A 51,651-nucleotide genomic window follows, 5' to 3' on the forward strand; every position below is an offset into this window, starting at 1 on the left:
GTGCGGCGGCGGTGGGTGGTGCGGTGGCGCCGGCGGGCGCATCGGGCGCGACGGTTGCTGCCCCGGCATCGGGCACGGCCGTTTCGCCGAACCCGGCCAGCGAAACGAACGTGCCGGCGATGCAGGTGGCGCCGCCGTCGCCGGGCGGGTTCCGCTTCCCGAGCATTCGGCTGCACTGACGGAATTACATTCGTTACAGCCGGAAACGATTCAGTCGGTAGCGCACGCGAACTTGCGCGTAAGCTACCTGCTCCAATCTTCGCATCGACTCATTCATGCAGGTCACTATGATGAAAAAACTGTTCCTGATCCCCGTTTTCGCGGCGCTGTTCTCGTTCGGCGGCGCAGCTCACGCGCAAGTCGACCAGTCGAACCCGCAGGCGCTGATCAAGACGGCGACGCAGCAGGTGCTCGACGAAGTCAAGCAGCAGACGATCAAGCAGGGCGACACCAATCGCATCATTACGATCGTCAACAAGGACATCCTGCCGTACACCGATTTCCGCCGCACCACGCAGCTCGCGATGGGCCGCAACTGGCGCACGGCGACGGCCGAGCAGCAGCAGCAGATTCAGGAGCAGTTCAAGCTGCTGCTGATCCGCACGTATTCGGGCGCGCTCGCGCAGCTGAAGCCGGACCAGCAGATCCAGTACCCGCCGTTCCGCGCGGATCCGGCCGATACCGACGTCGTGGTCAAGACGGTCGCGATGAACAACGGCCAGCCGGTCCAGATCGATTACCGCCTGTACAAGTCGGCGAGCGGCTGGAAGGTGTATGACCTGAACGTGCTCGGCGCATGGCTGATCCAGACGTACCAGCAGCAGTTCAACGAGAAGATCCAGCAAAGCGGCGTGGAAGGCCTGATCCAGTTCCTGACGCAGCGCAACCAGCAACTCGCCGCTGGCAAGCAGGCGTCGTGAGCGGCTTCGAAGCAGGCTCCTCGCTGACCGTCGCGAGCGCGAAGTCCGCGCTCGCGGACGGTCTTGCGCGCATCGGCGCGGGTGCGACCGCCGTCGATTGCGCGGCGCTGACGCAGTTCGACTCGTCCGCGCTCGCCGTGCTGCTCGCATGGCAACGTGCCGCCAAATCGCGCGGCGCGCCCCTCGACATCCTCAATCTCCCCCCGAAGCTCGCCAGCCTCGCGCGCGCCTATGGCGTCGACGCACTCGTCGAAGGCGTCGAGCGACATTGACCCTGTCCGACCGGAGCCTGCCGCGCCAGCCGGCGCGCGCAAGCTTCAGGCCGCGCGCCTTCCGCGCCGGCTCCGCCAGCCGGTTTGCCCTATAATCAAGCGTTTTGCGGGGCAGCCAATCGGCGTCCGGCCCCCATTTTCTTTCGCAGCAAGCACAGAATAGGCGTCGCGGCCGTTGCGTCGCGCACAGTCATGTCAGCCATAGAAATCCGTCACGTCAAGAAGCGCTACAAGTCGCTTCAGGCGCTCAAGGGCGTCAGCCTGTCGGTCGAGGAAGGCGAGTTTTTCGGTCTGCTCGGCCCCAACGGCGCAGGCAAGACCACGCTCATCAGCATCCTCGCCGGGCTTGCCCGGGCCGACGAAGGCAGTATCTCGGTGCGCGGCCACGACGTCGTCAAGGACTTCCGTGGTGCGCGCCGCGCACTCGGCGTCGTGCCCCAGGAACTCGTTTTCGACCCGTTCTTCACCGTCCGCGAGACGCTGCGCATCCAGTCCGGCTATTTCGGGCTGCGCCGCAACGACGACTGGATCGATGAAGTGATGGCCAATCTCGACCTCACCGAGAAGGCCGATGCGAACATGCGCGCGCTGTCGGGCGGGATGAAGCGCCGCGTGCTCGTCGCGCAGGCGCTCGTGCACCGGCCGCCCGTGATCGTGCTCGACGAGCCGACCGCCGGTGTCGACGTCGAATTGCGCCAGACGCTGTGGAAATTCATCTCGCGCCTGAACCGCGAGGGTCACACGATCGTGCTGACCACCCATTATCTCGAGGAAGCCGAGTCGCTGTGCGACCGCATCGCGATGCTGCGTCGTGGCGAAGTGGTCGCGCTCGACCGCACCGACGCGCTGCTGCGCCGCTTCGCGGGGCTGCAACTCTATCTGCGCCTGGCGACCGGCGCGCTGCCGGCCGAGCTGCGCGGGCTGGAGTCCGACCCGGCCGCACGCGCGCCGGGCGAGCACCTGCTGCGCCTCACGAGCTACGACGATGTCGAACGCATCCTCGCGCAGTGCCGCGCGGCGGGCTGCACGTTCGACGAGATCGAGGTCCGCAAGGCCGACCTCGAGGATGTGTTCGTCCAGGTGATGAACGGGGCCGAGGTGATCGAGGGTCTGGCATGAAACAAGAACCCCCACGCTCTCTGCGTTCGCTGCCCCCCGAGGGGGCGCCCGGCACTCTTGGGGCGGCCCGGCGAGTGCCGGGAAGCGGTTTTCAAACGCTGTTCTACAAGGAACTGCTGCGCTTCTGGAAGGTGTCGTTCCAGACGGTGTGCGCGCCGATCGTGACGGCGCTGCTGTATCTGACGATCTTCGGCCACGCGCTGTCGGGCCGCGTCGAGGTGTATCCGGGCGTCGAGTACGTGAGCTTTCTCGTGCCGGGCCTCGTGATGATGAGCGTGCTGCAGAACGCGTTCGCGAACAGCTCGTCGTCGCTGATCCAGTCGAAGATCACCGGCAACCTCGTGTTCATGCTGCTGCCGCCGCTGTCGTATCGCGACATCTTCGGCGCGTACGTGCTCGCGTCCGTCGTGCGCGGGCTCGCGGTCGGCGCGGGCGTGTTCGTCGTGACGATCTGGTTTATCCCGATGCATTTCGCGGCGCCGCTGTTCATCATTGCGTTCGCGCTGCTCGGTTCGGCGATCCTCGGCACGCTCGGCTTGATCGCCGGGATCTGGGCCGAGAAGTTCGACCAGCTCGCCGCGTTCCAGAACTTCCTGATCATGCCGCTGACGTTCCTGTCCGGCGTGTTCTATTCGACGCACTCGCTGCCGCCCGTGTGGCGCGAGATCTCGCGTCTCAATCCGTTTTTCTACATGATCGACGGCTTCCGCTTCGGGTTCTTCGGCGCGTCCGACATCAACCCGTTCGCGAGCCTCGCGATCGTCGCCGGTTTCTTCGTGCTGCTCGCGATGGTCGCGATGCGGCTGCTCGCGACCGGCTACAAACTGCGTCATTGATATCGACAGGCAGCAGCCGCCTCGGGCGGCGCGCGCCGACAGGAGCCTTACACCATGTTGCCGACTCCCGAACAGGTCAAGCAATACATCGCCGGCGGTCTCGCCTGCACGCATCTGGAAGTCGAAGGCGACGGCCAGCATTTCTTCGCGACGATCGTGTCGGCGGCCTTCGAAGGCAAGCGGCCGATCCAGCGGCACCAGCTCGTCTATGCGGCGCTCGGCGATCGCATGAAGCAGGAAATTCACGCGCTCAGCATGAAGACGCTGACGCCCGCCGAATGGCAGAACGCATAACCGGAATTCACTGAGTGCAAGTCACCGTCAACGAGCGCGACGCCGTCCAGAGCGTCGCCACGGCACACCCGGCCGCCAACGGGGAATCGCACGGACATGGGATGGACAAGCTCGCGATCGAGGGCGGCCGCCGCCTGTCCGGCGAGATCGTCGTGTCGGGCGCGAAGAACGCCGCGCTGCCGATCCTGTGCGCGGGGCTGCTCACCGCCGATCCGGTCGAGCTCGACAACGTGCCGAACCTCAAGGACGTGCGCACCACGCTGAAGGTGCTGAACCAGATGGGCGTGAAGAGCGAGACCGACGGCTGCCGCGTGCAGCTCGACGCGTCGCGCGTCGACAACCTCGTGGCGCCGTACGAGCTCGTGAAGACGATGCGCGCGTCGATCCTCGTGCTCGGGCCGCTGCTCGCGCGCTTCGGCGAGGCGAAGGTGTCGCTGCCGGGCGGCTGCGCGATCGGCGCGCGTCCGGTCGACCAGCACATCAAGGGCCTGCAGGCGATGGGCGCCGAGATCAGCATCGAGCACGGCTTCATCGAAGCGCGCGCGAAGCGCCTGAAGGGCGCGCGCATCGTGACCGACATGATCACGGTGACGGGGACGGAAAACCTGCTGATGGCCGCGACGCTCGCTGACGGCGAAACGGTGATCGAAAACGCGGCCCGCGAACCGGAAGTGAGCGATCTCGCACACTTGCTGGTCGAGATGGGCGCGAAAATCGACGGCATCGGCACCGATCGCCTCGTGATCCAGGGCGTCGAGCGGCTGCACGGCGCGCGCCATTCGGTGATTCCCGACCGCATCGAGGCCGGCACGTTCCTGTGCGCGGTCGCGGCGGCGGGCGGCGACGTGATGCTGACGGGCGTGCGCCCGCACATCCTCGACGCGGTGATCGACAAGCTGCGCGAAGCCGGCGTATCGATCGAGGAAGGCGACAGCTGGCTGCGCGTGAAGATGGACCGCCGGCCGTCGGCGGTGACGATCCGCACGTCGGAATACCCGGCGTTCCCGACCGACATGCAGGCGCAGTTCATGGCCCTCAATACGGTCGCGACGGGCGCCGCGCAGGTCGTCGAGACGATCTTCGAGAACCGTTTCATGCACGTGCAGGAGCTGAACCGGCTCGGCGCGAACATCACGATCGACGGCAACACGGCGCTCGTGACGGGCGTCGAGAAACTGTCGGGCGCGAACGTGATGGCGACCGACCTGCGCGCGTCGGCGAGCCTCGTGATCGCCGGGTTGCGTGCCGACGGCGAAACGATCGTCGACCGCATCTATCACCTGGACCGCGGCTACGACCGCATGGAAGCCAAACTGACCGCCGTCGGCGCGAACGTGCGCCGCCTCTCCGGGAGCCAAGCATGAGCGTGCCGCTGACCCTCGCCCTGTCGAAGGGCCGGATTTTCGAGGAAACCCTGCCGCTGCTCGCCGCAGCCGGCGTGCAGGTGGCCGAGGATCCGGAAACGTCGCGCAAGCTGATCCTGCCGACGACCGATCCGAACCTGCGCGTGATCATCGTGCGCGCGAGCGACGTGCCGACCTACGTCGAATACGGCGCGGCCGATTTCGGCGTGGCCGGCAAGGACGTGCTGGTCGAGCACGGCGGCTCGGGCCTGTACCAGCCGATCGATCTGAACATTGCGCGCTGCCGGATGTCGGTGGCCGTGCCGGCCGGCTTCGACTATGCGAACGCGGTGCGCCAGGGTGCGCGCCTGCGGGTCGCGACGAAGTACGTCGAAACGGCACGCGAGCATTTCGCGGCGAAGGGCGTGCACGTCGACCTGATCAAGCTGTACGGCTCGATGGAACTCGCGCCGCTGGTGGGCCTGGCCGACGCGATCGTCGACCTCGTCAGCTCGGGCGGCACGCTGAAGGCGAACAATCTGGTCGAGGTCGAGGAGATCATGGCGATCTCGTCGCGCCTCGTCGTGAACCAGGCTGCGCTGAAGTTGAAGCGCGCGGCGCTCAAGCCGATCCTCGACGCGTTCGAACGCGCGTCGCAGAATGGCGGTTGAGCGCATCACCGTAACGGAACTCCCATGGCCATCACCATTCGCAAACTCGATTCGACGAGCGACGGTTTCGACGCCGCGCTGCGTGCGGTGCTCGCATTCGAAGCGAGCGAAGACGAGGCGATCGAGCAATCGGTCGCGCAGATTCTCGCCGACGTTAAATCGCGCGGCGACGCCGCGGTGCTCGAGTACACGAACCGATTCGACCGGCTGAACGCGGACAGCGTCGCCGCGCTCGAACTGCCGCAGGATGAGCTGCAGACGGCGCTCGACGGCCTCGCGCCGAAGGCGCGCGCGGCGCTGGAAGCGGCCGCGGCGCGCGTGCGTGCGTACCACGAGAAGCAGAAGATCGAGTGCGGCACGCATAGCTGGCAGTACACGGAAAGCGACGGCACGGTGCTCGGCCAGAAGGTCACGCCGCTCGACCGCGTCGGCCTGTACGTGCCGGGCGGCAAGGCCGCGTATCCGTCGTCGGTGCTGATGAACGCGATTCCCGCGCGCGTCGCGGGCGTCGGCGAGATCGTGATGGTCGTGCCGACGCCGGACGGCGTGAAGAACGACCTCGTGCTCGCCGCTGCGCTGCTCGGCGGCGTCGATCGCGTGTTCACGATCGGCGGCGCGCAGGCGGTCGGCGCGCTCGCGTACGGCACGGCAACGGTGCCGCCCGTCGACAAGATCTGCGGGCCCGGCAATGCATACGTCGCGTCGGCGAAGCGCCGCGTGTTTGGCACGGTCGGCATCGACATGATCGCGGGGCCGTCGGAAATCCTCGTGCTGTGCGACGGCACGACCGATCCGAACTGGGTCGCGATGGACCTGTTTTCGCAGGCCGAGCACGACGAACTCGCGCAGTCGATCCTGCTGTGCCCGGACGGCGCGTTCCTCGAGCGCGTCGAGAAGGCGATCAACGAGCTGCTGCCGTCGATGCCGCGCCAGGACGTGATCCGCGCGTCGCTCGAAGGCCGCGGCGCGCTGATCAAGGTGCGCGACATGGCCGAGGCATGCCGGATCGCGAACGACATCGCGCCCGAGCACCTGGAAATCTCGGCACTGGAGCCGCAGCAATGGGGCCAGCAGATCCGCCACGCGGGCGCGATCTTCCTCGGCCGCTACACGAGCGAGAGCCTCGGCGACTACTGCGCGGGCCCGAACCACGTGCTGCCGACGTCGCGCACCGCGCGCTTCTCGTCGCCGCTCGGCGTGTACGACTTCATCAAGCGCTCGAGCCTGATCGAGGTCAGCGCCGAAGGCGCGCAGACGCTCGGCGAGATCGCGTCCGAACTCGCGTACGGCGAGGGGCTGCAGGCGCACGCGAAGAGCGCCGAGTTCCGGATGAAGGGGTAACCCGCGCGCTCTGCGCGGGGCCGGGGCGGGCGCTGACGCGCCGCCCCCCGGTTGAGGAGACGCAGCGCAGGGCGGCAGCCGCCGCCTTGCCGACCATTTGATGCCGGCGCGACGCACGCCGGCTTGAAACCATGACGACGCCACAAGACATCATCCGCCGCGACGTGCTCGCGATGACGAGCTACCCGGTGCCGGACGCGAGCGGATTCGTGAAGCTCGACGCGATGGAGAACCCGTATCCGCTGCCCGAACCGCTCGCCGCGGCGCTCGGCGAGCGTCTCGCGCAGGTCGCGCTGAACCGCTACCCGGCGCCGCGCCCGGCCGCGCTGCTCGACAAGCTGCGCCACGCGATGGGCGTTCCGGCCGCATGCGACGTGCTGCTCGGCAACGGGTCGGACGAAATCATCAGCATGATCTCGGTCGCGTGCGCGCAACCGGGCGCGAAGGTGCTCGCGCCGGTGCCGGGCTTCGTGATGTATGAACTGTCCGCGAAGCTCGCGCAGCTCGAATTCGTCGGCGTGCCGCTGAAGGCCGACCTGACGCTCGACGTCGACGCGATGCTCGCGGCGATCGCAGAGCACCGCCCGGCGATCGTCTATCTCGCGTACCCGAACAACCCGACCGGCACGCTGTACGACGATGCCGACGTCGAGCGGATCGTCGCGGCCGCGCGGCACAGCCTGATCGTGATCGACGAGGCGTACCAGCCGTTCGCCGAGCGCTCGTGGCTGCCGCGCGCCGCCGAGTTCGACAACGTCGTCGTGATGCGCACGGTGTCGAAGCTCGGCCTCGCGGGCATCCGCCTCGGCTATCTCGTCGGGCGGCACGCGTGGCTGACCGAATTCGACAAGGTGCGTCCGCCTTACAACATCAACGTGCTGACCCAGGCGACCGCCGATTTCCTGCTCGATCACCTCGACGTGCTCGACGCGCAGGCGGCCGAACTGCGCGCGGAGCGCGCGCGCCTCGCGCAGGCCGTGGCCGCGCTGCCGGGCGCGACGGTGTTCCCGAGCGCCGGCAATTTCCTGCTGGTGCGCGTGCCGGACGCGGCCGCCGTGTTCGACGCGCTGCTCACCGAGCGGGTGCTGGTCAAAAACGTGAGTAAAATGCATCCGTTACTGGCCGAATGCGTGCGGCTGACCGTCGGTTCTCCCGACGAAAACGCCCGCCTGCTGGCCGCTTTGAAACTCGCGCTGCCCGGTTGAGCCCAGGGCGCGGCGGCGCGCGACGATCAATCCCCATTTACATCAGACTCAATCAAGGAATTGCCATGCGTGTGGCGGAAGTCGTTCGCAATACCAGCGAAACGCAGATCCGTGTGAAGCTCGATCTCGACGGCACCGGCCGGCAGAAGCTGGCCACCGGCGTGCCGTTTCTCGACCATATGCTCGACCAGATCGCGCGACACGGTCTGGTCGATCTCGAGGTCGAAGCGCATGGCGACACGCATATCGACGACCACCACACGGTCGAGGATGTCGGCATCACGCTCGGGCAGGCCGTCGCGAAGGCGATCGGCGACCGCAAGGGCATTCGCCGCTACGGCCATTCGTACGTGCCGCTCGACGAGGCGCTGTCGCGCGTCGTGATCGACTTCTCGGGCCGGCCGGGCCTCGAATTCCACGTGCCGTTCACGCGTGCGCGGATCGGCACGTTCGATGTCGACCTGTCGATCGAATTCTTCCGCGGTTTCGTGAACCACGCGGGCGTCACGCTGCACATCGACAACCTGCGCGGGATCAACGCGCACCATCAGCTCGAGACGGTGTTCAAGGCCTTCGGCCGTGCGCTGCGCGCGGCGGTGGAGCTGGACGAGCGTGCGGCGGGGCAGATCCCGTCGACGAAAGGCAGCCTCTGAACTTCCGAACGGACGGACGCTAAGGACAACCTCACGGCTTCGGCGCGCGGCGCCGGCTTGCGATGGATCTGCTCAAATCGTTCATTTCGCTGCTTGCGCTGATCAATCCGATCGGCGCGGTGCCGTTCTTCCTGAGCCTGACGGCGCAGCAGACGGACATCGAGCGGCGCCGCACGATCCGGATCGCGTCGGTGTCGGTGTTCTGCGTGATGACGGTGACGACGCTGCTCGGGCAGCAGATCATCGACTTCTTCGGCATTTCGGTCGGTTCGCTCGAAGTGGGCGGCGGGATCATCATGCTGCTGATGGCGATCAACATGCTGAACGCGCAGATCGGCAACACGCGATCGACGCCGGAGGAGCGCCACGAGGCCGAGCTGAAGGACAACATCGCGGTCGTGCCGCTGGCGATTCCGCTGCTCACGGGCCCCGGCTCGATCAGCACGGTGATCATCTATGCGGCGAACTCGCGTCACTGGTATGAGCGGGCCGGGCTGGTCGCGATCGGCGCGGTCCTGGCTTTGCTGTGTTTCGTCGCGATGCGGCTCGCCGAGCCGATCGCGAACTGGATCGGCCGCACGGGCATCAACATCGCCACGCGGCTGATGGGTCTGATGCTGTCGGCGCTGGCGGTGGAATTCATCGTCAATGGACTGAGGGCGCTACTGCCTGCACTGAGATGAAAACTTCGATTGCGATTGTGGATTATGGGATGGGCAACCTGCGCTCGGTCGCGCAGGCGCTCAAGAAGGCCGAACCGGACGCCGACGTGGCGATCGTCGACACGCCGGCCGCGATTCGCGCGGCCGACCGCGTCGTGCTGCCCGGCCAGGGCGCGATGCCCGACTGCATGCGCTGCCTCGGCGAATCGGGCCTGCAGGAGGCCGTGATCGAGGCGTCGCGCACGAAGCCGCTGCTCGGCGTGTGCGTCGGCGAGCAGATGCTGTTCGACTGGAGCGCGGAAGGCGACACGAAGGGCCTCGGCCTGCTGCCGGGCAAGGTCGTGCGTTTCGAGCTCGACGGCCGGTTGCAGGACGACGGCTCGCGCTTCAAGGTGCCGCAGATGGGCTGGAACCGAGTGCGCCAGTCGCAGCCGCACCCGCTGTGGGACGGCGTACCCGACGAAGCGTATTTCTACTTCGTGCACAGCTATTACGTGTGCCCGGACAACCCGGCGCATACGGTCGGCGAAACGGCCTACGGCGCGCCGTTTACGTCCGCGGTCGCGCGGGATAATCTCTTCGCGACCCAATTTCACCCCGAGAAAAGCGCGGAGGTCGGGTTGCGTCTGTATCGCAACTTCGTACACTGGAAACCGTGAACGTCGCGTGCGTGCCACAGTCGACGGGCCGCAGAGGCCCGTGTTGCGGGGCTCGCACGCCAATGCGCCGAAAGAGTTGTACTAAACTAGCGAGACGGCGCGGTACCGGATTGGCCGGTACGCGCCGGATTCTTTTCTTCTTCCACGACGATACCCGATTGCTATGTTGCTGATTCCGGCCATCGATCTCAAAGACGGTCAGTGTGTGCGCCTGAAACAGGGCGATATGGACCAGGCCACGATTTTCTCCGAGGACCCGGCGGCGATGGCCCGCAAGTGGGTCGATCTCGGCGCCCGGCGGCTGCATCTGGTCGACCTGAACGGCGCGTTCGCCGGCAAGCCGAAGAATCTCGAGGCGATCGAAGCGATCCTCGACGAAGTCGGCGATGAAATCCCCGTACAGCTCGGCGGCGGCATCCGCAGCCTCGAGACGATCGAGAAGTACCTCGACGCGGGCCTGTCCTACGTGATCATCGGCACGGCGGCCGTGAAGAACCCGGGCTTCCTGCAGGACGCGTGCACCGCGTTCGCCGGCAACATCATCGTCGGGCTGGACGCGAAGGACGGCAAGGTCGCGACCGACGGCTGGAGCAAGCTGACGGGCCACGAAGTGATCGATCTCGCGCGCAAGTTCGAGGACTACGGCGTCGAATCGATCGTCTACACGGACATCGGCCGCGACGGGATGCTGCAGGGCATCAACATCGAGGCGACCGTGAAGCTCGCGCAGGCGGTCGGCATTCCGGTGATCGCGAGCGGCGGCCTGTCGAACCTCACTGACATCGAGAATCTGTGCGAAGTGGAAGAGCACGGCGTCGAAGGCGTGATCTGCGGCCGTGCGATCTATTCCGGCGATCTCGATTTCGCGGCCGCGCAAAAGCGCGCGGACGAACTGAACGGCGAGCTCGACAACGCGTAAGCGCGGTTGTCCCGTTCGCCGGGGCTGCCCGCAGGGCGGCCCCGACCGGAAGCCTCGCGCGAGGCTTCCGTAACCGGCCGTCCCATCGCGGCATTTGGCGCAACATCATGGCTTTAGCTAAACGCATCATCCCCTGCCTGGACGTGACCGCCGGGCGTGTCGTCAAGGGCGTCAATTTCGTCGAGCTGCGCGACGCGGGCGACCCCGTCGAAATCGCCCGCCGTTACGACGACCAGGGCGCCGACGAACTGACGTTCCTCGACATCACCGCGACGTCCGACCAGCGCGACCTGATCCTGCCGATCATCGAGGCGGTGGCGTCGCAGGTGTTCATTCCGCTGACCGTCGGCGGCGGCGTACGCGCCGTCGAGGACGTGCGGCGCCTGCTGAACGCGGGCGCGGACAAGGTCAGCATGAATTCGTCGGCGGTCGCGAACCCGCAGCTCGTGCGCGACGCGGCCGACAAGTACGGCTCGCAGTGCATCGTCGTCGCGATCGACGCGAAGCGTGTGTCGGCCGACGGCGAGACGCCGCGCTGGGAAGTGTTCACGCACGGCGGCCGCAAGGGCACGGGCCTCGACGCGATCGAATGGGCGCGCAAGATGGCCGAGCTCGGCGCGGGCGAGATCCTGCTCACGAGCATGGACCGCGACGGCACGAAATCGGGTTTCGACCTCGCGCTCACGCGCGGCGTGTCGGACGCGGTGCCGGTGCCGGTGATCGCATCGGGCGGCGTCGGCTCGCTGCAGGATCTCGCGGACGGCATCAAGGACGGCCGCGCCGACGCGGTGCTGGCCGCGAGCATCTTCCACTACGGCGAGCACACGGTCGGCGAGGCGAAGCGCTTCATGGCCGACCAGGGCATTCCGGTGAGGCTGTGATGAACACGGAAACGAAATCCCTGCCCGCGTGGCTCGACAAGGTCCGCTGGGACGACCACGGCCTCGTGCCGGTGATCGCGCAGGAAGCGTCGACGAACGACGTGCTGATGTTCGCGTGGATGAACCGCGAGGCGCTGGCGAAGACGATCGAGACGCAGCGCGCGGTCTACTATTCGCGCTCGCGCAAGCGCCTGTGGTTCAAGGGCGAGGAGTCGGGCCACGTGCAGCACGTGCACGAGGTGCGGCTCGACTGCGACGAGGACGTCGTGCTGCTGAAGGTCGAGCAGGTGTCGGGCATCGCGTGCCACACCGGCCGGCATTCGTGCTTCTTCCAGAAATTCGAGGGCACCGTCGACAACGGCGACTGGGTCGCGGTCGAACCGGTGCTGAAAGATCCCGAACACATCTACAAATGACGCAATCGACCGAAGACACGCTGCTGCGCCTCGCGGCGGTGATCGATAGCCGCAAGGGCGGCGATCCCGATCAATCGTACGTATCGCGCCTGTTCCACAAGGGCGACGACGCGGTGCTGAAGAAAATCGGCGAAGAGGCGACGGAAGTCGTGCTGGCCGCAAAGGACGTGCGCCAGGGCGGCGCGCCGACCGCGCTCGTCGGCGAGGTGGCCGACCTGTGGTTCCACTGCCTCGTGATGCTGTCGCACTTCGACCTGAGCCCGGCCGACGTGATCGCCGAGCTCGAGCGCCGCGAAGGGTTGTCGGGCATCGAGGAGAAGGCGCTGCGCAAGCGCCGCGAGCGCGAGGAAAACGGCGGGTGACATGCATCGGCCCGCCGCGGTGGCGACAGTGCGGTAAGCTGTAAGAATTGTCATCTAACGGGGGTAGCATCATGACCGATACGCCAAGCCAGTTTCCGCCGCCGTCGGTGCCGGGGGCCGCGGACGCCGAACGCCTGAACGGGTTGCGCACGCTGACTCACGTGCTCTATGGCCTCTATGCGTTTCATTGGCTGACGGGCGGCGTCACGGGCATCATCGCGATCATCATCAACTACGTGAAGCGCGGCGATGTGGCCGGCACGCCGTATGCCGATCACTTCGAGTGGCAGATCCGCACGTTCTGGCGCGCGCTGATCGCCTACGTGATCGGGTTCGCGCTGATGTTCGTGGTGGTCGGATTCGCAGTGATGTTTGTCACATGGATCTGGACGCTGTACCGTATCATCAAGGGTTGGCTGTACCTGAACGACAACAAGACGCTCGATCCGCAGGCGTGGTTCTGACCGGCCGCGCGCGGGTGTCTGCAGGAGCAACATGAGTCACGATCCGAATTGCCTGTTCTGCAAGATCGCCGCAGGCGAGATCCCGAGCACGAAGGTGCACGAGGATGACGAATTCGTCGCGTTCCGCGACATCCGCCCGGCGGCCGAGACGCACGTGCTCGTGATTCCGCGCCGGCACCTGCCGACGCTGTCGGCGGTGGGCGACGGCGATGCGCCGATGCTCGGGCGGCTGATGCTGCTCGTCGCGCGTCTCGCCGACCAGCTCGGCGTCGCGTATACGGGCGGTGAAAGCGGTTTTCGCACGGTGATCAACACGGGCCCCGGCGGCGGGCAGGAGGTTTACCATCTGCACGCGCATATCCTGGCCGGCCCGCGTCCCTGGCATCGGATGGGTTGACGGCGCGGGGCGTTTCCCCGCATCGATAGTCGAAGCCGGCGCGTCGCCGGCGATTTGCGCCGCGCAGCGGCGTGGTTGAGGAGAGGTTTCATCATGGGTGGATTGAGCATTTGGCACTGGCTGATCGTGCTGCTGATCGTCGCGCTGGTTTTCGGTACGAAGAAGCTGCGCAACATCGGCAACGATCTCGGCAGCGCGGTGAAGGGTTTCAAGGACGGCATGAAGGAAGGCGAAACGCCGGCCGACGCGCAGCAACTGCCGCGCTCGGGCTCGGTCGACGTCAACGCGAAGGAAACGACGCGTTCCGATTCGAACAAGGCGTAACGCCGGCACGCTGACAGGCATTCGCGATGCTGGATCTCGGTCTTTCGAAGATGGCGCTGATCGGCGTCGTCGCGCTCGTGGTGCTCGGCCCCGAGCGCCTGCCGCGCGTCGCGCGTACGGCAGGCGCATTGTTCGGCCGCGCGCAGCGGTACATCAACGACGTGAAGGCCGAGGTCTCGCGCGAAATCGAACTCGACGCGCTGCGGACGATGAAGACCGATTTCGAGTCGGCCGCGCGCAATGTCGAGACGACGATTCACGACAACCTGCGCGAGCACGAGAAGGAACTGAACGACACGTGGCATTCCGCGGTCGGGGGCTTTAACGAAGCTTCGGGCGATGCCGGGTCGTATGGTTCCGACACGCCGGCGGCGCCGTCGTGGCGCGGCAGTACGGCCGCGCTCGCGCCGAAGCGCCGCAACTGGCGTGTCAAGCAGGCGGCGACGCCTGTCTGGTACAAGCGCGCGATTACCCGCCGCACGCACGTGCAGTCGGGCGCCGCGCGTGTCGCGCGCCACCAGCCGGCCAGCCTGCGCCGGCCGACGCGCTTCTTCTGAGTCGAGCGCATGCTCGCTCGTCAATCCTACCGAGGGCCGGTGTGAGCGACCCCCAGCAGAACCCGGGCGACGCCCCGGAAGAAACCTTCATTTCCCATCTCGTCGAGCTCCGCGATCGCATCATTCGCGCGGGGCTGGCCGTGATTGTCGTGTTCCTCGGGCTCGTCTACTGGGCGCCCGACATCTTCAAGCTGCTCGCGCGGCCGTTGATGGAGAACCTGCCGAAGGACGGCAAGATGATCGTCACCGACGTCACGGGCTCGTTCTTCGTGCCGATGAAGGTCACGATGCTCGTCGCGCTCGTGATCGCGCTGCCGATCGTGCTGTACCAGATCTGGGCGTTTGTCGCGCCGGGGCTGTACCAGCACGAGAAGAAGCTCGTCGCGCCGCTCGTCGGCAGCAGCTACTTCCTGTTTCTGTGCGGGATGGCGTTCGCGTACTTCCTCGTGTTCCCGACGATCTTCCGCGTGATGGCGCACTACAACGCGCCGCTCGGCGCCGAGATGACGACCGACATCGACAACTACCTGAGCTTCGTGCTCGGGATGTTCGTCGCGTTCGGGGTCACGTTCGAGGTGCCGATCGTCGTCGTGCTGCTCGTCCGGATGGGCGTGCTGACGGTGAAGAAGCTGAAGGAGATCCGGCCGTACGTGATCGTCGGCGCGTTCGTTGTCGCCGCGGTCGTCACGCCGCCGGACGTATTCTCGCAGCTGATGCTCGCGCTGCCGCTGATCGTGCTGTACGAGGCCGGGATCCTGGCCGCGCGGTTCTTCGTACCGAAGAAGCCGGCCGAAGAGGGCGAGGCGGAGAACGGCGAAGCCGCGAGTTGACGACGGTGCGCCGGGCGGCGCGCGGTGGGTGGCCTTTTTCCGGCCATGCCTGTGCGGCCCGGCGGCGTTGGGGAGCAAAGCAAAGCGGGCGTTGAGGTCACATCCGCGGCAACAAGGTCTTCGATGCAAAGCAAAAGGGCAGCCACCGGCTGCCCTTTTGCGTTTCCGTTCACGGTCGGCGCGCCGGCCGTGAACGTCATTCGGTATCGCTGTCCTGTTCGTCGAGCGCCTGCTTCGGCGGCGGCGGGCGCTTGCCGATCACGACGTTCACGTCGAACTCCTTGCCCTTGCGCACGACGTGCACCTTGGTCGGCGTGCCCGGCTTGATCTGCGCGACGACGTTCAGCAGCTTCGTCGTATCGGTGATTTCCTCGCCGTTGACCGTGACCAGGATGTCGCCCGGCTTGATGCCTGCCTTGTCGGCCGGGCCGCCCTGCAGCACGCCCGCGACGATCGCGCCCGATTTCTGCTGGAGCCCGAACGACTCGGCGATCTCCGGCGTGACGTCCTGCGGCTCGACACCGATCCAGCCGCGCGTGACCGAACCCGTCGTGATGATGCTTTCGAGCACGGTGCGCGCGGTCGATACCGGAATCGCGAAGCCGATGCCGAGCGAGCCGCCCGAGCGCGAATAGATCGCCGTGTTGATGCCGAGCAGGTTGCCGTTCACGTCGACCAGCGCGCCGCCCGAGTTGCCGGGGTTGATCGGTGCGTCGGTCTGGATGAAGTTCTCGAACGTGTTGATGCCGAGGTGGTTGCGGCCGAGCGCGCTGATGATCCCCATCGTAACCGTCTGGCCGACCCCGAACGGGTTGCCGATCGCGAGCACGACGTCGCCGACCCGCGACTGGTCGGAGCGGCCGAGCGTGATTGTCGGCAGGTTCGTCATGTTGATCTTCAGCACGGCGAGGTCGGTCTCGGGATCGCTGCCGATCACCTTCGCGGTGGCCGTGCGCCCGTCGGCGAGCGCGACCTCGATCTGGTCCGCGCCGTCCACGACGTGCTGGTTCGTTAGAATGTAACCTTCAGGGCTCACGATAACGCCCGAGCCTAGGTTGGCTGCCGGTTCGTCCTGCTGCTTGCGGGCGTTGCGGTCGCCGAAGAAGTAGCGGAACAGCGGATCTTTCGCGCGCGGGTCGGGCGGCAGCGAGCCGTCCTTGCTGGAGAATACGTTGACGACGGCCGGCATCGCCTTCTGCGCGGCGTCGGCGTACGACGTGGTCGCCGGTGCGCCGCCGATGCCCGGCGCGACTTCCCGCAGCGCAACGATCGGCGTCGCGAGCTGCTTGCCGAGCTGTCCTTGCCGTTGCAGCCATTGCGGCTTGAGCGTCACGACGATGAACATCAGCGCGAGCAGCACGGTAACCGCCTGCGCGAAGAACAGCCAGAAGCGTCTAAGCATCTGAATGGATTAGAGGTTTATATGGATCGGATCGAACTTGAATTGTACTTGAACAATACCCTTGAAACCGCGCGCTTCAAGGACTATTGCCCGAACGGCCTCCAGGTCGAGGGGCGCCGCAAGATCGAGAAGATCGCCACCGGCGTGACGGCGTCGCTCGCGTTCCTCGAAGCCGCGCTCGAATGGGGGGCGGATGCCGTGCTTGTTCATCACGGCTATTTCTGGCGCAACGAGGCGCCGCAGATCACCGGCCGCAAGTACCAGCGCCTGAAGCTGCTGCTCGCGAACGACCTGAACCTGTTCGCGTTCCACCTGCCGCTCGACGCGCACCCCCGGTTCGGCAACAACGCGCAGCTGGGCGAGAAGCTCGGGCTGATCGGCGAGCAGCGTTTCGGCGACGGTGACCTCGGCTGGATGGCGACGCTGCCGATGCCCGTCACGCTCGAGCACTTCGTCGCGAAGGTCGAGCGCACGCTCGGCCGCACGCCGCTCGTGCTTGGCGATCCGGACCTGCAGCTGCGCCGCATCGCGTGGTGCACGGGCGCCGCACAGAGCTATTTCGACGCGGCGATCGACGCCGGCGCGGACGTATACCTGACGGGCGAGGTGTCCGAATACGTGACGCACACGGCCGCCGAAAGCGGTGTCGCGTTCGTTGCGGCAGGGCACCATGCGACCGAACGCTACGGAATCCAGGCGCTTGGCGCCCACTTGTCGGAAGAATTCGATCTCGAACACCTTTTTATCGATATTCATAATCCGGTCTGAACGCCGGATTTGCGGCAGCGCATCGAAATTCTGCAATGTAGCGGACGCTTAAAAGAGAAATGATTTAATCGCTCCGATAGTGGGGGATAACCCTTAACTATCAATCACTTCGAAGGGATTTTCATCTCCGGGCCTTGTAAATGACGACTCCATTCGAGCAAACTAGCGGCGGAATGGAAAGTCGTGACGGAAAATCCAACTCAGAAGTGGGGCGTGTGATGCGAGACAAGGAAGAGAAACGCGTCGACAGCGGCCGCCGTACCTGGCTGATTGCGACATCCGTAGCAGGTGGCGTAGGAGGCGTAGCCACCGTCATACCTTTCGCGGCGTCGCTTGCGCCGTCCGCGAAAGCGAAAGCGGCCGGTGCACCGGTCGAGGTCGACATCAGCAGCCTGAAGCCCGGCGAGATGGTCACCGTGCCGTGGCGCGGCAAGCCCGTCTGGATCCTGAATCGCACCGATTCGATGCTGGCCGACGTGGTCAAGGCCGACAAGGAAGTGGCCGATCCGACCACGAAGTCCCCGTATTCGATGCCGTTGCCCGCATATTGCGCGAACGAATATCGCGCGCGGACCGATCGCAAGAACATTCTCGTCGTGATGGCCGTATGTACGCACCTCGGCTGCACGCCTAGCCAACGCTTCACGCCGGGTCCGCAGCCGAACCTGCCGGACGACTGGCCGGGCGGTTTCCTGTGCCCGTGCCACGGTTCGACCTACGACCTCGCCGGCCGTGTGTTCAAGAACAAGCCGGCGCCTCAGAATCTCGACATCCCGCCCTACATGTTCACGTCGGCGACGACCCTCGTGATCGGCAAGGACGAGAAAGGAGAAGCGTGATGGCCGCCGACAACAAGGAAGTCTCCACGACAGGTCTCACCGGCTGGATCGACCAGCGCTTCCCGCTCACGTCCACGTGGAAGAAGCACGTTTCCGAGTACTACGCGCCGAAGAACTTCAACTTCTGGTACTTCTTCGGCTCCCTCGCGCTGCTCGTGCTCGTCAACCAGATCGTCACGGGCATCTTCCTGACGATGAACTACAAGCCCGACTCGACGCTCGCGTTCGCGTCGGTCGAGTACATCATGCGCGAGGTGCCGTGGGGCTGGCTGATCCGCTACCTGCATTCGACCGGTGCATCGATGTTCTTCGTGGTCGTCTACCTGCACATGTTCCGCGGGCTGCTGTACGGGTCGTACCGCAAGCCGCGCGAGCTCGTGTGGATCTTCGGCTGCGCGATCTTCCTGTGCCTGATGGCCGAGGCGTTCTTCGGCTACCTGCTGCCGTGGGGCCAGATGTCGTTCTGGGGCGCGCAGGTGATCGTGAACCTGTTCTCGGCGATCCCGTTCGTCGGCCCGGACCTGTCGCTGTGGATTCGCGGCGACTACGTCGTGTCCGACGTCACGCTGAACCGCTTCTTCGCGTTCCACGTGATCGCGATTCCGCTCGTGCTGATCGGCCTCGTGATCGCGCACCTCGTCGCGCTGCACGAAGTGGGGTCGAATAACCCGGACGGCATCGAGATCAAGGCGAAGAAGGACGAGAACGGCATTCCGCTCGACGGCATCCCGTTCCATCCGTACTACTCGGTGCACGATTTCCTCGGCGTGTGCGTGTTCCTGATGGTCTTCGCACTGATCGTGTTCTTCTCGCCGGAGATGGGCGGCTACTTCCTCGAGGCGAACAACTTCGTCCCGGCGAACCCGCTGCAGACGCCGCCCGAGATCGCGCCGGTCTGGTATTTCACCGCGTTCTACGCGATGCTGCGCGCGACCACCGACCCGTTCAAGATCGTGCTGATGATCGCGATCGCGGCGCTCGGCGTGCTCGCGCTGATCCGCGCACGCGGCAAGTGGAAGGTCGGGCTGCCCGTGCTGGCCGCGGCGATCGTCGTATTCATGTACCTGACGGAGTCGAAGTTCTGGGGCGTCGTCGTGATGGGCTCGGCGGTGATCACGCTGTTCTTCCTGCCGTGGCTCGACCGTAGCCCGGTGAAGTCGATCCGCTACCGGCCGTTGTTCCACAAGGTGTTCCTCGGGATCTTCGTCGCGGCGTTCCTGACCCTTGCGTTCCTCGGCACGCGGCCGCCATCGCCGGTTGCGACGCTGATCGCGCAGGCCTGCGCGTTGGTCTACTTCGCGTTCTTCCTCGGCATGCCCGTCTGGACGCAGCTTGGCACGTTCAAGCAGCCGCCGGAGCGGGTGCGCTTCAAGCCCCATTAACGTGAGCGAGGAGAGAACGACATGAAGAAACTGCTTTCGACACTCGCGCTGATCGGGGCGACCGCGTGTGCGCTGCTGGCGGCGCCGGGCGTGCGGGCGGAAGGTAATTTTCCGCTCGACCGGGCGCCCGATAACACGGAAAATCTCGTTTCGCTTCAGCACGGCGCGCAATTGTTTGTAAACTATTGCCTGAACTGCCACAGCGCGAACCTGATGCGCTACAACCGTCTGACGGATCTGGGCATATCCCAGAAGGAGATCGAAACGAATCTCCTGTTCACGACCGACAAGGTCGGAAACACGATGTCCGTCGCGATGCGGCCCGAAGACGCGAAGAATTGGCTCGGCACCTCGCCGCCCGACCTGTCGGTCGAGGAGCGCGCGCGCGGCCGCGACTGGCTGTATACGTATCTGCGGAGTTTCTACCGCGACGATACGCGGCCGTCCGGCTGGAACAACGCGGTGTTCGAGAACGTCGGCATGCCCCATGTGTTGTGGCAGCTGCAGGGGCAGCGCATCGCCAAATTCGAAGACAAGACGGACGAGGAGACGGGCGAGAAGGCCCACACGCTCGTCGGCTTCCAGCAGGTCACGCCGGGGACGTTGTCGTCACCGGACTATGATGCTGCGGTTGCCGACCTGGTGGCCTATATGACATGGATGTCCGAGCCGGCCCAGCATACCCGCAAGCGCCTCGGCGTGTGGGTGCTGGTCTTTCTCGGTGTCCTGACTTTCCTGGCCTGGCGGCTCAATGCCGCGTACTGGAAAGACATCAAGTAAACACGCCTGACCGGCGTGGGGCCGACGCAACGCGGAACCCGTGAAAGGGGTTTCGCCGCGTGCCGGCCCACGGCTTTTTTGAGGAAACGCAAATATGATGGTTCTGTATTCCGGCACAACTTGCCCGTTCTCCCAGCGTTGCCGGCTGGTGCTGTTCGAGAAGGGCATGGACTTCGAAATCCGTGACGTCGACCTGTTCAACAAGCCGGAAGACATTTCGGTGATGAACCCGTATGGTCAGGTGCCGATCCTGGTCGAGCGTGACCTGATCCTGTACGAATCGAACATCATCAACGAGTACATCGACGAGCGCTTCCCGCATCCGCAACTGATGCCGGCCGACCCCGTGCAGCGCGCACGCGCGCGCCTGTTCCTGCTCAACTTCGAGAAGGAACTGTTCGTTCACGTCAGCACGCTCGAGAACGAGAAGGGCAAGGCAGCGGAGAAGAATCACGAGAAGGCACGCCTCGCGATCCGCGATCGCCTGACGCAGCTCGCGCCGATCTTCGTGAAGAACAAGTACATGCTCGGCGAGGAGTTCTCGATGCTCGACGTCGCGATCGCGCCGCTGCTGTGGCGTCTGGATCACTACGGCATCGAGCTGTCGAAGAACGCTGCGCCGCTGATGAAGTACGCCGAACGGATCTTCAGCCGTCCGGCCTATATCGAAGCACTGACGCCGTCCGAAAAGGTCATGCGTCGTTGATGATGCAATGAAGGCAAGACGGAGCAGGCGGCGCGGCGTGCCGCGCGCCCGCTCCGGGTTCGAGGATTGTGATGCAAGAGATTTCAACGAAGCCTTATCTGCTGCGCGCGTTGTACGAGTGGTGCACCGATAACGGTTACACGCCGCATATCGCGGTGAGGGTCGACAACTCGACGCGCGTGCCGCGTCAGTTCGTGCGTGACGGCGAGATCGTGCTCAACATCAGCTTCGAGGCGACGAGCCAGTTGCAGATGGGCAACGAGTGGATCGAGTTCACTGCCCGGTTCTCCGGGAAGGCGCACAAGATCGAGATTCCGGTTGCCAACGTGCTCGCGATCTATGCGCGCGAGAACGGGCAGGGGATGGCGTTCCAGGTCGATGCGGTCGCGGGCGAAGGCGAGGATTCGGGCACGTTCGACGAAGAAACCGCGCCGGCGGATGATGTGCAGCGCGACGAGTCGCCTGCCGCACTGACGCCGGTTGCGGAGCGAGGCGCGAACGAGGAACCCTCCGAAGGTGCCGACGAACCGCCGAAAACCGACGGCGACGGCTCGAAAGGCGGCTCCAGACCTCGCCTCAAGATCGTGAAATGAGGTAGAATCTCCCGCTTACGCCGGCTTAGCTCATCTGGTAGAGCAGTTGACTTGTAATCATCAGGTGGCGGGTTCGAGTCCTGCAGCCGGCACCATATCCAGCAAGGGGTTACGCGATGTTTGCGTAGCCCCTTCGCGTTTCCAATCCGCCCCTCACGTTTCCAATCAGCGTCAGCGAGACGGTTTTACGGGCCGCGTGCCGCGCACGTAGCGCGCCGTCATGCCTGGCCCGCTGTGTCCTGCCAGGCGCTGCCCTGCCTCCAGCCCTTCGTCGATCGTCTTGTGCGTGACGCCGCGCGCGCGGAGGTCGCGGAACTGAAATTTCGCCTTCTCGATGCCGGCCAGCTCGCGCGCCTTGTCGAAGCGCGAACGCAGCTTGCCCTTCGTGAGCGGATAGCCTTGCTCGTCGCGCAGCAGGTAGGGCGAGACGTCGACCTTTGTTCCGCGCCAGGCGAGTAACCGGTCGATCAACGCAGCGAGGTCGCCCGTGATCTGGATGGTGACAAACGCCCCGGTCTTGCGGGTGCGGAAGATCAGGTTGCCTTTCACGATGTTCGACTTCAACACACCGAGGACATCAGACGGGCGCTGCGCGCAGAGGTCGGCCAGATCCATCGCGTTTCGCAGCGGCACGTCGGCGACGGCGTAAACGGATGCATACAGCTCGTCATCGATCAGGATGTCCTGGCGACCCTTCTCCTTCTTACCACGCACGCCAGCGCACGGGTTTGCGATCGTCATCATGCTCCACAGCCGCCCGCAGTTCAGGACCAGCGACAGTACGGCCTTCGTGCGGTTCGCTGTCACGACGCCGCGCTTCTCTGCCGTGGCGCGCCAGATCGTCGCGACGTCGGCCGGCGTGAGCGTGTCGAGCTCGCGATCGCCGATGACGCCCGCGAGCCGGGACAGGAACAGGTCGTACATGCGCTGCGTCGCCGGCGACTTCTGCGGCAGCTCGCGCACGCGGTAAGCCTGGTCGAGCATCGCGAACGTGTGCCGTGTCGTTTCCGACGACGGTGCACGCGTCCCTTCGAACTCGGCCCAACGTTGGAGCGCGACGACGCGATCAGTTCCGAGCGGTTCGAGAAAGCGCCGCCCGTCCACCTCGCCGTGGTCGTAGTAGTAGCGCAGGGAGCCGTCTGCGTTCTTGCGCGAACGGAAGCGCGGAATTGCACCGGGAGTTTGTGCCTTGCCTGCCATCACACTGCGCCGAGGTTCAGCGATGTGGGCGCGGCGGGCTGTGGTGCGCGCGTATGTTTCGATTCGATGATGCCCATCTGTTTGTCGTGGTAAGCGCGTGCGACCAACACGCGGCCGTGCACGTCGACGACATGCGGCCAACCCTGTCTAGCCAGCCACAGGAGTTGGCGCGCGCGTTGCGGCGTACCGGTCAATTCGCGCAGTTCTTGTCGGCCGAGGTACGGGCCGGCGCCGCGCTGCGAAATGCGGCCGGAATATTCTTGCATGGTGATTTTCACCGCGTAAAGAGGGGACACGCAGAACAACTAGTGGACTCGTGGTTTTCGCGAAAAATGCTCGTAAGTCGTTGATTTGAAATGGTTGCGTACGCCACTAGTTGCCACGAATTACACGTGGCACCCACTTCCGACTCGTGGCCTAAAAAATAGGCAGCGTCCGCGACTCGTGGCAAAACGCGCTCGACTCGTGGCACGGCTTTCCGGCGGATTTCCTGCCCTTCTCCGTATTCCTTCTTCTTCTTTTTCAATGAATTAGAGAGAAGAGAAAAAGGAGCGACGGCGGTCGGCGCGAAAATCGGACTAGTGGCAAAAACGGCTCGACTAGTGGCAATTCGAATGCGATTCATGGCGGCACTCTTCTCAACAATCAAAGACTTACGAGCGGACAGCCCCGAAAACCACGATTCGCGTGTGCTGCCTGCCCGTTCCCTGTGGAAAAACCAGCCCGCGCGCCCCCTCTCCCTCAAGGCCCGCGTAGTTGCCAGGCCGTTTCGACTTGCGGGGGGGACGGGGGGGAGCGGACCGCACGGCGGCCGCGTGACGACGTGCGCCGATTGCTGCGCGCATCGACGCACGTACCGGAAACCCGATTCCAGGGCCGCTACGCGGCCAGAAAGAATGAGGGAAGGGGGCGGCCGCACGGCGCCCGCATCGGCTGAGAGGGCGTCACGCTGCAGCCCCTTGGCGCGCATCGGTCGCCAGATCTTCGCGGATGGACACGTGCAGGCCGAAGCTGGCCAGGCGGTCCAGCGAGATCGGGGTGAGGTACGGCACGCGGCGGGTGTAGATGCGGCGCTCGACTTCCTTCTCACCGACAACGACACCGGCGTGCTTGAGCTGGGCCTTGAACACGCGGTCGGATTTCACTGGTAGGCCGTTCCATTTGTCGCGCAGCGCGCTCGTGTGGGCGATGTGGTCCATCACGTGGCCGGTGCGCAGCAGCAGGCAGAACTCGCCGTCGACGGTGTCGAACGTGAACGGGTGCTTGTAGTTGCCGCCGTCGATCTCTGACAGCACGGTTTCCATGATCCAGACCCACGGCTCGCGATCGGAGCTGGTCTCGGCGATGTGGCCGTTCATCTCAGCAAGTAGGTCGCGCGGGAAGTCGCCTTCGCTCGGGTCCATGCCGGCGAACTCGCACAGGTAGCGCCAGGCGAGCGCGACGGCCGCGTAATTGCCGGCCATGCGCTTCGCACCGTCGTCCTCGCCGCTTGCGCGGCAGTTGGCCAGTGCCTTGTCGCGCAGGGTGGTGTACTGGTCGGACACGGCGCGCTTGTCCAGGCCGGCGAGGAATTCGAGCCACTGGCGAACAGGGAAGCGCGGGAGGTCGTCCGGCATCAGCGGGCCACGCTTGCCGGTCAATGTCGTGCGTACGAGTTTGCCGAGCAGGCTGCGCACGGGCACGTCTTCGCCGGCCAGCATCACGGGCGCGCACAACAGGTATTCCGTCATGTCGGTGCCGCGACGCGTCACGGTGTACTGGTAGTTCTCCTGCAGCAGGCCGACGGCCTTGTCGATCACGTCCTGCCGGCGCGCGGACAGCTCTTCCCATCCGACCGGATGGCTCGTGTGGCTGATGCTGGTCAGCAGGCGGAACTCGGTCTGCAGCGACTGCCCGGAAAACATCGTGAACGCGAGCGAGCGCTCGAGGCGCTTGATGAGCGTCGACTTGCCGGCGCCTTTGTTCGCCTGGATCGTGATGTGCGGCCAGAAACCGAGCAATGCCTTCAGGTGGCCGCCGAGCGCCCACACGAGCGGAATCGTCGCGGCGTTCTGCTTGAACGTCGCCTGGTACGCGGTGATGACGCGGCGCGCGTCGCTGGCCGGGCCCGTCGGGAAGGTCAGGTTGTGATACGGGCACTGCTTGTCGGCTTCGGTGAAGTAGCAGTCCGGGCCTTCGTTGACGATCAGGCGGCCGTCGCGCCACGCGAGCCCGACGAAGTTTGCCGCCTGGCGCGCGCCGAGGTCGGCGCCGCGCTCGAGGATGTTGACCATGCGCTTGAACGGCGCCGGCGCCCAGATCGGGCCAAACTTCCCCCACTGGTCGACGTTGTGCAGTTGGTCGTCGAGCATCACGCGGCGCACGAGCTGCGCGCCATGGCGCGGCGCCTGCACCGATACGGCGAAATAGACGGTGGGCGCCTGGTCGGCGTCGCCCGTCATCGTCGACGTCGCGCTCGCAACTGACACGCGGCTGATGCCGGCGATACGGAAGCCGCACAGATCCGTCACCACGGGCGTCTCGACGCCCGATTCCTCGTTGCGGTCCATCTTCGTGATGTAGCTGGTGAAGTCGGGCCGGACACGGAAACGCCAGTATTGCGCGAAGTCGTGTGATGGCAGAAAGATGCGCGGCCGGCCGCGGCGCGTGGCGTCGCCGGCGAGGCCGGCGATCAGCCATGGTTCGAGCTGGTCGAGCGCGCGCGCCAGCTCGACCGGGCCGCGCAGTTGCAGGTAGTCGTTCACGTCGTTGATCGGCTTGGCGGTCTTCTCGCCATCCGCGAGGTCGGCGAGCCAGCTGGCCTGGTCGACGAGCATGGCGCTGATGTTCAGCGCCGTAAGTCGTTCGTAGAGCGCCCAGGCGGCTTCGGGGCCTGGGCGGCGGCCGGCGCGCGGGTGGCCGTCTGCGAACGGTTCGTCGTTGTCCAGGCAGACGATGACCTGTTTGCCGCGCAGGAACGCGAAGTCGATGCCGTCGACGTTCGCCAACCCGCGCAGCGCGAGCGCGGCGGTACCGGGCATCGCACAGGTGTCGATCGACAGCGCGTTGATTGGGCTTTCGACGAGGACGACGCGCTGTGCCTTCATCAGCTTGCGCGCGTCGGCGGTCCAACCGTAGCCGGACCGGTCGCCTTGGCAGGACGTTTTGCTGCCCCCGTTGAGCGCCGGATCGACGTAGCGCATGTCGACCGATACAACGCGGCCGTCTTCGAGCGCCCGCACGATAAAGGCTGCAGCTGGACCGCCGTGGCCCACTTCGCCGGCTGCGACCTTCGAGCTGGTCCAGGTGTTGAAGCCGAGCGAGCGCGCGGCGATCGCCGCGTCGATCGCGGCGGCGGAAATGCCGCGGCCGGCGAGGTAGTCGCGCACCTGGTCACGCTCGGCAAAGCACCGATCGGCGATGTATTCGACGGTCGTTTTCTCGCGGCGCTCGGCCTGCGCCGGCCTATCGAGCGGGATGCCGTACGCGTCGTGCAGGTAGCGCACCGCGTCGGCGACGGTGCCGCCGCGCGCGTGGATTACCAGGTCGATGCACGAGCCGCCGACGTCGGCGCTGTGGTCGCGCCAGCCGGTGCCGTGCTTCGGGTGGTTCACGTAGATCGACAGGGACGGGCTTTTGTCGTCGTGCTGCGGCGAGTGGTAGAGCGCCTTGTCGCCGCCGCGACCGCGCTTGATGCCGAGTCGGTCAGCGAGGTCGTGCAGGTCGATGCGTTGTTTCAGTTCGTCGATCGAGGCCATCGTTATTGCTGTTGCTGTTGATGCAGGGAGAGGGCGGCAGGGTTGCCGGGTGTCGCGGGGCTGTCGACGAGCGCGCGGAGCGCGCCGGCCGACGCGGGGAAGGCAAGCGCCAGGCGATCGCCAAGGACGCTGACGAACAGCGCGAGCACCGCGACGCGTTGCAGGCCGCCGGGTTCATGGTCGAAGCGAAGGGCGTCGGCGGCCGCCGCGATGGAGGCCACGAGCGCCGCGTCGTGAGGGGTGTTCGTGTGCGTCATGCTGCGGCGCCTCCGAGGATGTCGTGATGGTTTTGCTGCAGGCGTTGAACGGCGTGCTGCAGCTCGTAGCGCGAGGTCATCGCCTGGTCGAGCGTGGCGCGCAGGCGGTCACGGTTGCGCTCGACGTTCGACGTCGCGCTGGCAAGCGCTGCGGTGCGCGTTGCGCCGTGGCCGATCCGGATGCCCGACGCGAGGTGAGTGACGATCCACTTCTCGGGGTGGCCGTCGCGTACGTGCGGCTCGGCGTGGATGCCGAATGCGGCGCCGGCGTCGTTGGGGATGACGACGTGATCGCCAGCGACGGTACGCAGGCCGGCCGTCGTCAGCAGCTCGTAGCGGATGGTGGGTTCGTGCTTCATGTTCACCACTCCCCGGCCATGCCGCCGAGCGAGTTGAGCACGTCGCATATTTCGATCTTCAGCAGAACGCATGCCCAAGTGCCGAGTTCGGCCGTCCGCACCTCGTCGACCATTTCGAGCAGCCATTTCCGCCTGCCAAGTTTCAGTTCGATCTCCATCGCATCACCCTCGCGGCGGGACGGACCAGGCGAGCGCCGCGACCAGCACGAACATCGCGACGAAGCCGATCAGGAAAGCGATCGCGCGAGCATTTCGAACGTCGAACAGGCGCAGCACATCGGTGGCCAGGCAGTAGACGCCGGTGAGGGAAAGGGAAAGCATCAGCAGCACGCCGATGCTGAAAACGTAGGGCTTCATGGTGTGGGTCCAGTTGCGTGCGCCGGCGGCCGGCGCGGATGGATCAGTCGTTGTCGTTAGCTGCGAGGCGCTTCACGTCGACGGGCGGTGGCACGCGAGCCTGCTTCCGTTCCCGAATCACGGATGCCGTGCATTCCAGGGCCAGCCGCACAGCGGGAGTCGCCGAATCGAAGTGGCCGACGATGCCCAGGTCGTTCCAGGCTTTGCGCAGCTCGGCGTCGGTGAGGGGCGCGCGCATCGCGTCAGTGCATCCAGGCGAGCACCGGGGTGCCGCGTGCGAGGTCCCACGACACGACGAAACCGAGGGCGCGCGCGGAAGCGACGAACACGTCGACGCGCACGTCGGCGGCGGAGATCTTCGTGAGGTAAGCGATGCGCTCGTCGTAGGACAGCGATTCAACGATTGCAGCGATCGGAGCAGTGGTCACGGTTTGCATACGGCCTCCAGGAAATTTCAGGCAAAAGGAGCCCCTCACGCCCACGAAGCGGGCGCGATGGGTGTTCAGCGAAAAAACGGGTTAGGGCTTAGGCGTCGATCAGCGAGAGCTGTCGAGGGTCTTGTGGCAGGCGCTTGACCTTGGCGACAGGCAGGAACACCTTCGGGTTAGGGCGCAGGCTCGGGGCGATCGTGTGAGTCGCCGACATGATTGCCCGGTACGTGTGCGAGCACTCGATGTTCTCGCACTGGCAGTAATACTCACGCGACAGTTGCGAAAGCATGCGGCTGGTTCGAATGACGGCGCGGCTGCCGCAGTGATGGCACTTCAATTTCATTCCGGATGCTCCTACGGGCGGCTGCATTCGCCGCGACCTTGGCGCGCGCATTGGCAGAACATGCCGACTTCGCCCAAGGTTGCGACAGCGTCGAGATACTTGCGGGTCACGCAGACGAAGCCCACCGCTGCAACAAGTGTGTCAATCTTGTCGATGACGATGCCTTTGCCTCCGCTCAGGAAGCGACTGACTTCGGAGTCGTCCCATCCGAGCGCTGTTTGTACTTCGTGACGTTTGGGGCCATGCAGCGCATGGCGCAACGCGGGTTCGATGAGAGCGGGCGGTTGCATGACTCAACGCCCGGCAAAAGAACTTGAGTGCGGTTGAGCAGCCGAGCCAGTAACTTTGGCGCGGTACTGCTCAACGCCCTCGAGGTAGATCAGGCGAGCGACGCTAGACGTGGAGCGGTTCAGGAACGCGGACAGTTCTTCGAGCGCGCGGCGCTCGTTCGGCATGAGCCGCATGTAGACGGGCTTGCTGGATAGCACGCCGCGCGGCGAGCGTGTGACGGGAGCTTTCTTGCGAAGCATGGCGGTATACTTTCCCTTCGTTAACCTTGCACAAGCCAAGTGTAATTGGCAAATTGCAATGGAAAACTTGCCAATATGGAAATTTTCGGTGAGCGTTTGAAAGCGGAACGGAAGCGGCTGGGCCTCAAACAGGGGGAGCTAGCCGACCGAGCAGGGACAACCAATGTCGCCCAGAGTCGCTACGAAAGCGGTGATCGTTCGCCGGATTGGGGGTATCTGTCAGCCGTCGCCCAAGTCGGGGTCGACGTGCTTTATGTCCTGACGGGGCAACACAGCACGTTGGAGCTATCGGCCGACGAACATGTTTTGCTGGCGGGGTACCGTTCGCTCGACGCGCAGGGGCGCGCCGGCGTGCTCGGCATGATTGGCGGAATGACGCAGGCACCAGCTGCGCCGAAGGCCACGAAAACCACGACCGTTCAGCAGAATTTCGAGGGCGCAAATGTCGGTCAGCATGTCACGGGCGACGTGACGGCACCCTTCTCCATCAACATGGGCAGTGCAGGACGGAAGAAGAAGCGGGAAAGCTGACAACAGCGAAAGAGCACTAAACGGCAGGGCCAGCCGTAGGAGAAAAAGAAGTCAATGAATCAGAAGTTCAGTGGTGATGTCGGGCAAGTCGCCGGCGGGGATGTGAAGAGCAACAGTGCGCAAACGAACGTCAATGTGCACTTCCACGGCGGTGAATCGAAGCCGCTCGTGCCGAAATTCATCAGCGACAGGCAGCGCAATGCGATCGCGCGAAAAGCATTCGAGATCGAAGAGAAGACAGGCACCGATAAATTGATGGTGTACCGCCGGCTCATGACGGTGTTCGACTTCGAGCGAATGGATGAGATGCCGCGCAATGTGTACGAGCGGGCAATCAAGTACCTCGACGGTTGGATACGGAACGGTACGCTAGGTCAGGCACCTGCTGCGCCTGGACACCGGGAAGACAAAGCGGCGACGGTCGCCTCGTCGCAATCAGTCGTACCGAGCGAGTCGCGTCAAGAGCATCCGGTGCCTCCGGCTGTCGCTGCGTCGGCTCGAGCGGCCGAACCGGCGCGGGTGGTTGTGGCGGCGCAGGCTCCAACTTCCGCGCCATCACCCGCACCAGGGCCTGCACCGGCACCAACTCAACAACAGCACCGATGGGTTTGGCCTGCAGTGTCGATCGTGGCAACTGCAGCGGCGGTCATTGCGGCCGTGCAGTACGTCGGGGCGCACCAACCTGATACGCCCTCGCAAGCCCAGGCCGCAGAGCCTGCGCAGCATTGCGAGTACGGCGGTGATCGCTATTCACCAGGCAGCGTCGTCATGCAGGCCGGTGTTCGCCGGCAGTGCGTCGCTGTCGAGGGCGGGGCAGCATGGCAGAAAGCCGATGCGGCTCGCCGATGACCTCCTATACCAATTTCTAACAGGCGCAACGCGCTACCTATCCGAGGGACCTATGAAGAAACTGCTCAAAGTGCTTGGCATCGTCGTCGGTGTCGTTTTCGCTATCGGGATCGTGGGAGCCATTTTTGGCGAGAAGCCGACCACGGGAACATCGACAGCGTCGAACGCAGCAACCGGAACTTCGACTGCCTCGAACTCGGTAAGCGAGGCATCCAAGCCGGTTGAGAAAGTCAGTGTGACCGCCGGAGCGCTTTTCACTGCATACGAGAAAAACGAAGTTGCCGCAGATCAAAAATACAAGGGCAAGGCCCTGTCGGTGAGCGGAACGATTCAGAGCATCGATAAGGATGCGTTCGACAATATCGTGGTGAAGCTGCGGTCCAGTAACGAATTCATGCCCGTCAACGCGTACTTGAGCAAAGAACATGAAGCACTTGCGGCGTCGCTCGAGAAAGGCAAGAAAGTGACGTGGACCTGCGAAGGTGATGGCCGCCTGATCGGTAGCCCGATGCTGCGTGATTGCACGCCGGCGTAACAGTCGGTGCGCCAGTAAGCTGAAGCCCGCGATTGCGGGCTTTTTTGATGCGGCGGGCAAACGGTTCGTCCGTCGAGGGCGCTACTCGCTTCCTTCGGATTCGATCTCCGGCACCTCGCTCGCCTTGACCTCTAGATCGAGGTCCGATGTAAATCCGCCGTTACCGTCGATCGTATGTGTAACGCGCGCGATGATCCAGTTGCAATCATCGATGACACGTTTGTAACCGCGCACGGTTACAGGTAATTCGGTCATCAGCTCGGGCCGGCCGAGCGCCAGCACAATGCTGAATTCTGCGACGCCGCGCTGTAACTTCTCCCATTCCGCCTTCGCCGCCCGTGTCGCGTTCCCCTTGTTCGCATACGTGTGCCGCAGCGTCTTTACGTTCTCGGCCGTGCCGAACAACACGTCGCCGCTCTTGTCGATCGGCTTCTTCTTCGCGGTCGTGCGCCGCCGGCGCCGCTTCACCGTGGTCGACTGCTTCTTCGCCGTGCGCGTGTTGAGGTAGAACGCCTGCACGCCGGAATACGTATCCCGATCGGCGACGCCGAACTCGTGCCGGTCGCCGACGTCGCGCGTGATTGTGACGGCGGGCAACGGCTTGCCGCTCGCCGTGGTCGCTTCGCCGGCCTTGATGAACAACAGCAGGCCGTTTTTCACGGTCGCGATCGCATCGAACATCTTCGCCAGGCGCGACAACAGATTGGCATCCGATTCGGCCGTCTGGTCGATGTGGTCGACGAGCTGCGCGTCGAGCGCCTTGCTGATGCGCGCCTCGACCTTGTTCTGGCTGGCGATCGCGCGCACGATGGCGCCGACCGTCTGCCGGTGCCAGGAGCGCTCCTTCTTGATCGACAGGCCGGCGCGCAGATCGACGCTGCGCGCGCGGATCGTCAGTACGTCGGGCGTGCCCGTGTGCCGCACTTCGTCGACCATGAATTCGCCCTTGTCGACCAGCCCGTTTGCGGCGCCGGCCCAGCCGATCGACAGTTTCAACGTGACGCCGCGACTCGGGATCTCGAGCGCGCCGTCCGAATCGTCGAGGCTGATGTCGAGCTGGTCGGCCTCGAAGCCGCGGTTGTCCTGCAGCGTCATCGAGATCAGCCGGCCGTCGAATTTCTTCGTGATGTTCTTGCCGTTCAGCGTGATCGAATAAATCGCGCGCGGCACGCGATCGTCGGCCAGTACGACCTTCTGCACCAGGTCGGCGCCGGGGATGTCGGCGAGGTTCATAGCGAGATCGCCCCCTTGATAGCGTCGGTCACGATGCCGAGCATGTCGATATCGTCGTTGCGCGTCAGTGCAATGGTGAACTCGATGCGGTGCGCGGTGCCGTCGTCAAAAAACAGCGTGCGCGTCGTGTCGATGTTGTCGATCGTGAACATGCCGTAGATGTGGCCGGTACCCTCGATCAGCGGCCAGGCGGTGTGCTGGTCGGCCATCGCCTCGATGACGGCGAGAGACAGGTCGCCGCCGGTCAGCTCGGGCAGCAGCACGCCGGACAGATTAACGGTTTCATCATCCTCGCCGACGTATTGCCGCGCGGGCTTCTTGCCGACGCGGTTGTTGCTCGCGTAGCGCCAGCCGCGCCGGCGCTTCAGCTCCTGGTAGGGCAGTGTCGATAGGCTGAACACGAACAGCCCGAGCGCCATCATCATGAGAACCTCTCCTTCAATCCCGGTCGCGCAGACGCGAGCGCTCGCGCGCGGCCTGCGCGGCTTGTTCCTGACGCATCACCTGGCGAACTTCCTGCGCGAGCGCATGCACGTCCATGCCCGGCGCCGCGTACACCTGGATCGTGATCGGCGCCGGCGCGGCCGGCGCGCGGGCGGCGGCGGCCGCGACCGTGAGCGGCGGCCGGTTGTCGACGGTGAGCGGTGCGCCGCCGGCGATTGCCGCGCCCGTGATGCCGATGCCGGCACCGGCGGCGACGATGCGCTTGCCGACCTCGAGCACGGTCGACAGCGGCCCGTCCTGACCTTCGCGCAGGCCCTGCTCGAGACCGGCCATCGTGAAGCCGCCGAGCGCCGCGAACACGCGGCTTGGCGAATGGATGCCGAGCCGTTCCTTGAACCAGCCGACCACGCTGTCGCCAGCGGACTGGATCGCAGTCTTCACGGCGCCGAGGCCATTCGTGATCCCGTTGACGAGTCCGGACATCAGGTTTGAGCCGAACTCGGCGAAGCGGGCCGATGCCTGAGCGAGGCCGACGATGATGTCGGTCAGCCATGTGCCGAAGGCCCGGCCGGCACCTGTTGCGGCGTCGAGGCTCTTCTTGCTGGCGTCGATGGGGGCCAGCAGCCGTGTAAGCCAGTCCCACACTCCCTTCAGGGTGCCCGTCAGCCAATCGAACAGGGGTTTGAGCGGCGCGAACGCGGTGCCGAGAATCGCGAAGGCTCGGCTCACGAGCGGCGCGAGCGGCTTCAGGCCGTCGGTGAGCGCTTGCCAGAACCCCGCGAAAAACGCCTTGATCGGCTCCCAATACTTGACGATGAGGAGGGCGGCCAGCGCAATCCCAGCGATCACAAGGCCGATCGGATTCAACAACGCTACGCGACCAACCAACAGCAGGCTTCGTGCGACGGCTCCGAGCGCACGCACGAGGACGCCGCCCTGGATGCCGAGAACCGACATGCTGAAGCGCACGATCGCCAGTGGCCCAAGAACGCCCGCAAGCGCGATCGTCAGCGTGCCGAGCACGGCGAGCAGCACGCCGAGCCCGGCCGCGCCGATCGCGACAGCACGCGTGAAATTCGGGTATTCCTTCGCGAAGCCGAGCAGCCGCTCAAGCACGCTCGTCGTCAGCTCGAGCGCGCGGTTGTACACGGGCAACACCTGCTCGCCGATGACTGTGCGCAGGTTGCGCACCTTCTCGAGCGCGATCAGCTCCTTCCCTTCCGTTTGCTTCTGGCCCAGCTCGTGCAGCTTGTCGATGCCGTACGCGCCACGGTTCAGCTTCTCGTTCTTGTGAATCTGCTCGCGCTGCATGTACATCGTGGCGAACAGGTTCGCGCCGTTGCCGTTCGTCATGATCGTGGAGAATTCCTCCAGGATCTTCGCGTCGGACGTGATGCCCTTGGCCTTCAGCTTCGGCAGCAGCACCTTCTCCAGCCACTCGAACGGCGACGCGTTGAAGAGATCGCCGCCAATCAGCGCGCCAGGCTTGATGCGCTTCACGTTGCCGATCGTGTTGTACTCGACCGACTTCTTGTCGACGAGCCCCAGCTCGACCAGGCGCTTCGCCGCGCGCACGGTGGTCTTGCACTGCATTAGGTTGCTGTATGCGGCCTGCACGCCGGTGCCGGCGGCATGCCCGCCCATTTCCTGAATCAGCGGCTCCATCTGGTAATAGAACGCGTCCTGGCGCATCTGCTTGGCCGCGACCTTGCCGGTTTGGATGAAGTTGCGCCACTCGTCGCCGCCGACGCGGCCGCCCGTCGCGGTCAGCACCTGCTGGACCATGTTCGCTTCGCCCTTGAACGCTGCCTCGCTTTTCGTGCCGCCGCGCAGCTCGATCACCTTCAGCATGTTCATGAACTTCTCTTCGTTCTCGTGCCCCTGGCCGGCGCCGAACATCGCTTCGTTCGCGAACTTCATCTTCGCGAGCGTCGGCATCACCATCTGCGCGTGATGCTCGTCCGCGAAGATGGACATCGCGTCGCGCATCAGCGTCATGTTTTCGGCGATCGCCACGCCGGGCGATTTCATCGCGCGCACGTAGCGCTCGGCGTCCTGCGTGGCGCGATCGCCCAGGCCGAGTCCCTGGATTCGGCCGCGCTCGTTCTGGACCTTCTTCGCCTCGGCCAGCGGCTCGCGCAGATCGTTGAGGATATGCGAGCCGGTCGCGCGCGCGGCATACCCGCCGATCGCCATTTCGGCCGCCGCGCCGCGCATGGCGCCCATTTTGGCGCGCGCGTCCGCAATGCGCTTCTGACGGGTGTTCAGGGCGTCGAGCCGACGCGATTGGGCGTCGATCGCGCCGGTCGTCGCAGCGATGTCGGTGCGCAGCGTGCGCTCGTGTTGGGAAAGCTTGCCCGTGTCGACGCCGGCGCGAGCGAGCCGGTTGCGCAGCTCGTCCACACTGGCGGATTGCTTCTTGAATGCGGTGCCTAACCTCGAAGAGGCTTGCCGCGCCTTCGCCAGCTCAGCAATCATCTGCTGCGAAGGAGGCCCGACCGCATGCAACGACTTCGCGAGTTCCTTGACCTTCTTCTGTGCGTCGGCGAGCTTCGTCGATGTGTTGGCGAGCCCCGTGCGCATTTCGCGGAACTCGCCGATACGCCGCTGCGTATCGTTGAGTTCCTTGAGGCGCGCGCGGGAATCCCGCAGCTCCTTCACGAGCGTGCGGTTCTTCGTGGCGATCTCGCGGATCGGGCGGCTCGCCTGGTCGAGCGCCTTGAGGACGACCTCGAGGCGGAGGGAGCGATCGCTCATTCATCGCCCCGTTCGTAACGGACGCGTGCGTGCTCGCGCCAGGTCATCAGTTCATCAAGAGACATGGCATTCATCACGTCAGGCGTCCAGTGGAAAACGAGGGCGATGTCGGCCATCACTTCGTCGACGGATCGAGGGATGCGTCCTGCTTGACGGAGTTCGGTACCAAAAAACCGGCGAGCTCCGTGCCGAGCTTGACCAGATCGGCCGGGTCCATGCGCAGCACATCGGGCTCGGTCAGCACCGGGTCGCTGATGCGCGGCAGGACTTTCGACAGCGCGATCACGTCGAGCTGCAGGACGTCGGTGAGCGTGACGCCGCGCAGCGCACCGCTGCCCGACATGGTCAGCGTGACGGCGTCGATTTTTTGCTCGCCGCGCACGATCGGGGTATCGAGGCGCAGCGCGTCGGTTCGTTTCAGAGACATGGTCATTCCTTTGAGTGTGGAGTGGGTAGGGGTTACAGGCCGAGCGCGCGGCGCTGCTGGGCGAGGCGATCGACGCCGCCAACCATTTCGATGAAGTTCGGGAAGTCGATCTCGATCAGGGTCTCGCCGTTGGATACGAGGCGGTAATACGTGAGCGACATCGTGCCGGTCTGGTCGGCGTTGTCGCCGGCCTTGGCCTTGCCGGGGTCGATCTCCTTGTAGCGGCCGCGCACGTATACCTCGACCGCATCGACTTCCTCGGTGTCGTCGCGCTGATAGGAGCCGGCGAATCGTACGGTGACGCCGTCGACTTTCGACGTGCCCCACGTCTTGAACATCTCCTTCATGAAGCCGCCCATCGTGAGCCCCAGCTCGAGCTTCTCCATGCCGAGGTCGATGTCGACCTCGCCGTTCATGCCGCCGCCGCGATACGCCTCCATCTTGCGCGTGAGCTTCGGCAACTGGATTTCCGGCACCTCGCCAACGAACGAGACACCGTCCTCGAACACGAGGAAATTCTTGAGTTTGGATGGCAGAGCCATTGCGTTTTCCTATGGTGAGTAGCGGGCCGTCAGACGGCGATGCTTTCCGCGAACTTGACCAGGTACCGGTCCGTGATGCGCTGGCGGAACGTCAGGTCTTCGAGCGGCGGCGTCGGACAGAAGTCGTAGTCGATGAAGCCCAGGCCCGCCTTGAGCGAGTCCTTTTCGTTCGCGGCCGGATCGAACCAGCACTCGCCGTCGATCAGGTAGCCGGCGTTTTTCCACGCCCGGAACTTCGAGTTCACGCCGTCGACGACGTCGCGCATCAGCGTGCGGCTCATCGGCTGGTCGACTGCCCACAGGTGCGCCTCGGCCATCGTGTCGGCGATCACCTGGGCGCTGCGCACGTAGTTCTCGAACGCCCACAGCTTGTCCTCGGAACAGGTACGCGAACCCCATAGACGGTAACCATTCGCGTTCACGAGCGTGGTGACCTCGTGACTGTTGAGGTAGCCGGCATCGGTGTTCGGGTCCTGCAGGTCCCAGAACACGTCGCGGCTGATGCCGGTGACGCCGTTCACGACGACGTTCGAGATCGTCTTATGCCAGCCGGTTCCCTCGTCGATCTTTGCGCGCATGCCGAGCGCGCGCGCCGTCGCCCAGGTGATGTCCTCGGCGTTGGTCGTGGTGTTCCAGTTCACGAAGTCCGGCCAGATCGTCATCAGCTCGCGCTGGCCGAAATTCGCGCGGTAGGCGACGGCTTCTTCCTTCGTCTTCGCGCCGAATGCGTTGACGTAGCCGAAGCCGCGCAGCTTCTGCGCGATCGTCGCCAGCTCGGTTGCAACCGGCAACGTGTCGAGGCCAGGGCAGCCGAGCACGCGCGGCTTCACGCCGAGCCGGCTCTTCGCGGCGAGCAGCGCCTTCATGCCGGTGTACTGGCCGTCCGCGTTGGTCGTGCCGATCACGTTGCTGGTCGTGGCGTCTGCATCCTTGCCGGTCGGTACGCGCACGGCGACGATCAGCGGCGAGGTCTGCGCGGCGATCGCGTCCAGCGAGCGCGCGAGCGTGCCCTTCGTGCCAGCTTTGCCGATCGCGGCCTGCACGTCCGTGATGAGCACGGGCCGGTTTTCGGGGAAGGTGGCGGCATCGGCGTCGTCGCCGGTGCTGACCAGGCCGATCACGGCGGTGCTGACCGTGCGAATGGGGCGCGTACCGTCATTGATTTCAATGACGCGTACGCCGTGGTGGTAATCAGAAGGCAAGCTTTTCTCCCGGAAGTGAGCCTTCCGAAAGATTGCCTTCCGCGCGCGCGGAGATCACGCGCCGGAGGTTGTGCAGCGGCCGGGCACAACCGAAGCCGCTGCAGGCCGTCGCTATGCCGCGACGGGCAGCGCATCCAGCTCGGCCAGGCGCGCCGTCGCGACCTGGTGGTAAGTCGGTTCGAGCTCGCAACCCATCCAGTTCAGGCCGGCTTCCTTCGCCGCGGCGAGGAACGTGCCGGACCCGGCGAATGGGTCCAGGACGACGCCGCCGACCGGCGCCAGGCGCACGACGTCGCGCGCGAGCTGCGCCGGCTTTTCAGTCATATGGCGCTTCGGATGCGCGAGGCGCTCGGAGAACACGCCAGGCAGATACACGTCGGCGCGTCGCACGGCGCCCTTCGTCGCCCAGACCAGGAACTCGGTCTGCTGCGCGAAGCCACCCATGCGCGGCCGCGTGCGGCCGCTCGTCTTGTCCCACACCGCGACGCCGCGCCAGGTGAAGCCGGCGGCCTGGATCGCATCGGTGAGGCTCGGCAACTGGCGCCAGTCGACGAAGCAGGCCAGGTGCGCTTCGTTGCGGCACACGCGATAGGCTTCCGCAAGCCACGTCATGCACCAGAAGGTCCACGACCGTTGATCCTTGCTGTCGTGCTGGAATTCAGGATAGACGGTCTTCACGTCGCCGCCGATGTACTTGCTCGACGGTGCCTGGCTGCGCGACGCGCTGGTGGTGCCGCCGGACGAGTAGGGCGGATCGGTGAAGACCAGGTCGACGCAGGCATCGGGCAGCGCGCGCATGACGCTCATGGCGTCGGCCTGGTGCACACGGTTGATCAGATCAGCGGAGATGGTTTGCTGCATGGGGCGAATCCCTCGTATCGGAGGCTCGATGGCCTGCGGGTAGGGGGCTCGCGGCCCTCAGAATATTCATTGCGCCGCAACGCGGGCATTTGATGGAGAGCCGGACGTATTCGCCGGCGCCAAGTTTGCGGTTACAGCTTCCGCAACGGATGTCCTGCATGGGGTGATTCCTGCCTGTGCTAGGATGCCGGCGCCTCTCGAGAGGTGTCGCGGCCCTGGCCAATCCTGCAGGTGTGCTCTGCTGGTGCGGGGCGTGCACGATGTTCCACCATCGCGCACGTCGCCGCGTCCTTTTCTTCCTGCCTCGTGTTACGCGACGTATTCGCCGCCGGCGAGCATGTAGCGGTCGGTCGAGCCGTACATCATCGACCCGTCAGCATTCGCGGCGTCACCCTCGGGCTTCGGTTCCACCAGTCGTCGCTGGATATACGCGAACGCACCCTCGTTGGCTTCCGGCATGCCCGACACGAAAATCGTTACGCCGCCCTGCAGCGGCTGTTTCCCCGCCTTGAACGTCGCTTCCGACACGTAGCTCTGGATCGTGCCGCTCGTGAACTTCGACGCGGCGTCGATCGAGACGTTACTGACAACGTGATAGGACGCCTGCGCGCCGGTCGATTCGAGAACGACAGCTTTCTTGATTGCCATATTCGATTCCTGAAAATAAAAAAGTGAAACGGGACTGCGGTTTGCGGTGGTGCGGCCCTGGGCGACTACGCGGGAAACTGCGGCCAGACGACGTCGAGCGGAAAGCCGACCTGCTGTGGCACGTCGCGTAGCGCAGCGCGATAGCGCCGAAGTGCCACTTCCCGATCGGCGTCGCCAGCATCCGCCGCGCGCTCGACGAGCGGGTCGACTTCAGCGAACAGCGTGTCGCGCTGTTGGCGGACGTTTTCCGATGCTTCGATGAGCGCGTATTCCGCTTCGAACTCGGGCCACCACGCGAGCAGGTCGGCCGGTGTTGGCTGTGGGATGCCGACCGGCAACCAGATCGGCACCCACGCCGTCTTGATCTGCTCGAACGTTTGCTTGTGTACCGGGTGCGCGACCCAGTAATCACGGCAGCGCACGAGGTTCGGGAATTTCTTCGCGAGAATGAAAGCCGCTTGCTCGACGTGGAGCATGGTGTTCGTGTTCGTCATTGGTTCCTCAAAACTACGCCGTAGACAACGATCGCGTTGGCTGTGCCGTTGCCCGGGCCGCTCAAGCCGCACACGACCCACGGTGCGGGCAGTGCGCCGTTGAGGCGATCGATGGTGCCGAAATTGTTCACGCCGGAATCCCACTGCACCCGTGCGCCGGCGTTGGCCTTCGAGTTGTCGCGGTTGTACAGATCGTCGAGGATGGTGTTCATCCACGCGCCGCGATACGAGCAGAACAGATTGCCGTCTGTATTGAGGATCTGCTGGCCGCGCATGTACATCGTGCCCCAGTCGTCGACGCCCCACGTCACCGAGTTGTAGGCCGAGTTGATGACTTCGACGCCGCCGTTGTCGCGAGCACGCAGATAAGTCCACGAATCGAAACCGGGCCGGTTGTTGCGCAGCCCGATATCGGCTTGCCATCCATCACGCGTGAGTGACAGGCGGCCCCACATCGTGCTCCCGGCGCGGTTGACGTAATTGTTCGGCAGGAAGTTAGAGAGCCATCCGCCCCACTGGCTCCCGTTCAGGTTTCCGTCCGGCGCGACCAGCGACGTACCGCCACCGGCCTTCAACTCGCCGCGTGCGATGACCGTGCCGCCATCGGTGACCGATAGGTTCGCGGCCGTATTCGTGCCGTTCGTTACCATCCACGTCGCCTTCGACGCCTGCACCTGAACCCGCGGTGTATACCCGTTCGAGTTGAAGACGAGCTGCGATCCGTAGTCGCCGGCGCCGTACAGCGTCACGGTTGCGTTGACTTGGCCTCCGGCGTTCTTGTCGAGCGGCGTGACGTTCGCGCTGTCCCACGGCGTCGCACCGGCCCACGTCGGTCGTGCGGACGTGCTCAGGCCGCCGTCGATCTGAACCCCGGTTGCCGTCAGATTCATCACGCGCTTTTGCTTCGCGTCGCTCGCGGCGTCGTTCGCCGTGTCGTTGATCCAGAACCCGACCGACTCCCGGCCCCAGGCGCCGCCAGTAAATGCCGCGCGGATGGATGCGATGAGGCGAGTACTGGTGTCGATGTTCGCCGAGCCAAAGGTGCCGTAGAGGCGCAACTTCGCTTCCCGGTTCAGCGCGTCGGCCTGCCCCTTGATTGCGAGCTGCGCATCGGTATCGCCAGGCGCGGACGTGATGGTCGCCGAACCGGTGATTGCGGGGCTGGCGAGCGGCGCATACCGCGCGGCTGCGGTCTTCGGCGTCACGGCACGCGTGTCATCAGCGCCGGCGTCGACCTCTGCCTGCGTCGCCAGCTCGACGACGCCCTTACGCTCGGTGGTCGCCGGCGGATTGAGGAACGACGTCGGTCCGAAAACCAGCTTCGACACATCGATCGAGGCGAACACGGTATCGGCGGCCAGTAGCAGCATAGAGGCCGACGCTTTTTCGAGGATCGGATCGTTCTGCACGTAGACGCCGAACAGCACGCCGTTGTCCAGGTACAGCCCGAAGCCATACAGCGTGTACTGGTCCGCGCTGTCGTCCTGGATCACGATGTGAATCGTGTCCTTCGCGACGGTATCGCCGCCGAACGTCGTGATGCGCTTCAGCTCGTTCGGCAGCGCGATCATTTCCGGCTTGAACACGAACGTCGCTGTGGCGATGCCAATCTGCGTGACCTGGCGCGCGGTCGTCCCGGTGTTGCCGGGCGCCACCAGTGCGGCGCGGCCGGCGTCCGTGATGTAGATGAGGTTTCCAGCCATGTTCGTTAGTCCGTGAGAGAGAGGCGGCAATAGACGGCCGCGCGCACGCCGCACGCGACGCCGATCGAGCCGGTCATGCTGAAGCCCTGCGTGAAGGTGTAGTGGGCGGTCCCGCGCTTCGCGCGATCGACCTCGGCCCGGATGTCGTTGACGTACTGCGCGGTGGCCGGCGCGCCGTCACGGCTGCCGACCGTCATCACGATCTCGAACGTGCCTGGGACGCCGCGCGGCTTCATCTCGAACCACTCGCGCATCATCACGTTCGTGCCGAACGACGCGCAGACGTCGCGCACGGCGTCTGCTGTACCCTTCTTGCGAGCAATGCGGATTGCGGTTTTCACGCGGGCGCGCTTCACCTGCTCGGGCCATTCGTCGCGCCAGGTGTCGACGCCCATGTGCCAGGCGAGCCAGGGCAGGAAGCGCAGCGGAATCCGATCCGGGTCCATCAGCGTGTCGATCTCGACCGGGATGTCGCGCACGTCCGCGTTGGCCTCGGCCAGGCGCCGCTCAAGCGCGGTCGCGTTCGGTGGCAGCAGCGAGGGGGCGAACTTAGTCATCGGCCACCCCACCGTCCTTCAGCTCGATACCCGTGCAGTACGGCGCCTGGTCGATCGCGATGGGCACACCTTCGGCCGGCGAATCGAGCAGCACCTTCTGGACGCCGGCGACGCGCATCGACGCGTACAAGCCGTCCTTCGTGATCTCCGAACCGGGGCGGTGCATTGAGTCGGCGAACTGCTGCGTCTTCTTTAGCGCTTCCGCGAGCGCGACCGCGCGATCCGGACCGTCGAAGAAGCGCAGCGTCGCGCGGATCGCGTACCGGACGATCTTCGCGCTCTGCACGATGACCTCGTCGGCCTGCGGTCGCTTCTTTTTCAGCACTTTCTTGACGATGTCGATCAGCTCCTGGCTGGCCGTGCCGTCGCCTTCGCGCGACAGAAGCGTGACGATCATCACGCATGGCGAGGGGCTGTAGGCGGTGGCCGCTTTCACGCGCCCGTCAGCGGCGCGCGCGTGGAACACGTACGCATCAGTAGGGCCGGCGACAGAAAATCCGCGCGGCGCGAGATGGACGCGTTCGCGCAGGCTATCGTCGTCCTCGTAGACGGGATCGATACCCTTGTCCGGATCGCCCGGCGAGATCAGCAGGCGCTCGACGTCGAACAGAGCGGCGATGTGCTCGAGCGTCGTACGTTTCGCATACGCGAGCAGCAGGCCGCGCGCTTTCTCGTTCATGAGCGCCAGCAGCAGCATCTTTTCGTACGCGCCTTCCTGCAGCAGCTTCACCATCGGCTCGGATTCGAGCTCGAGCGCGGCCGCGATCTCGGCTTGCTGTTCCTTCGGGTACAGCGAGACCAGGCGTGCCTTCTTCTCGGCCAGGATCGTTTCGTAGTCGAGTTCGTCGACGATGTCCGGGGCCGGGAGCTGCGACAGGTCGATCGGCGTCGTTCTCATGCCGCACCTCGACCGTTCGTCGCCGGCAGGCGCATGGAGAAGGGCGAGCCGGCGCGCGGGCCGTCCGTGCGCTCGCCTTGCAGCTCGAGCACGGCGCCGCCGTCGATGCCCGTGCTACCGAAGTCCACCTGGTTGACCTGGATGCGCGGCTCCCACCGGGCCAGCGCCATGACGGACGCCGCCATCACGCGCATGCGCATCAGCGGATTGACAGGGCCGTCGATCAACTCGGGCACCAGCGAACCGTAGTCGCGGCGCATCACGCGCGTGCCGAGCGGCGTGAAAAGGATGTCCGCGACGGATTGCTCGATGTGAGCCTGGCCGGCGATCGCGCGGCCGGTGCGGGCGTTCATACCGATCATGCGCCACCCGCGATCGGTTTCGAGGTCGTGGCGAATTCGCCTTGCGCCTGGTGCGGATGCTCCACGAGGCTGACGTTCCGCGAGCGTACGTCGACGTCAGCGGTCACGGTGCCGGTGAAGTGGGCGCTGCCCTGAATTTCGATCACGGAGCCGCCACCGCCCGCGCTACTCCCATTCTTGCCGGTCGCGCCAGATTCGAACGTGAGCGGTCCCTTCACGAGCAGCGAGCCCGTCACAGTCGTATCGTCGGCGTCGAGCGTGACGGATTTCGCCTTGACGGTCGCGGTATTGGTTTCGACCGTGACGCTGCCAGGAGCGGCGACGTTCACGGTTGCGCCTGCCGGCAGCGTGGCAGTGAGCGCGTGCGTTGCGAAGTCATACGAGATGCGCGCGCCGTCCCGGTAGGCGCGGACGTGCTGCGTTGGGCTCGAGCTCGGCGCGTCGTGGCCGTCGCGATAGACGCCGGAAAGAAACAGGGCGGTCGTCGGTTCGCCGGACGGGCACATGAGCAACCCGGGCTCGTCCTTCGAAGGCGGATCCCAGGTGATGCTGTCGCCGGTGCGGAGCGTGAGCCAGCGGATCCAATCGGTTTGCAGGCCGCCCGATTCCACGCGCACGCGGCGGGCGTCGTGGTCAACGTCGATCACGGTGCCCTCGCGCAGCATGCTTTCGAGACGGCGGTTCAGGTCGGCAAAATCATCCATGCGGCGAGGATGCCGCGCGCGCGGGAGAGGGTCACGCGGATGTGGTTGTGGCCGACCGTGGCACAACGAAAAAGCCCGCCGAGCAATCGATCGGCGGGCACGTGGCTGTTACTTTCCGGTGCGTTACTGAAAGACCTGCAGGCTGCCCTGCAGCTTCGAGAGCATGAGGAGAACGATCTCGTCGAAGATCCGATTGTTCATTGAGCCGGGGCCGATTTTATGAAGCTGTATGGCTTTGTCGACCCTCACGATGACCGAGTTTGCATTGACGACAACGGACAGGATTTCTGCGCCCGTGACGCGCTTGTCCAGCTCCTGGCGAACAGCAGTGAAGGTGAGGCGAGCCGCAAGGTGATCAGCCAACCAGCCATATTCGCAAGACAACACGACATCGCCATGCGGGGTTGCGATATCGACCGTGCGGCTTTCGGTGTTTGCGCTTGCGTACGTACCCGGCAACTTGTTTTGTTCCTGGTTCAGAACGCGAATCACCTCGGTCTTAAAGAACTCGACAGCAGAGTTCAGATACCCACCTTGGGACAGGCGTTGGTCCGTGCGGACTGCTTCGTCCGTATCGATTATTGACACGATGGTCTCCTTGTCGTGGAGCGCCTATTCTGGCGTCCCGCCTAGGCCCGTGCAAGCCCCCCGGTAGCCTGCAGGTGGCTAGGTCTCGCTACCGAGAAACGAAGTCAAGGACGAGATCCGCGATTCGATCGACATCCGCGTCGGCCAGACCGAGCAGCTCGCGCGCCGGATACTGAACGACAGGGCCGTTGCGTTCGACGCGGTCGCGCAGGCCCTCTTGGTGGACACGCGCAATACGCTCGACCTGGCGCGTGAAATGCAGCACCGACGCGTCGGCGCTCGACGCGGTTTTGAGGAAGCGGGCGGTGCGCAGCTTCGCGAACATCGCGCGGCGGATGCGGCCTTTCTTGCGCCGGGCCTGCGGCTTGCGCGGCGCGTACCGGCTGCCGTCCGGGTTGCGAGCCTCGGCGATGCGCCGCGAATGGCGCCGGCGCAGCTCGACGGCTAGCCCTTTCGCCAAGATCGCGCGCTGCGCGGGTGCGAGTTGACCGAGCAGGCCGGACGCCCATTCCTCGGCGCGGGACAGTCGGTCGACCATCAAGCCCCCGCGATCGGCGGCTCGCCGAAGTGGCGAATCTCGTAGCCGTCTGGCCGCTCGAGCACGCCGACGCGCTCGGTCAGCTTCAGCAGAATCTCGACGTCGGATTTCCCGTTGTCGAGCAGCTCGGCCTGGAACTTGAACCCGTCGCGGCAGAGGTCGCGGTTCAGCAGCAGCTCGGGCTGGTGGATCTTCAGCCAGGCGATGATCGGCACCATCAGGTGATCCGAATGGTCGGCGTAGTCGGTCACGACGATGTCGAGCGTGTACGCGTACTCGAACGACAGGGACTTTGCAGCGGTGACGGCAATCGACCCGTGTTCGATGAAGATGTGCAGCCGGTCGGGATTACGCGCGAACTCGGGCAGGGCGGTGGTGAGCGCCGCGCGCAGGCTGTTGGGCTTGTTCATGGTGCCGGTTCCTCGTGCGCTTCGTCACCATCGCGCACGCGGGCCTGCAGCGCGATCAGTTGCTCGGCGTTTTCGTGACAGGTGGTGTAGTTGCTGGCGACGGTTGCGGCGACGGCAGAGAGCGCAACGCCCGAGGGGGCCGCATCAGCGCTTCCGGGATCGCCCACCGGCATGTTGGCGGCGGCGCTGTCGTGCACGCGCACAAAGCCGACAGGGACAGTACAAGCACGATCGGCTTCGCGATCGACATAGACGGGAACCTCCTTGATGATGGTGTAGCCCTTCTCACGGATGACCTGGACGCGGTCGACGTACTGCGTGACGACCTTCACGTCGCGGCGTGCCGCGTCGCGCTCGGCCGTCCGCTCGCGCACGTCGCGCGCGAGATCGTCGGCGCGCTGGCCGGCGTTGACCAGGCGCGCATGCTGGATCGCGATGACGGCGACCGCGGCGACCAGCGCGATCGCACCGACGACGAAGATGCGGGCGCCGGTCGTCACGCGGCCGCCCGGCTGTAGCGGTCAAACGCCCGTTCGAGTTTCACGTCGTACAGGTTTTCCGCGTACGCGCGGCCGTTGTACAGCTCGGCGAACTTCGCCCACTTCCGGCCGCGCAGCGCGGCCAGCAGCGTCTTATCGGCGAGGATGAAGCGGACGAACGCCTCGAGCTGCTCGGCCTCGCTGACCTTCATTGCGTCGACGAAGGCGAACACGTCCGGATAGCCGAGCGCCTTCCAGTGGTAGCCCATGATTTGGAACGCGCCCCAGCTCGTCGCCTCGAGCGCGCACGCGGCCGAAATCTGCGACGCGCTCGCCAGGCGCGCATATTCCGCCGCGTCGCCGGCGTAGCCGCCGCGCTTCGGGTTGACCAGCGCCGGATACTTCGCCGCCAGTGCATCCGCGTCCATGCCGGCCGTCGCGAGCTGGCGGTACATGATGTGCCGCTCGTACAGGATCACGGGCCGACCGTCCGGCAGGAACCCGGCACCGCGCGATTCCACCTCGTTGACGGCGCGCACGGCTGCGAGATCGACCTGCAGCCGATCGGCTGCACGTTGCAGATCCGCGTCGGTCAGGTGTCGCGGGTCGCGCCGGCCGGCCGCGAGCGTTGACCGGGTCTTCGGGCCGGCGATGCCGTCCGCGACCAGGCTGTGCGATGCCTGGAACGCCATGACGGCGCTACGGGTCGCGCTACCGTAGATCGCGTCGGTGTCGAGGCGCGCGCCGGCGGCGACGAGCTGGCGCTGCAGGTAGCCAACGTCGGCGCCACGGTCGCCCAGGCGAAGGGTCTTATACATGGCGCCCCCACACCTTGAATTGCAGCATGCGCGCGATCAGCGAGTCGCGCGGGTTGCCACGGTGGAACAGCTCGACGACGTTGCCGCGCACGCCGTACACGGCGAGGCACAAGACGCCGACCAGCACCGTGTCGGCGAGGTTCGCCGGCGGCAGCATGCCGAACGCGGCGCGGATCGGCGCGGCGCCGGCGGCGACCGCAATCGCGTAGGCCAGGCACGACGCGAGCGGCCGATGGGCGCTCGAGCCGCGACGGAAGGTCACCAGGCGCAGCGCGATCGCCGCGCACAACAGCACGTAGACGGTCGTGAGCATCACTTTTCCCTCCCCTTGAACACGTTCAGCAGCCGATCGGGCGCATCGGCCTGGGCGATCAGCCACAGCAGCAGTTTCACGACGAGCGCGGACGCGATCAGCGCGCCGATGCCGGCGTGTACCTCGACGCGGGCCGGCAACATGGCGTCGAGTGCGGCGGCGAACAGCTCGGCCGTGAGGCAGCCGGCGACGAACGAGATCACGAAGAACGCGATGCGCTTCGGGATCGACGGGTCGGCCGCGGTCATCACGAACAACAGCGAGCCGGCGAACGCGCCCATGACGACGTTGGCGTCGACGCCGGGAAACAGCGACAGCGTGGCGACGCCGAGCGCCGCGACCGTCGCGGACGACGTGGAAATAGGTTCAGCCATTCTCAGTCCCATAACTGGAGCCGCTCGGCGCCGGATTGCGCCGGTTGCGGTACTTCGTCGGGCAGCTCGACGAGCAGCCCGTGAGGCAGGATCGGGCCGTACTGCGCCAGGTCCCGGTTGAGGTCGAGCACCGCTTCGACGACGCCGCGCGTGCGGCCGAGCACGCGCCAGCAAAGCGCGTCGATGGTTTCCCCCTGGAGCGCCCGCACCTCCATCAGATCAGCTCCACCGTCATGCGAGGGCGGCCGATGATGTCGCTGATTGCCCAGCGGGCGTCACGGCGCAGCTCTTCGCCCTGGGGCTCCAGCTCGTCCGCGCGGCGTGCGCCATCGCCTGTCGTGTCGTAGTCGCGGTACCGCTCGATGAGCGTCGCCTTCGCCAGGCAATACACCGCGCGCCGGTAGTGCTGCAGCCGTACGCTTTCGTCGTCGAGCTGGTCGGCCGGCACGTCGGCCAGGCACGCGATGCCGGCATCGCGCCACGCCGCGCGTGCGCCGCGCAGCTCGTCGTTTACCTCGGCGATCGCGGCGAGCAGCTCGTGCCGCAGGCGGGCGTCGGTGATCGACCCGTCGAGGCGCATCGTGTCGCGCGCGTGCTCGAGCGACACATCCGGATAGAACGGGTCGTTCTTGATCGGCTCGGCGGGTTCCGCATCCGCCGGCGCGCGCGGCAGCGGCGGGGTCGAGACAAAAGACATGGTCGGGTTCGTCAGGTTGATCGGTAGAGGCGGTGGACGGGGCTTTCGCGCGGACAGTGCCGGCTACGGCCCCGTGCCGCCTGGTGCGCGGGGTACGCTCGGTGTCAGCCACCGGGGCCGGACTGGCCCCCGTTGGCGGAATTCTTCAGCTCGCGCTCGAGCCGCTCGATGTCCTTCTTCACGCCCACGTTCGCGAAGAGCTGCAACGCGCGGCGCAGGTGATCGAGGGCGCTCGCCGGATGGGTGGCGGCCAGGCCGTAGCCGATCGCCTTGTGCAGCTTCGCGCGCACCTCGTCGGGCATGTCGGCCAATGCGGTGAGCTGCTCGATGTCCAGCAGCGGCTCGACCTGGATCGCCTCGCCCGCCCGGTTCGCACGCAGCGCGGCTTCGGCAAATTCCTCGACCAGCAGGCACGGCGTGCTGCGCTTGTACTGGTCGGGCAGCGTGAGGCTGTGACGCAACGCGTACGCGCCGATCTCGAGTGCGCCCTGGAAGTCGCCGACGTCGACGCGCCAAACCATGATCGTCATCAGCACGTCGTCCTGGGCGCCGGCCGCGCCGTCCAGTACGCCGGTGACCCACGCGTCGTATGCGGGCAGGAACTGCCGCTTCAGGTCGGCCTTGCGCTCGAGCGACTCGACAGCCTTCAGCGCCCGGCGGTGTTCGTCGAGCTGCGCGAGCATCAGCGTGTACGCTGAATCGTCGCGCAGCCCGCCGACACTCGTCGGCGTACCGCGCGCGGCCGTGGCCGCGACGGTGCGCTGGAAGTGTTGGCGGAACGGGTTCGTCATGCGCCACCTTGCGGAGCGGCCGGGGCAGCGTCGGCGAGCTGGATGTTCTCGACCACGCAGCCCGCGCCGTACTGCTCGACCACGTACGCATCGTTCGAGTTTTCATAGTTCTCGATACGATCGCGCTCGGGCACCTCCTTCAGCGAGCGACGGCGCGCGCTGATTTGCCAGTAGATCGACAGGTTGTCCAGACGCGTAACCATCAGCGCGTGCGGCGGGAAGTACGGGACCGCCACGGCCGGCAGGTTCCCGACGCGCTTCTGAGATACGACAATGTCGGTTGCGAGCGTTTCGGTCGACGGCTGCGCCTGGTTGATGAGCGGGAAGTACTTGTCCTGGAGCAGCTCGCGGCCGCAGATCACGACGAGATTCGGGTCTTCGGCGTACCACGGGTCGAGGAATTCGTTGCGCGCGAGCGTCACGACGGCGTCGAGATTCTTGAATTCCTCGCCCTTGCCGATCTTCACGCCCGAGAACACGCGTTGCTTCGCGTTGTTGCGGTACTGCTGAAGCCAGCCAATGTTGACGTCCTGCAGCAGCGGGTTCGCGTTGAGGTCGGTGTCGGCCGCAACCTGTACGCCGTTCCAGCCGATCATGATGCGATCGAGTGCCTGGCGAAGGATGATGGAGTCGCGCAGACGCGCCTGGAAGTCCGGGAACTTCGCCCACGCATCGAGCTGCTGATAGCGGATGTGCGTATCGTAGTTCGTCTTCTCGCAGCGGTATTTCTGGTTGTCGAGTGCCGAGACGTCGCGCGTCTCACGCGCGCGCTTGGTCGTATCGGTGCGGCTCGCGATCGGGCCGGATACACCGAGGCCGATCTTCTCGCCTTCCATTTCCTCGACGCCGTGGATGTTGATTCGGCCGAGGAATGCGCTCGATTCCTGGATCTTCGTTTCGAGCGTTTGCTGCACGCTCGGCGCAACCGAAAACTTCTTCGTCGCATCGCTGACGCCGTTCAGTTCCTGGATGCGGGCCAGGTACCGGTTGTACTGCTCGCGGGTAGTGTTCCGCATGGGTTCTCCGTCTATGGGAAATGGGATGAGGGCGGGTTAGCAGTCGGTCTGCGCCCCGTTGTCGCTGCCCGTCGACATCGGCCGCTGTTGCTCGCTGCTGTCGGTGCGCGAAAGTTTCTTGACCAGCTCGCTATGGCGCTTGTCGCCGGCCTGCTGCGCGCGCTGCAGCTCGGCGAAGTTCGTGTTGAACTTCTCGAGCTGCTCGAGCACCTGGCTCTGGCTTTCCGCGAGCGCGACGACCGATTGCGACAGGTCGGAAAAACGCTGGTCGTCGGTCGCTTCCTTGCGGTTCAGCAGGCCCCGCACCTTCGAGAACAGCGACTTGCCGGCGTCGCTCGTGCGCGGCGTTTCCTCATCGAGCTCGATCACTGCCTCGACTGCCGCGCTGAAGAGGTTTACCGGGCGCTGTTTGCGCGTGTCGAATGCCTTGTGCTGCGCACTGAAGGCAAGCATTTCGGTCCCGAGGCTCGCCGGGTTGTCGGTGACGGCGAGGCCAACCAGGTATGCCTCGCCGGTGCCGGCGAAGTCCGGGTCGACCTCCATCGACGAATAGACCTTCTGGCGCTGCACGGTCGTCAATTCGACCAGGTCCTTCGTCGGCGAGAGCTGCGCGAGCAAGCGCAGCTTGCCGTCCTGCTCCTCGGTCTTCAGCGCGATCACGTCGCCGTACGCGCGGAACGTGCTGTCCGGATACATGCCGCGAATGTGTTCCATGTTGATGCGCGCGCCGTACGTCTTCGGGTCGTAGCTGCTCGCCATCTGTTCGAGCATCGTGCGATCGATCGTGCGACCGTCCGTGGTCGCGCCTTCCGTCGCGATGCAGAAAAACTTCATCTTCTTTGCGTCCTGTGCCATGTGCGAATCCGCTGAGAGGGTGCTGTGTGCAGGGATTCCAGTTTCGGCAGTTCGAACCGGTGTCGCAACGCATGTTGGTTGTGCGCGCAACCGATACAACCGTATGCAGTAGGGCCTACGCGCGCGCGTCGGTAGCCTTGCTGCATGACTGCACTTCCCATTGATTCATCCGACGTTGATCCACGCCGACGCGCACGCGACCTGTACTGGCAGGGGTATCGCATCGCGCGCATCGCCGAGCTGCTCGGCGTGAAGCCGGCCACGCTCTATAGCTGGAAAAAGCGCGATGGATGGGACGAGACCGAGCCGGTTGACCGCGTCAACATGACGATCGAGGCGCAGCTGATAAAGCTCGTCACGAAGGAGGCGAAGGAAGGGCGCGACTTCAAGGAGATCGACCTGCTGACGCGTCAGCTCGACCGACTGCGCTCGCGTCCGGCGAACGATGCAAAGGTGAGCGAATCCGGGAGCGCGGGCGGCACGCGCCGGTCGCGCAGCTCGGACGATCGCAACGCGTTCAGCGAAGAGCAGGCCGAGAAGCTCAACGACGCGTTTCTCGAATCGATCTTCGACTATCAGCGCACCTGGTATCGGGCCGGCTTCAAAGAGCGGATTCGCAACATTCTCAAGAGCCGGCAGATCGGCGCGACCTGGTACTTCGCGCGCGAGGCGCTGCTGGACGCGTTGAACACCGGCCGCAACCAGATTTTTCTGTCGGCCAGTAAGGCGCAGGCGCACGTGTTCCGGCAGTACATCGTCCAGTTCGCGAAGGATGCAGTCGGCGTCGAGCTGAAGGGCGACCCGATCGTGCTGCCGAACGGCGCGACGCTGTACTTCCTCGGCACGAATGCGCGCACGGCGCAGAGCTATCACGGCAACCTGTATTTCGACGAGTACTTCTGGGTGCCGCGCTTCCAGGACCTGCGCAAGGTCGCGTCGGGCATGGCGATTCACAATCACTGGCGGCAGACGTATTTCTCGACGCCGTCGAGCCTCGCGCACGAAGCCTATCCATTCTGGACCGGGAAGCTGTTCAACCGCGGCAGGTCCAAGGATCAACAGGTATCGATCGACGTGTCGCACGCGGCGCTAGTCGGGGGGCGGTCGTGCCCGGATGGTCAATGGCGCCAGATCGTGACCGTCGAGGACGCCGTGCGCGGCGGCTGCAACAGTGGAGCGCGGCCGCTGTTCAACCTGGACCGCCTGCGTCTCGAAT

Annotated in this window: 72 protein-coding genes, 1 tRNA gene and 1 pseudogene (1 of these 74 only partly in view); 33 read left to right on the forward strand and 41 right to left on the reverse strand. The window is 65.2% G+C overall.

What is annotated here, in order from left to right:
- The 22 genes and pseudogenes from ACPUER_RS22590 to tatC all read left to right on the forward strand — a co-directional run.
- Nucleotides 1-179: pseudogene (locus ACPUER_RS22590) on the forward strand (MlaA family lipoprotein); the annotation flags it as partial.
- A gap of 111 nt (nt 180-290) precedes the next feature.
- Complete coding sequence (locus ACPUER_RS22595; RefSeq protein ID WP_175963224.1) at nt 291-920, forward strand: MlaC/ttg2D family ABC transporter substrate-binding protein; 630 nt, start codon at nt 291-293, stop codon at nt 918-920.
- A complete protein-coding gene (locus ACPUER_RS22600; protein ID WP_175963223.1) occupies nt 917-1,192 on the forward strand; it encodes an STAS domain-containing protein in 276 nt (91 codons plus the stop codon). Before ACPUER_RS22595 ends, ACPUER_RS22600 begins: the two co-directional genes overlap by 4 nt.
- Before the next feature lie 192 nt (nt 1,193-1,384).
- On the forward strand, nt 1,385-2,311 hold the full coding sequence (locus ACPUER_RS22605) for an ABC transporter ATP-binding protein (protein ID WP_175963222.1): 927 nt from the start codon (nt 1,385-1,387) through the stop codon (nt 2,309-2,311).
- The gene (locus ACPUER_RS22610) at nt 2,308-3,147 is read left to right on the forward strand and encodes an ABC transporter permease (protein WP_244137396.1); all 840 of its coding nucleotides are present in this window, start codon (nt 2,308-2,310) and stop codon (nt 3,145-3,147) included. The genes ACPUER_RS22605 and ACPUER_RS22610 overlap by 4 nt, the downstream gene beginning before the upstream one ends.
- A gap of 54 nt (nt 3,148-3,201) precedes the next feature.
- Entirely contained in the window at nt 3,202-3,441 is a 240-nt protein-coding gene (locus tag ACPUER_RS22615; protein WP_006477131.1) for a BolA family protein, read from the forward strand.
- A gap of 14 nt (nt 3,442-3,455) precedes the next feature.
- Nucleotides 3,456-4,805, forward strand: a complete 1,350-nt coding sequence (gene murA / locus ACPUER_RS22620) for a UDP-N-acetylglucosamine 1-carboxyvinyltransferase (RefSeq protein WP_175963221.1) — start codon at nt 3,456-3,458, stop codon at nt 4,803-4,805.
- Nucleotides 4,802-5,455 carry an ATP phosphoribosyltransferase gene (hisG, locus tag ACPUER_RS22625; protein WP_034183648.1) on the forward strand — a complete coding sequence of 218 codons (654 nt, stop codon included), beginning with the start codon at nt 4,802-4,804 and terminating at the stop codon, nt 5,453-5,455. Before murA ends, hisG begins: the two co-directional genes overlap by 4 nt.
- Before the next feature lie 24 nt (nt 5,456-5,479).
- Nucleotides 5,480-6,796, forward strand: coding sequence for a histidinol dehydrogenase (gene hisD, locus ACPUER_RS22630; RefSeq protein ID WP_175963220.1), 1,317 nt, complete (start codon nt 5,480-5,482; stop codon nt 6,794-6,796).
- A 131-nt stretch (nt 6,797-6,927) separates the two neighbouring features.
- A complete protein-coding gene (gene hisC, locus ACPUER_RS22635; RefSeq protein ID WP_072443886.1) occupies nt 6,928-8,001 on the forward strand; it encodes a histidinol-phosphate transaminase in 1,074 nt (357 codons plus the stop codon).
- A gap of 65 nt (nt 8,002-8,066) precedes the next feature.
- Nucleotides 8,067-8,654, forward strand: coding sequence for an imidazoleglycerol-phosphate dehydratase HisB (gene hisB / locus ACPUER_RS22640; protein WP_011546606.1), 588 nt, complete (start codon nt 8,067-8,069; stop codon nt 8,652-8,654).
- A 62-nt stretch (nt 8,655-8,716) separates the two neighbouring features.
- Complete coding sequence (locus ACPUER_RS22645; RefSeq protein ID WP_072443888.1) at nt 8,717-9,337, forward strand: MarC family protein; 621 nt, start codon at nt 8,717-8,719, stop codon at nt 9,335-9,337.
- Nucleotides 9,334-9,975 (forward strand): imidazole glycerol phosphate synthase subunit HisH, encoded by a 642-nt coding sequence (hisH, locus tag ACPUER_RS22650; RefSeq protein WP_425132156.1) that lies wholly within the window; start codon nt 9,334-9,336, stop codon nt 9,973-9,975. The genes ACPUER_RS22645 and hisH overlap by 4 nt, the downstream gene beginning before the upstream one ends.
- 163 nt (nt 9,976-10,138) lie before the next feature.
- On the forward strand, nt 10,139-10,894 hold the full coding sequence (hisA, locus tag ACPUER_RS22655; protein WP_175963218.1) for a 1-(5-phosphoribosyl)-5-[(5-phosphoribosylamino)methylideneamino]imidazole-4-carboxamide isomerase: 756 nt from the start codon (nt 10,139-10,141) through the stop codon (nt 10,892-10,894).
- A gap of 107 nt (nt 10,895-11,001) precedes the next feature.
- Nucleotides 11,002-11,775: an imidazole glycerol phosphate synthase subunit HisF gene (hisF, locus tag ACPUER_RS22660; protein ID WP_034183654.1), complete on the forward strand. Its 774-nt coding sequence runs from the start codon at nt 11,002-11,004 to the stop codon at nt 11,773-11,775.
- Nucleotides 11,775-12,191 carry a phosphoribosyl-AMP cyclohydrolase gene (gene hisI, locus ACPUER_RS22665; RefSeq protein WP_175963217.1) on the forward strand — a complete coding sequence of 139 codons (417 nt, stop codon included), beginning with the start codon at nt 11,775-11,777 and terminating at the stop codon, nt 12,189-12,191. Before hisF ends, hisI begins: the two co-directional genes overlap by 1 nt.
- Nucleotides 12,188-12,553, forward strand: a complete 366-nt coding sequence (locus ACPUER_RS22670) for a phosphoribosyl-ATP diphosphatase (RefSeq protein ID WP_006485344.1) — start codon at nt 12,188-12,190, stop codon at nt 12,551-12,553. The genes hisI and ACPUER_RS22670 overlap by 4 nt, the downstream gene beginning before the upstream one ends.
- Nucleotides 12,554-12,624: 71 nt before the next feature.
- Nucleotides 12,625-13,017 (forward strand): DUF4870 family protein, encoded by a 393-nt coding sequence (locus tag ACPUER_RS22675; RefSeq protein ID WP_072443897.1) that lies wholly within the window; start codon nt 12,625-12,627, stop codon nt 13,015-13,017.
- Nucleotides 13,018-13,048: 31 nt separating this feature from the next.
- Complete coding sequence (locus ACPUER_RS22680; RefSeq protein ID WP_425132157.1) at nt 13,049-13,414, forward strand: histidine triad nucleotide-binding protein; 366 nt, start codon at nt 13,049-13,051, stop codon at nt 13,412-13,414.
- Nucleotides 13,415-13,507: 93 nt separating this feature from the next.
- Nucleotides 13,508-13,738 (forward strand): Sec-independent protein translocase subunit TatA, encoded by a 231-nt coding sequence (tatA, locus tag ACPUER_RS22685; RefSeq protein WP_034183658.1) that lies wholly within the window; start codon nt 13,508-13,510, stop codon nt 13,736-13,738.
- A 26-nt stretch (nt 13,739-13,764) separates the two neighbouring features.
- On the forward strand, nt 13,765-14,295 hold the full coding sequence (tatB, locus tag ACPUER_RS22690; protein WP_310141925.1) for a Sec-independent protein translocase protein TatB: 531 nt from the start codon (nt 13,765-13,767) through the stop codon (nt 14,293-14,295).
- Between the two features lie 41 nt (nt 14,296-14,336).
- Nucleotides 14,337-15,125 (forward strand): twin-arginine translocase subunit TatC, encoded by a 789-nt coding sequence (gene tatC / locus ACPUER_RS22695; RefSeq protein WP_310141921.1) that lies wholly within the window; start codon nt 14,337-14,339, stop codon nt 15,123-15,125.
- 196 nt (nt 15,126-15,321) lie between these two features.
- Here tatC and ACPUER_RS22700 read toward each other — a convergent pair whose 3' ends face one another.
- A complete protein-coding gene (locus ACPUER_RS22700) occupies nt 15,322-16,527 on the reverse strand; it encodes a Do family serine endopeptidase (protein ID WP_175963215.1) in 1,206 nt (401 codons plus the stop codon).
- A gap of 21 nt (nt 16,528-16,548) precedes the next feature.
- Here ACPUER_RS22700 and ACPUER_RS22705 point away from each other — a divergent pair, with 21 nt between their 5' ends.
- The 7 genes from ACPUER_RS22705 (at nt 16,549) to ACPUER_RS22735 (ending at nt 21,690) form a co-directional block, all read left to right on the forward strand.
- The gene (locus ACPUER_RS22705; protein WP_174417389.1) at nt 16,549-17,295 is read left to right on the forward strand and encodes a Nif3-like dinuclear metal center hexameric protein; all 747 of its coding nucleotides are present in this window, start codon (nt 16,549-16,551) and stop codon (nt 17,293-17,295) included.
- Between the two features lie 218 nt (nt 17,296-17,513).
- On the forward strand, nt 17,514-18,134 hold the full coding sequence (gene petA, locus ACPUER_RS22710; protein WP_034183663.1) for a ubiquinol-cytochrome c reductase iron-sulfur subunit: 621 nt from the start codon (nt 17,514-17,516) through the stop codon (nt 18,132-18,134).
- Nucleotides 18,134-19,516 (forward strand): cytochrome b, encoded by a 1,383-nt coding sequence (locus tag ACPUER_RS22715; protein ID WP_425132158.1) that lies wholly within the window; start codon nt 18,134-18,136, stop codon nt 19,514-19,516. Before petA ends, ACPUER_RS22715 begins: the two co-directional genes overlap by 1 nt.
- A 21-nt stretch (nt 19,517-19,537) precedes the next feature.
- Nucleotides 19,538-20,296: a cytochrome c1 gene (locus ACPUER_RS22720; RefSeq protein ID WP_175963213.1), complete on the forward strand. Its 759-nt coding sequence runs from the start codon at nt 19,538-19,540 to the stop codon at nt 20,294-20,296.
- 94 nt (nt 20,297-20,390) lie between these two features.
- The gene (locus tag ACPUER_RS22725; protein WP_006400565.1) at nt 20,391-21,002 is read left to right on the forward strand and encodes a glutathione S-transferase N-terminal domain-containing protein; all 612 of its coding nucleotides are present in this window, start codon (nt 20,391-20,393) and stop codon (nt 21,000-21,002) included.
- Between the two features lie 71 nt (nt 21,003-21,073).
- On the forward strand, nt 21,074-21,595 hold the full coding sequence (locus ACPUER_RS22730; protein ID WP_425132159.1) for a ClpXP protease specificity-enhancing factor: 522 nt from the start codon (nt 21,074-21,076) through the stop codon (nt 21,593-21,595).
- A gap of 19 nt (nt 21,596-21,614) precedes the next feature.
- Nucleotides 21,615-21,690 (forward strand) — tRNA-Thr (locus tag ACPUER_RS22735).
- Between the two features lie 76 nt (nt 21,691-21,766).
- On the opposite strand, the gene ACPUER_RS22740 is transcribed toward ACPUER_RS22735, so the two are convergent.
- From ACPUER_RS22740 to ACPUER_RS22795, 12 genes are all read right to left on the reverse strand, one after another.
- Nucleotides 21,767-22,558: a tyrosine-type recombinase/integrase gene (locus ACPUER_RS22740; RefSeq protein WP_425132160.1), complete on the reverse strand. Its 792-nt coding sequence runs from the start codon at nt 22,556-22,558 to the stop codon at nt 21,767-21,769.
- 236 nt (nt 22,559-22,794) lie between these two features.
- On the reverse strand, nt 22,795-23,061 hold the full coding sequence (locus tag ACPUER_RS22745; RefSeq protein WP_425132161.1) for a DUF4224 domain-containing protein: 267 nt from the start codon (nt 23,059-23,061) through the stop codon (nt 22,795-22,797).
- Nucleotides 23,062-23,739: 678 nt separating this feature from the next.
- Complete coding sequence (locus ACPUER_RS22750) at nt 23,740-26,532, reverse strand: toprim domain-containing protein (protein ID WP_425132162.1); 2,793 nt, start codon at nt 26,530-26,532, stop codon at nt 23,740-23,742.
- Between the two features lie 2 nt (nt 26,533-26,534).
- Nucleotides 26,535-26,789: a hypothetical protein gene (locus ACPUER_RS22755; RefSeq protein WP_425132163.1), complete on the reverse strand. Its 255-nt coding sequence runs from the start codon at nt 26,787-26,789 to the stop codon at nt 26,535-26,537.
- A complete protein-coding gene (locus ACPUER_RS22760; RefSeq protein ID WP_425132164.1) occupies nt 26,786-27,148 on the reverse strand; it encodes a hypothetical protein in 363 nt (120 codons plus the stop codon). Before ACPUER_RS22760 ends, ACPUER_RS22755 begins: the two co-directional genes overlap by 4 nt.
- 2 nt (nt 27,149-27,150) lie before the next feature.
- Nucleotides 27,151-27,306: a hypothetical protein gene (locus ACPUER_RS22765; protein ID WP_012327645.1), complete on the reverse strand. Its 156-nt coding sequence runs from the start codon at nt 27,304-27,306 to the stop codon at nt 27,151-27,153.
- A gap of 4 nt (nt 27,307-27,310) precedes the next feature.
- Nucleotides 27,311-27,505 carry a hypothetical protein gene (locus ACPUER_RS22770; RefSeq protein ID WP_425132165.1) on the reverse strand — a complete coding sequence of 65 codons (195 nt, stop codon included), beginning with the start codon at nt 27,503-27,505 and terminating at the stop codon, nt 27,311-27,313.
- 43 nt (nt 27,506-27,548) lie between these two features.
- A complete protein-coding gene (locus ACPUER_RS22775) occupies nt 27,549-27,743 on the reverse strand; it encodes a hypothetical protein (protein ID WP_425132166.1) in 195 nt (64 codons plus the stop codon).
- A gap of 4 nt (nt 27,744-27,747) precedes the next feature.
- Entirely contained in the window at nt 27,748-27,942 is a 195-nt protein-coding gene (locus ACPUER_RS22780; protein ID WP_425132167.1) for a hypothetical protein, read from the reverse strand.
- 88 nt (nt 27,943-28,030) lie between these two features.
- Nucleotides 28,031-28,279 (reverse strand): ogr/Delta-like zinc finger family protein, encoded by a 249-nt coding sequence (locus tag ACPUER_RS22785; RefSeq protein WP_425132168.1) that lies wholly within the window; start codon nt 28,277-28,279, stop codon nt 28,031-28,033.
- A gap of 11 nt (nt 28,280-28,290) precedes the next feature.
- Nucleotides 28,291-28,569, reverse strand: a complete 279-nt coding sequence (locus ACPUER_RS22790; protein WP_006757082.1) for a hypothetical protein — start codon at nt 28,567-28,569, stop codon at nt 28,291-28,293.
- A 3-nt stretch (nt 28,570-28,572) separates the two neighbouring features.
- Nucleotides 28,573-28,809 carry a hypothetical protein gene (locus ACPUER_RS22795; RefSeq protein ID WP_175742678.1) on the reverse strand — a complete coding sequence of 79 codons (237 nt, stop codon included), beginning with the start codon at nt 28,807-28,809 and terminating at the stop codon, nt 28,573-28,575.
- A 75-nt stretch (nt 28,810-28,884) separates the two neighbouring features.
- On the opposite strand from ACPUER_RS22795, the gene ACPUER_RS22800 reads away from it, so the two are divergent.
- The 3 genes from ACPUER_RS22800 to ACPUER_RS22810 are packed head-to-tail and all read left to right on the forward strand — an operon-like array spanning nt 28,885 to nt 30,724.
- Complete coding sequence (locus ACPUER_RS22800) at nt 28,885-29,340, forward strand: helix-turn-helix domain-containing protein (protein ID WP_212104886.1); 456 nt, start codon at nt 28,885-28,887, stop codon at nt 29,338-29,340.
- Nucleotides 29,341-29,394: 54 nt separating this feature from the next.
- The gene (locus ACPUER_RS22805) at nt 29,395-30,189 is read left to right on the forward strand and encodes an alpha/beta hydrolase (RefSeq protein ID WP_425132169.1); all 795 of its coding nucleotides are present in this window, start codon (nt 29,395-29,397) and stop codon (nt 30,187-30,189) included.
- Between the two features lie 52 nt (nt 30,190-30,241).
- Entirely contained in the window at nt 30,242-30,724 is a 483-nt protein-coding gene (locus ACPUER_RS22810) for an OB-fold protein (RefSeq protein WP_006757085.1), read from the forward strand.
- An 81-nt stretch (nt 30,725-30,805) separates the two neighbouring features.
- On the opposite strand, the gene ACPUER_RS22815 is transcribed toward ACPUER_RS22810, so the two are convergent.
- The 28 genes from ACPUER_RS22815 to ACPUER_RS22950 form a co-directional block, all read right to left on the reverse strand.
- Nucleotides 30,806-31,957: a phage late control D family protein gene (locus tag ACPUER_RS22815; protein WP_425132170.1), complete on the reverse strand. Its 1,152-nt coding sequence runs from the start codon at nt 31,955-31,957 to the stop codon at nt 30,806-30,808.
- A complete protein-coding gene (locus tag ACPUER_RS22820) occupies nt 31,954-32,382 on the reverse strand; it encodes a phage tail protein (protein ID WP_425132171.1) in 429 nt (142 codons plus the stop codon). Before ACPUER_RS22820 ends, ACPUER_RS22815 begins: the two co-directional genes overlap by 4 nt.
- Nucleotides 32,383-32,395: 13 nt before the next feature.
- A complete protein-coding gene (locus ACPUER_RS22825; RefSeq protein ID WP_425132172.1) occupies nt 32,396-35,158 on the reverse strand; it encodes a phage tail tape measure protein in 2,763 nt (920 codons plus the stop codon).
- Nucleotides 35,155-35,274 (reverse strand): GpE family phage tail protein, encoded by a 120-nt coding sequence (locus ACPUER_RS22830; protein ID WP_014724666.1) that lies wholly within the window; start codon nt 35,272-35,274, stop codon nt 35,155-35,157. The genes ACPUER_RS22825 and ACPUER_RS22830 overlap by 4 nt, the downstream gene beginning before the upstream one ends.
- Complete coding sequence (locus tag ACPUER_RS22835; protein ID WP_425132173.1) at nt 35,274-35,585, reverse strand: phage tail assembly protein; 312 nt, start codon at nt 35,583-35,585, stop codon at nt 35,274-35,276. The genes ACPUER_RS22830 and ACPUER_RS22835 overlap by 1 nt, the downstream gene beginning before the upstream one ends.
- Nucleotides 35,586-35,617: 32 nt before the next feature.
- Entirely contained in the window at nt 35,618-36,127 is a 510-nt protein-coding gene (locus tag ACPUER_RS22840; RefSeq protein WP_425132174.1) for a phage major tail tube protein, read from the reverse strand.
- A 29-nt stretch (nt 36,128-36,156) separates the two neighbouring features.
- Complete coding sequence (locus tag ACPUER_RS22845; protein WP_425132175.1) at nt 36,157-37,329, reverse strand: phage tail sheath protein; 1,173 nt, start codon at nt 37,327-37,329, stop codon at nt 36,157-36,159.
- A gap of 111 nt (nt 37,330-37,440) precedes the next feature.
- A complete protein-coding gene (locus tag ACPUER_RS22850) occupies nt 37,441-38,190 on the reverse strand; it encodes a DNA-methyltransferase (protein WP_425132176.1) in 750 nt (249 codons plus the stop codon).
- Entirely contained in the window at nt 38,168-38,350 is a 183-nt protein-coding gene (locus tag ACPUER_RS22855) for a Com family DNA-binding transcriptional regulator (protein ID WP_425132177.1), read from the reverse strand. The genes ACPUER_RS22850 and ACPUER_RS22855 overlap by 23 nt, the downstream gene beginning before the upstream one ends.
- 149 nt (nt 38,351-38,499) lie before the next feature.
- Entirely contained in the window at nt 38,500-38,838 is a 339-nt protein-coding gene (locus ACPUER_RS22860; protein WP_012327663.1) for a hypothetical protein, read from the reverse strand.
- Between the two features lie 65 nt (nt 38,839-38,903).
- Nucleotides 38,904-39,332 carry a phage tail assembly chaperone gene (locus tag ACPUER_RS22865; protein ID WP_425132178.1) on the reverse strand — a complete coding sequence of 143 codons (429 nt, stop codon included), beginning with the start codon at nt 39,330-39,332 and terminating at the stop codon, nt 38,904-38,906.
- Nucleotides 39,329-41,035 (reverse strand): phage tail protein, encoded by a 1,707-nt coding sequence (locus ACPUER_RS22870; protein ID WP_425132179.1) that lies wholly within the window; start codon nt 41,033-41,035, stop codon nt 39,329-39,331. Before ACPUER_RS22870 ends, ACPUER_RS22865 begins: the two co-directional genes overlap by 4 nt.
- 5 nt (nt 41,036-41,040) lie before the next feature.
- Entirely contained in the window at nt 41,041-41,592 is a 552-nt protein-coding gene (locus tag ACPUER_RS22875) for a phage tail protein I (protein ID WP_425132180.1), read from the reverse strand.
- Nucleotides 41,585-42,490 carry a baseplate J/gp47 family protein gene (locus ACPUER_RS22880; protein ID WP_425132181.1) on the reverse strand — a complete coding sequence of 302 codons (906 nt, stop codon included), beginning with the start codon at nt 42,488-42,490 and terminating at the stop codon, nt 41,585-41,587. Before ACPUER_RS22880 ends, ACPUER_RS22875 begins: the two co-directional genes overlap by 8 nt.
- On the reverse strand, nt 42,487-42,852 hold the full coding sequence (locus ACPUER_RS22885; protein ID WP_425132182.1) for a GPW/gp25 family protein: 366 nt from the start codon (nt 42,850-42,852) through the stop codon (nt 42,487-42,489). Before ACPUER_RS22885 ends, ACPUER_RS22880 begins: the two co-directional genes overlap by 4 nt.
- Nucleotides 42,849-43,556 carry a phage baseplate assembly protein V gene (locus ACPUER_RS22890; RefSeq protein WP_425132183.1) on the reverse strand — a complete coding sequence of 236 codons (708 nt, stop codon included), beginning with the start codon at nt 43,554-43,556 and terminating at the stop codon, nt 42,849-42,851. Before ACPUER_RS22890 ends, ACPUER_RS22885 begins: the two co-directional genes overlap by 4 nt.
- 123 nt (nt 43,557-43,679) lie before the next feature.
- On the reverse strand, nt 43,680-44,144 hold the full coding sequence (locus ACPUER_RS22895) for a hypothetical protein (protein WP_425132184.1): 465 nt from the start codon (nt 44,142-44,144) through the stop codon (nt 43,680-43,682).
- Nucleotides 44,145-44,232: 88 nt separating this feature from the next.
- Nucleotides 44,233-44,682, reverse strand: coding sequence for a phage virion morphogenesis protein (locus ACPUER_RS22900; RefSeq protein WP_425132185.1), 450 nt, complete (start codon nt 44,680-44,682; stop codon nt 44,233-44,235).
- Nucleotides 44,682-45,092 carry a phage tail protein gene (locus ACPUER_RS22905; RefSeq protein ID WP_425132186.1) on the reverse strand — a complete coding sequence of 137 codons (411 nt, stop codon included), beginning with the start codon at nt 45,090-45,092 and terminating at the stop codon, nt 44,682-44,684. The genes ACPUER_RS22900 and ACPUER_RS22905 overlap by 1 nt, the downstream gene beginning before the upstream one ends.
- The gene (locus ACPUER_RS22910; RefSeq protein ID WP_425132187.1) at nt 45,089-45,592 is read right to left on the reverse strand and encodes a hypothetical protein; all 504 of its coding nucleotides are present in this window, start codon (nt 45,590-45,592) and stop codon (nt 45,089-45,091) included. Before ACPUER_RS22910 ends, ACPUER_RS22905 begins: the two co-directional genes overlap by 4 nt.
- Nucleotides 45,589-46,389, reverse strand: a complete 801-nt coding sequence (locus ACPUER_RS22915; RefSeq protein WP_425132188.1) for an N-acetylmuramidase domain-containing protein — start codon at nt 46,387-46,389, stop codon at nt 45,589-45,591. The genes ACPUER_RS22910 and ACPUER_RS22915 overlap by 4 nt, the downstream gene beginning before the upstream one ends.
- On the reverse strand, nt 46,382-46,702 hold the full coding sequence (locus tag ACPUER_RS22920) for a phage holin family protein (protein WP_425132197.1): 321 nt from the start codon (nt 46,700-46,702) through the stop codon (nt 46,382-46,384). Before ACPUER_RS22920 ends, ACPUER_RS22915 begins: the two co-directional genes overlap by 8 nt.
- Complete coding sequence (locus ACPUER_RS22925) at nt 46,702-47,076, reverse strand: phage holin family protein (RefSeq protein WP_425132189.1); 375 nt, start codon at nt 47,074-47,076, stop codon at nt 46,702-46,704. Before ACPUER_RS22925 ends, ACPUER_RS22920 begins: the two co-directional genes overlap by 1 nt.
- 2 nt (nt 47,077-47,078) lie before the next feature.
- On the reverse strand, nt 47,079-47,291 hold the full coding sequence (locus ACPUER_RS22930; protein WP_059606501.1) for a tail protein X: 213 nt from the start codon (nt 47,289-47,291) through the stop codon (nt 47,079-47,081).
- Nucleotides 47,291-47,773, reverse strand: a complete 483-nt coding sequence (locus ACPUER_RS22935; RefSeq protein WP_425132190.1) for a head completion/stabilization protein — start codon at nt 47,771-47,773, stop codon at nt 47,291-47,293. Before ACPUER_RS22935 ends, ACPUER_RS22930 begins: the two co-directional genes overlap by 1 nt.
- A 104-nt stretch (nt 47,774-47,877) precedes the next feature.
- Nucleotides 47,878-48,564 carry a terminase endonuclease subunit gene (locus ACPUER_RS22940; RefSeq protein ID WP_425132191.1) on the reverse strand — a complete coding sequence of 229 codons (687 nt, stop codon included), beginning with the start codon at nt 48,562-48,564 and terminating at the stop codon, nt 47,878-47,880.
- Nucleotides 48,561-49,580 (reverse strand): phage major capsid protein, P2 family, encoded by a 1,020-nt coding sequence (locus ACPUER_RS22945; RefSeq protein ID WP_425132192.1) that lies wholly within the window; start codon nt 49,578-49,580, stop codon nt 48,561-48,563. The genes ACPUER_RS22940 and ACPUER_RS22945 overlap by 4 nt, the downstream gene beginning before the upstream one ends.
- Before the next feature lie 36 nt (nt 49,581-49,616).
- Complete coding sequence (locus ACPUER_RS22950) at nt 49,617-50,435, reverse strand: GPO family capsid scaffolding protein (protein ID WP_425132193.1); 819 nt, start codon at nt 50,433-50,435, stop codon at nt 49,617-49,619.
- A 144-nt stretch (nt 50,436-50,579) separates the two neighbouring features.
- Between ACPUER_RS22950 and ACPUER_RS22955 the strand changes: the two genes are divergently transcribed.
- Nucleotides 50,580-51,651, forward strand: the 5' portion of a protein-coding gene (locus ACPUER_RS22955) for a terminase ATPase subunit family protein (protein WP_425132194.1). 704 nt of this gene lie beyond the right edge of the window; 1,072 of the gene's 1,776 nt are visible here — the first part of the coding sequence; the start codon lies at nt 50,580-50,582; the stop codon falls past the right edge of the window.

Source organism: Burkholderia sp. DN3021 (genome assembly GCF_049805555.1).
GTDB lineage: Bacteria > Pseudomonadota > Gammaproteobacteria > Burkholderiales > Burkholderiaceae > Burkholderia > Burkholderia pyrrocinia_C.

Excerpts from the sequence above, each read along its gene's own strand:
- ACPUER_RS22715 (WP_425132158.1), top strand. The coding sequence starts at position 18,134 with ATGGCCGCCGACAACAAGGAAGTCTCCACGACAGGTCTCACCGGCTGG.
- ACPUER_RS22945 (WP_425132192.1), bottom strand. The coding sequence starts at position 49,580 with ATGCGGAACACTACCCGCGAGCAGTACAACCGGTACCTGGCCCGCATC.
- ACPUER_RS22775 (WP_425132166.1), bottom strand. The coding sequence starts at position 27,743 with ATGCGCGCGCCCCTCACCGACGCCGAGCTGCGCAAAGCCTGGAACGAC.
- ACPUER_RS22750 (WP_425132162.1), bottom strand. The coding sequence starts at position 26,532 with ATGGCCTCGATCGACGAACTGAAACAACGCATCGACCTGCACGACCTC.
- ACPUER_RS22800 (WP_212104886.1), top strand. The coding sequence starts at position 28,885 with ATGGAAATTTTCGGTGAGCGTTTGAAAGCGGAACGGAAGCGGCTGGGC.
- hisI (WP_175963217.1), top strand. The coding sequence starts at position 11,775 with ATGAACACGGAAACGAAATCCCTGCCCGCGTGGCTCGACAAGGTCCGC.
- ACPUER_RS22785 (WP_425132168.1), bottom strand. The coding sequence starts at position 28,279 with ATGAAATTGAAGTGCCATCACTGCGGCAGCCGCGCCGTCATTCGAACC.
- ACPUER_RS22905 (WP_425132186.1), bottom strand. The coding sequence starts at position 45,092 with ATGAACAAGCCCAACAGCCTGCGCGCGGCGCTCACCACCGCCCTGCCC.
- ACPUER_RS22820 (WP_425132171.1), bottom strand. The coding sequence starts at position 32,382 with ATGATGATGGCGCTCGGGCTGTTCGTGTTCAGCCTATCGACACTGCCC.
- ACPUER_RS22830 (WP_014724666.1), bottom strand. The coding sequence starts at position 35,274 with ATGGCCGACATCGCCCTCGTTTTCCACTGGACGCCTGACGTGATGAAT.
- ACPUER_RS22885 (WP_425132182.1), bottom strand. The coding sequence starts at position 42,852 with ATGATCGGTATGAACGCCCGCACCGGCCGCGCGATCGCCGGCCAGGCT.
- ACPUER_RS22605 (WP_175963222.1), top strand. The coding sequence starts at position 1,385 with ATGTCAGCCATAGAAATCCGTCACGTCAAGAAGCGCTACAAGTCGCTT.
- ACPUER_RS22725 (WP_006400565.1), top strand. The coding sequence starts at position 20,391 with ATGATGGTTCTGTATTCCGGCACAACTTGCCCGTTCTCCCAGCGTTGC.
- ACPUER_RS22595 (WP_175963224.1), top strand. The coding sequence starts at position 291 with ATGAAAAAACTGTTCCTGATCCCCGTTTTCGCGGCGCTGTTCTCGTTC.
- ACPUER_RS22935 (WP_425132190.1), bottom strand. The coding sequence starts at position 47,773 with ATGTCTTTTGTCTCGACCCCGCCGCTGCCGCGCGCGCCGGCGGATGCG.
- hisC (WP_072443886.1), top strand. The coding sequence starts at position 6,928 with ATGACGACGCCACAAGACATCATCCGCCGCGACGTGCTCGCGATGACG.
- ACPUER_RS22930 (WP_059606501.1), bottom strand. The coding sequence starts at position 47,291 with ATGGAGGTGCGGGCGCTCCAGGGGGAAACCATCGACGCGCTTTGCTGG.
- ACPUER_RS22840 (WP_425132174.1), bottom strand. The coding sequence starts at position 36,127 with ATGGCTCTGCCATCCAAACTCAAGAATTTCCTCGTGTTCGAGGACGGT.
- tatA (WP_034183658.1), top strand. The coding sequence starts at position 13,508 with ATGGGTGGATTGAGCATTTGGCACTGGCTGATCGTGCTGCTGATCGTC.
- ACPUER_RS22870 (WP_425132179.1), bottom strand. The coding sequence starts at position 41,035 with ATGGCTGGAAACCTCATCTACATCACGGACGCCGGCCGCGCCGCACTG.
- hisG (WP_034183648.1), top strand. The coding sequence starts at position 4,802 with ATGAGCGTGCCGCTGACCCTCGCCCTGTCGAAGGGCCGGATTTTCGAG.
- ACPUER_RS22920 (WP_425132197.1), bottom strand. The coding sequence starts at position 46,702 with ATGCTCACGACCGTCTACGTGCTGTTGTGCGCGGCGATCGCGCTGCGC.
- ACPUER_RS22890 (WP_425132183.1), bottom strand. The coding sequence starts at position 43,556 with ATGGATGATTTTGCCGACCTGAACCGCCGTCTCGAAAGCATGCTGCGC.
- hisD (WP_175963220.1), top strand. The coding sequence starts at position 5,480 with ATGGCCATCACCATTCGCAAACTCGATTCGACGAGCGACGGTTTCGAC.
- hisA (WP_175963218.1), top strand. The coding sequence starts at position 10,139 with ATGTTGCTGATTCCGGCCATCGATCTCAAAGACGGTCAGTGTGTGCGC.
- ACPUER_RS22755 (WP_425132163.1), bottom strand. The coding sequence starts at position 26,789 with ATGACGCACACGAACACCCCTCACGACGCGGCGCTCGTGGCCTCCATC.
- hisB (WP_011546606.1), top strand. The coding sequence starts at position 8,067 with ATGCGTGTGGCGGAAGTCGTTCGCAATACCAGCGAAACGCAGATCCGT.
- ACPUER_RS22855 (WP_425132177.1), bottom strand. The coding sequence starts at position 38,350 with ATGCAGGACATCCGTTGCGGAAGCTGTAACCGCAAACTTGGCGCCGGC.
- ACPUER_RS22675 (WP_072443897.1), top strand. The coding sequence starts at position 12,625 with ATGACCGATACGCCAAGCCAGTTTCCGCCGCCGTCGGTGCCGGGGGCC.
- ACPUER_RS22680 (WP_425132157.1), top strand. The coding sequence starts at position 13,049 with ATGAGTCACGATCCGAATTGCCTGTTCTGCAAGATCGCCGCAGGCGAG.
- hisF (WP_034183654.1), top strand. The coding sequence starts at position 11,002 with ATGGCTTTAGCTAAACGCATCATCCCCTGCCTGGACGTGACCGCCGGG.
- ACPUER_RS22940 (WP_425132191.1), bottom strand. The coding sequence starts at position 48,564 with ATGACGAACCCGTTCCGCCAACACTTCCAGCGCACCGTCGCGGCCACG.
- ACPUER_RS22900 (WP_425132185.1), bottom strand. The coding sequence starts at position 44,682 with ATGGTCGACCGACTGTCCCGCGCCGAGGAATGGGCGTCCGGCCTGCTC.
- ACPUER_RS22795 (WP_175742678.1), bottom strand. The coding sequence starts at position 28,809 with ATGCTTCGCAAGAAAGCTCCCGTCACACGCTCGCCGCGCGGCGTGCTA.
- ACPUER_RS22780 (WP_425132167.1), bottom strand. The coding sequence starts at position 27,942 with ATGCAAACCGTGACCACTGCTCCGATCGCTGCAATCGTTGAATCGCTG.
- ACPUER_RS22705 (WP_174417389.1), top strand. The coding sequence starts at position 16,549 with ATGGATCGGATCGAACTTGAATTGTACTTGAACAATACCCTTGAAACC.
- petA (WP_034183663.1), top strand. The coding sequence starts at position 17,514 with ATGCGAGACAAGGAAGAGAAACGCGTCGACAGCGGCCGCCGTACCTGG.
- ACPUER_RS22835 (WP_425132173.1), bottom strand. The coding sequence starts at position 35,585 with ATGTCTCTGAAACGAACCGACGCGCTGCGCCTCGATACCCCGATCGTG.
- ACPUER_RS22925 (WP_425132189.1), bottom strand. The coding sequence starts at position 47,076 with ATGGCTGAACCTATTTCCACGTCGTCCGCGACGGTCGCGGCGCTCGGC.
- ACPUER_RS22950 (WP_425132193.1), bottom strand. The coding sequence starts at position 50,435 with ATGGCACAGGACGCAAAGAAGATGAAGTTTTTCTGCATCGCGACGGAA.
- tatB (WP_310141925.1), top strand. The coding sequence starts at position 13,765 with ATGCTGGATCTCGGTCTTTCGAAGATGGCGCTGATCGGCGTCGTCGCG.
- ACPUER_RS22815 (WP_425132170.1), bottom strand. The coding sequence starts at position 31,957 with ATGAACCTCGCCGACATCCCCGGCGCCGACCTGGTGCAGAAGGTCGTA.
- ACPUER_RS22670 (WP_006485344.1), top strand. The coding sequence starts at position 12,188 with ATGACGCAATCGACCGAAGACACGCTGCTGCGCCTCGCGGCGGTGATC.
- ACPUER_RS22615 (WP_006477131.1), top strand. The coding sequence starts at position 3,202 with ATGTTGCCGACTCCCGAACAGGTCAAGCAATACATCGCCGGCGGTCTC.
- ACPUER_RS22770 (WP_425132165.1), bottom strand. The coding sequence starts at position 27,505 with ATGAAGCCCTACGTTTTCAGCATCGGCGTGCTGCTGATGCTTTCCCTT.
- ACPUER_RS22700 (WP_175963215.1), bottom strand. The coding sequence starts at position 16,527 with ATGCTTAGACGCTTCTGGCTGTTCTTCGCGCAGGCGGTTACCGTGCTG.
- ACPUER_RS22850 (WP_425132176.1), bottom strand. The coding sequence starts at position 38,190 with ATGCAGCAAACCATCTCCGCTGATCTGATCAACCGTGTGCACCAGGCC.
- ACPUER_RS22875 (WP_425132180.1), bottom strand. The coding sequence starts at position 41,592 with ATGACTAAGTTCGCCCCCTCGCTGCTGCCACCGAACGCGACCGCGCTT.
- ACPUER_RS22860 (WP_012327663.1), bottom strand. The coding sequence starts at position 38,838 with ATGGCAATCAAGAAAGCTGTCGTTCTCGAATCGACCGGCGCGCAGGCG.
- ACPUER_RS22645 (WP_072443888.1), top strand. The coding sequence starts at position 8,717 with ATGGATCTGCTCAAATCGTTCATTTCGCTGCTTGCGCTGATCAATCCG.
- ACPUER_RS22810 (WP_006757085.1), top strand. The coding sequence starts at position 30,242 with ATGAAGAAACTGCTCAAAGTGCTTGGCATCGTCGTCGGTGTCGTTTTC.
- ACPUER_RS22610 (WP_244137396.1), top strand. The coding sequence starts at position 2,308 with ATGAAACAAGAACCCCCACGCTCTCTGCGTTCGCTGCCCCCCGAGGGG.
- ACPUER_RS22720 (WP_175963213.1), top strand. The coding sequence starts at position 19,538 with ATGAAGAAACTGCTTTCGACACTCGCGCTGATCGGGGCGACCGCGTGT.
- ACPUER_RS22915 (WP_425132188.1), bottom strand. The coding sequence starts at position 46,389 with ATGTATAAGACCCTTCGCCTGGGCGACCGTGGCGCCGACGTTGGCTAC.
- ACPUER_RS22805 (WP_425132169.1), top strand. The coding sequence starts at position 29,395 with ATGAATCAGAAGTTCAGTGGTGATGTCGGGCAAGTCGCCGGCGGGGAT.
- ACPUER_RS22760 (WP_425132164.1), bottom strand. The coding sequence starts at position 27,148 with ATGAAGCACGAACCCACCATCCGCTACGAGCTGCTGACGACGGCCGGC.
- hisH (WP_425132156.1), top strand. The coding sequence starts at position 9,334 with ATGAAAACTTCGATTGCGATTGTGGATTATGGGATGGGCAACCTGCGC.
- ACPUER_RS22745 (WP_425132161.1), bottom strand. The coding sequence starts at position 23,061 with ATGCAAGAATATTCCGGCCGCATTTCGCAGCGCGGCGCCGGCCCGTAC.
- ACPUER_RS22880 (WP_425132181.1), bottom strand. The coding sequence starts at position 42,490 with ATGAGAACGACGCCGATCGACCTGTCGCAGCTCCCGGCCCCGGACATC.
- ACPUER_RS22765 (WP_012327645.1), bottom strand. The coding sequence starts at position 27,306 with ATGGAGATCGAACTGAAACTTGGCAGGCGGAAATGGCTGCTCGAAATG.
- ACPUER_RS22825 (WP_425132172.1), bottom strand. The coding sequence starts at position 35,158 with ATGAGCGATCGCTCCCTCCGCCTCGAGGTCGTCCTCAAGGCGCTCGAC.
- ACPUER_RS22790 (WP_006757082.1), bottom strand. The coding sequence starts at position 28,569 with ATGCAACCGCCCGCTCTCATCGAACCCGCGTTGCGCCATGCGCTGCAT.
- ACPUER_RS22730 (WP_425132159.1), top strand. The coding sequence starts at position 21,074 with ATGCAAGAGATTTCAACGAAGCCTTATCTGCTGCGCGCGTTGTACGAG.
- ACPUER_RS22865 (WP_425132178.1), bottom strand. The coding sequence starts at position 39,332 with ATGACGAACACGAACACCATGCTCCACGTCGAGCAAGCGGCTTTCATT.